A 54,947-nucleotide genomic window follows, 5' to 3' on the forward strand; every position below is an offset into this window, starting at 1 on the left:
GCGGGGTGGAGCAGCCCGGTAGCTCGTCAGGCTCATAACCTGAAGGCCGCAGGTTCAAATCCTGCCCCCGCAACCAACGATAACGACAAACCCGTAGCACACGCTGCGGGTTTTTTTGTTTTTGCAGACTTTCCAATGGTTCGCCGCTCCGTCCAGTTGAGGATCGTGCCCAGTTCGCCGTGCAATGTCGCGTAAATCTCGCCGCGCACAGGCCCCGGTGTGAGCGAAATCTTCTCGATCACCTACGGGCTTCTCGGTCGGTTGGACGCGATCACCAATCCCGACGGCCGGGTCACGACCTTCACTTACGACGACGAGGCCGGAGCGCTCGCCAGCATTACCGAACCTTCGCCGGAGAGCGGAACGGTAAGCTTCGGCTACGATGAAAACGGCCGCCTGATCTCGACCACCAACCAGAATGGCAACACCACCGTTTACAGCTATGACGCGACGGGCAGGCTGGGCGGCTCGAACCTGCCAGACGGCTCCTCCACGGCTGTTGCTGAGGGAGTGTTTGGATTGACCGGCTACATTGTGGGAGCACTTGCCTTCGCGGAAACGGACATTGATGCTATACTTGAGGCAAACAGGGGCGGCCCGATCAACAAGCACCATTGCTATCCAAAGTACATGAGCGGCGATGCAAGGATCGGACACCTCAAGGATTTAGACAAAAAAGCGCACCAGTTCGTTCACAAGGCCATGCAGGAATACACAAGCGTCTTCAACCTGCGTTGGATTTCGAAAAGGGGCGGCAATATGATACAACGCGATTACTCCCAGGCCTATATGCAGCGCGTGGCCAGGAACTTCTATGACGATATGTATAGTTATTTTAAGCTTTCTATTGGATGTTGAAAGAGAGGGCAGAATGCCGGTAATTCTGGAATGCGAAGGGAACTACAATAACATGCGGGGCGGCGATCCGAAATTGCCTATGTGCCCAACCTGTAAGGTATTCTTCGATCCATATAGAAGCGGCTTCCCAGGGCGAGTAAAGTCAAAATATGATATTTCGATAACTTCCGAACACATGCATTTGGCATCTCCGCGCCTGAAGGAATTTCTGGACGAAACGTGCACGAGTCCGATCGAGTATTTTGAAACCGGCGGTGGTTATTTCGTTTTGCGTCCTAAGCGTGAAATAGTCTTGGACATGCGGGGATTTATGATTGATGGGACAGCATTGTGTAAGACTTGCGGGGAGCCAAACGGTGTTTACTCGGATATACAAGGGGAAGTCAAAATTCTTGCGGGGCGGCAACCAGTTGGCCCACTCGAAATGGTGCGCAGCCGGCAGCGCTTTGGAGAACGCCGCCAAAGAGACTTCCTCATCATCATTGGGGATCAGTTGGCGGAGAGTTTGTGCAGGGGGAAATTCACCGGCCTCAGCATTTAACCCGTGAATAGGGCGGTTATCGGCTCTGATGATGGGTTGGGTACCTGCGTGTCGCCAGGCGCCCGGCGGCGTCAGCTTTCGCTGCGCTGCTGGGCCACCTCAAGTGCCGCAAGAACGCGGTCGGTCGTGCGCTGGATATGGGCGCAGCTGACTTCGATCGCGCGCGGAACGTTGCGATCCATGGCCGAGTCGAACAGCGCCCGGTGTTCGTCATGCACGTCGCGCGACAAGGCAGGGCGGCTGCGGGACAGCTGGCGGTAGCGTTCGTGATGCTTGTACATCATGGCCCGGATCCGCAACAGCCAGACCGAATGCGCCGCCCCCACCAGCGCCTCGTGGAACTCGGTGTTCAGCCCCTCCCATTCGGTCAGGTCGCGCGGCTCGGCGCTGCGTTCCATCCGCTCCAGCCGATACCAGGCCGAGATCAGCCGCTCTTCCCAGGCCCGGTCGCCACGCGGCAGCGATTGGGCGATGGCCTCGGCCTCAAGCTGCTTGCGCAACTCGCCGATCTCGCGCGCGTCCTGCGCCGACAGCGGCGCAACCACGCAGCCGCGCTGGCCCAGCAGGGTGACCAGATGGTCGCCCGACAGCCGCGCCAGCGCCTCGCGCAGCGGGCCCGCGCCCAGGCCGTAGCGGTCGCGCAGCATGTCGATCTTCAGCTTCAGCCCCGGCGCCAGCCGGCCCGCCACGATATCCTCGCGCAAAAGCCGATAGGCCTTTTCGGCCAGGGTCTTGTCGCTGGCGTCGAAGGCATCGGGGGAAAGTAGGATGGTCTGCTGCATGCGGGCTGCCAGGGTTGAGGGGCGGGCTGCTTTGCCTTGGATCATAGGCATTCACCCAGTAAAATCAAATTTTAGTTTGACATCGCGATAATATCAATATTTTCTGCGCGGCGGGAGGAATATATGGAAAACGCTCTAGAGTCACCCGGAGCGGGCGCGGCCATGCCTCGACGCTCGATGCTGGCACGGGTCAGCACCGCCATCGCGCGCGCCGAGATTCTTCTGGCCGCCGTCCTGACATTCGTTCTTTTCGCGCTTCTGCTGGCGAATGTGACCTCGCGCTTCTTCGGGCGGCCGCTGATCTGGGTGGATGAGCTGGCGGTCTATCTGATGGTGATCGCGGCCTTCCTGGCGGCGGCCGCGGCGATCGACGCGCGCCAGCATATCTCGGTCACGCTTCTTCCCGACATGCTGTCGCCCCGCAACGCGGCCATCCTGCGGCTGCTGGCCGATCTGATCCTGCTGGGCTTCATGCTGCTGCTGAGCTGGATGGTCTGGGTCTGGTTCGATCCGCTGACCGCCAGCGCGGCGGAATCGCTTGATGCCTTTGCGGCGCAGACCTTCAACTTCATCTATCAGGAACCGACCGTGACGCTGGGCCTGCAAAAGGTGTGGTTCTGGCTGGTCATGCCGGTCTTCGCCATCGCCGCGACGGTGCATTGCCTGGCGCAGATCGAGGCGGACCTGAAACACCTGGGAAATCTTGCGAAATGATCGTCGGCAGCAGCTTCCTCGGACTTGTGGTCCTGTCGGTGCCGATCGCCTTCGTTCTGGCGATCTGTGCGCTGATCTACATCTTCGCCAGCGGCAATACCGTTCTGCTGATGTCCTTCCCGCAGCAATTGTTCGGCGGGCTGGAAAATTACGGCCTTCTGTCGCTGCCGCTGTTCATCCTGCTGGGCGAGTTCATGAATGTGGGCGGCATCGGCCGGCGGCTGATGGCTTTGGCCATGGCGGTTCTGGGGTCGGTCAAGGGCGGGCTGGCCTATGTGAACCTGGGCGCCAACATGATGATGGCGGCGATCCTGGGGTCGACCGTGGCGCAGATCACCATCATGTCGCGCCTGGCCGTGCCCGAGATGGAAAAGCAGGGCTATCCGCGCGATGTCTCGGTTGCGATCACAGCGGCGGGTGGGCTTCTGGCGCCGATCATTCCGCCGTCGATGCTGTTCATCATTTATGGCGTCATCGCGCAGCTTCCGATCGGCGATCTGTTCATCGCGGGCATCGTGCCGGGCATTCTGATCTTCGTGGCCTTCCTGGCCGTCATCGGCTGGCTGGGCAAGAAGCACGATTTCCCGCGCAGTGAAACGCTGCCGTTCCGGGCGCGCCTGCGGGCCATCGCCGATGCGCTGCCGGCGGCACTGATTCCGGCCACGATCATCGGCACGATCCTGGGCGGCGTGGCCCATCCCACCGAAAGCGCGGCCTTGGGCAGCATCGCGACGATCCTTGTCGGCGCCTTCATCTACCGCGAGCTGAAATTCCGCGACATTCTTCTGGCCTTCGCCAATGCCGCGCGGTCATCGGCCATCGTGATGTTCCTGATCGCGACCGCCACGGTGTTTTCCTGGGTCATCACCTTCGAGAACGTGCCGGCCCAGGTCGCGGCGGCGATGCAGGCGATGACCGCCTCGCCCCTGGTCTTCATGCTGATGCTGAACGTCCTGCTTCTGCTGATCGGCATGGTGACGGATCCCATTCCCGCGATCATCCTGATCGTCCCGGTTCTGCTGCCGGTCGCCACGGGCGTCTACGGGATCGACCCGGTCTTCTTCGGCGTCGTCGTCTGCGTGAACCTGACGCTGGGGCTGCTGACGCCTCCGGTGGGCACGGGCCTGTTCACCGCGGCGCTGATGGGTGGCGTCAAGGCGGAACGGCTGGCCGTGCTGCTGCTGCCCTTCTTCGTGGCAGTGCTGGCGGTGATCCTGCTGATGGTCTGCTTCCCGCAGATGGTCACCTTCCTGCCCGAGTTGCTGTGATGGCGGTCGTCTGGGTTCTGGGCGGCGGGCTGATCGGGGCGGGCTGGGCGGCGGCCTTCGGGCTGGCCGGTCATGCGGTGCAGGTGATCGACCCCGACCGGGCAGCGGCGCAGGCGCGGCTGGACGAGGTCTGGGCCCGCGCGACGGCGGCAAGGGGCGACACCGGGGCGCTTCGGCCGGTCATCCTGGCCGCAGCCGAAGGGCCCGCCCCGGCCCTGGTGCAGGAATGCCTGCCCGAGCGGCTGGATCTGAAACGCGCGGCGCTGGCCGCGATCCTGCCGCTTCTGGATGAGAAGACGCTGATCGCCTCGTCCTCGTCGGGCCTGTCGCCCGATGATCTGCAACAGGGGCTTGACGGGGCAGGGCGCCTGTTCATCGCGCATCCCTGCAATCCGCCCTGGTTGATGCCGGTGGTGGAACTGTCGGGCGGCGCCGCAACCCTGCCCGAGGTGCTGGACCGGGCCCGCGCCTTCTATGAAGGTCTGGGCAAGCGCGTCTTGACCCTGGCCAAGCCGATGCCCGGCCATCTGGTCAACCGGCTGCAAGCCGCGCTGTGGCGCGAGGCGGTGCATCTGGTGCGCGAAGGCGTGGCCTCGCTGGCCGATGTCGAAGATGCGGTGACGCTGGGCCTGGCGCCGCGCTGGTGCCTGATGGGGCCTTCGGCAGTGTTCCATGTCTCGGGCGGGCCGCGCGGGTTCGAGGGGTTCTTCGACGCGCTGGCCCCCGAATTCGAACGCTGGTGGGACACGCTGGGGGCGCCGCGCTTCGATGCCGAAACCCGCGCCGCACTGGTGCGGGGCATGGCACAGGCCGATCCGCGCAGCGTGGCCGAGATCGGCGCCGCGCGCGACCGGCGCCTGCCCGAGATCTTGACGTTTCTGGAGGAACAGGCCCGCGCTGACGGGCTCTGAGGGAGGAATACGAGGATGTTGTTGAAAAAGATCGGATTGGCGGCGGGGCTGGCGCTTCTGCTGTCGGGCGGCATGGCCGCGGCGGAACAGTACCGGCTGGGCCTGATCACCCCGCCCTCGCATCAATGGAGCGTCCATGCCCAGCTGGCGGCGGATGCGATCAAGGAAAAGACCGAGGGCCGGGTCGAGATCAGCCTTTTCCCCTCGGGCCAGCTGGGATCTGAGGCGCAGATGCTGCAGCAGCTGCAGACCGGCGCGCTGGATTTCGCCTTCCTGACCGTGGGCGAGTTCGCCAATCGCGATCCGAATTACGGCGTCTTCCTGGCCCCCTATCTGGTCAGCGACATCGAGGGCGCGAAGAAGGCCCTGGGCGGCGCGACCGCGGGCAAGCTGCTGGAGGGCATGAACAAGTTCGGCGTCGTGGGCCTGGGCTGGAGCTCGGCCGGCATGCGCACCGTCGTGATGCGCGGCACCATTGCCACGGTGGGCGATCTGGCGGGCAAGAAGATCCGCACCGTGCCGAACGCGCCCGAACTGGATTTCTGGACCCTGCTGGGCGCCACCCCCACGCCGATGCCGCTGCCGGCGCTGTATGACGCCTTGGCCAATGGCCAGGTCGATGGCGCGCAGCTGGACCATGAAGGCACCTGGAACACCAAGTATTACGACCACGCCGGCACGATCATCGACTCGCGCCACATGATGTTCCCGATGGTCGCCGTGGCCTCGGGCCGCAAGTGGCAGGCGATTTCCGAAGCAGACCGCGCCGCGATCCAGGAGATCATGACCGCGAATTTCGCCGCGATCGTGGATGCCTATGGCGCGCTGGACAACAAATACATGGAAGACCTGAAGACCACGCCCGTGACGGTCATGACGGTGGACCGGGCCTGGTTCGGCCCGGCGGTCGACAAATGGTATGAAGACTGGCGGGTGAAGGCGCCGGTTCTGGTCGAGCTGGAAGCCGAGATGGCGGCCAACTGACCTGACGAAAACGCGGGCCGGGCGCCCTGTGTGCCCGGACCCCGGCAAGATTTGCGGAGACGAAGATGACCTATCGTGACCTGCGCTATCTGCGCGTCGATGTCGAAGACCTTGATGCGGCGCATGCCTTCGCCGCCGGCGTCTTCGCGCTGATGCCGATGGACCGTGACGAGACCCGCGCCCTGTTCCGCTCGGACGCGCGCAATTATGCGCTGTGCTGTGCGCGGGGCGAGGGCCAGGCTGTGGCGCTGACCGTGGCGCGGCCCGAAGATCTGGACGCGCTGGCCGACCGGCTGGCGGCGTATGGTCATCCGGCCACCCGGCTTTCGCCCGAGGCCTGCGCGGCCCGGCAGGTCAAGCAGGCGCTGGCGGTGGCCGCGCCGAATGGCGTGACGGTGGAACTGGTCTGGCGGCCCCTGACCTCGGGCTGGCCCTATCACGGCGGGCGCGATGCCGGGATCAGCGATTTTGCCGCCGTCTCGCTGTGCTGCCGCGACATCGCCGCGAACGAGGCTTTCTGGGTCAAGGGCCTGGGTCTGCGCATCAGCGATTATGCGGGCGACGCGGTCTTCCTGGCGCTGGACGAGGCGCATCACCGCATCGCTCTATACCCTTCGGACCGCGATGGCATTCTGGGCGCCAGCTGGGAAGTCGCCACCCGCGATCACATCATGCGCAACTGGTATCACTTCCAGAAGCTGCAACTGCCCGTCGTGGCCGGCCCCGGCCGCCAACCCACATCGGGCGCCAGTTTCGTGACCACGCGCGGCCCCGGCGGGATTCTGTTCTCGTACATCCACGGCATGGAGAAGGGACCGCAGATCGAAGCCCGCGGCCCGCGCCAATTCGCCGACACCGCCCGGTCGCATTGCGCCTGGGGCTCGTCCAGCACGCAGCCGGAATTTCAGGGAAGGATCGAAGGATGATCGAACTTCGCGATGTCGTCTATTGCCGCCTGGGCACCACCGATCTGGCCGGGGCCGAATGGTATGCGGTCAATATCCTGGGCCTTGAAGTGGCCGAGCGGCGCAAGGGCGCGGTCTATTTCAAATCCGATGCCCGCGCCCATACTTTGTGCTATTTCGAGGGCGATCCGACCGATCAGATGACCGCCTTCGAAATCGGCACGGCGCAGGATCTGCACACCGCCGGTGCCACGCTCGAATCCCTGGGGCATGATGTCTATTACGGCACCCGCGCGGAATGCGAAGCGCGGATGGTGCGCGAATTCATCCGCTTCCGCGATCCGACCGGCAATGTGATCGAATTCGTGCTGCGGCCGGAAACCACCGGGCTTGATTACCACGGCAGCCGCAATGCCGGGATCACCGGCTTCTCGCATGTGGGCCTGTGTTCGTCAGACCTGGCCCGCGACGAGCATTTCTGGACCTCGGTCTGCAATGCCCGGGTGTCGGACCGGATCGGCGATGCGCCCCTGATGCGGCTGGGCACGATCCACCATTCCATCGCGCTGTTTCCCTATCACCGCGCGGGCATCCAGCACATCAACCACCAGGTCGGCTCGACCGATGACATCCAGCGCTCGTTCCATTTCGTGCGCGAGAACCAGGTGAACATCACCTTCGGCCCCGGCGCGCATCCGACCTCTTCGGCGGAATTCCTGTATTTCACCGGGCCCGAGGGCATGACCTTCGAATATTCCACCGGCGTGCGCGAGATCCATGACGAACCGGCCTGGCGCGACCGCCAGTTCCATTTCGAGCCGAAGGGCTTCTGCCACTGGGGCGCCGCCCCGCAAATCGCGGCGTTCAAGAAGTGACGGCGGTGCCGACAGAAACGCTGGCCCGCACCGTGCGGATCGCGGCGCGGGCCCTGGGGCGGGCCGGGCTGGTCCATGCCTATGGCCATTGTTCGGCCCGGATCGACGCCGACCATTTCCTGGTCGCGCCGTCGAAACCCCTGGGCCATGTCCGCCCGGGAGAGGCCTGCACCCTGGTGCCCGTCCATGGCCCCCTGCCCGAGGGCGTGCTGGGCGAGGTGCGGCTGCACCAGCGGATTTATGCGCTGCGGCCCGATGCGGCCGGCGTGATCCGCTTCATGTCGCCCCAGGCGATGGCGCTGGCGGCGCTGGGCCGCGTGCCCGCGATGCGGCATGGCTTTGGCACCTATTTCGCCCCGCGCGTCGGGCTGTGGGATGACCCGCAGCTGGTGCGCGACGATGCCAGGGCCCAGGGCGCGATTGCCGCAATGGGCGACAGCCGCGGCCTGCTGATGCGCGGCAATGGCGCGGTGGTGGCGGGCGACAGTCTGGAAGAAGCGCTGGGCTTGGCCTTCTACCTGGAAGATGCCTGCCGGATCGAACTGGCGGCGCTGGCCTCGGGCCTTGCCGATGCCCCGGTGATCGGCCCCGAAGCGGCGTCCGAACGGGCGACCAAGGCCGGACGGATTTTTGAACGGATGTGGGACTTCCTGACCGAAGGCGACCCCGAAGGTGCCCGGCAAGCAGGTCCGCAAGGAGAGCGTGATGACTGAGTTTCTGAATTTCATCGACGGGCGTTTCGTCCCCGGCCGGGCCGAAGCCTTCGCCAACCACTTCCCCTCGACGGGCGAAGTGCTGGGTGAAGTGCGCGCCGCCGACCGCGACCAGGTCGACGAGGCGGTGGGCGCGGCGCAACGGGCGCTGAAAGGCCCCTGGGGCCGGATGGCGCTGGCCGAACGGGTGGCCCTGCTGCGCAAGGTCGCCGACGGGATCAACGCCCGCTTCGACGAATTCCTGGCGGCCGAGATCCGCGACACCGGCAAGCCGCGCTCGATCGCCAGCCATATCGACATCCCGCGCGGGGCGGCGAATTTCAACGTCTTCGCCGATCAGGTGATGACGCTGTCGAACGAAAGCTTCGAGATGGCCACGCCCGATGGCACCGGCGCGCTGAACTATGCCGTGCGGGGCCCTCGCGGCGTGATCGCGGTGGTCTGCCCCTGGAACCTGCCGCTTCTGCTGATGACCTGGAAAGTCGCGCCCGCGCTGGCCTGCGGCAATACGGTCGTCGTGAAACCGTCCGAGGAAACCCCGGCCACCGCCACGCTTCTGGGCGAGGTGATGAATGCCGCCGGCATTCCGGCCGGCGTCTATAACGTGGTGCATGGCCACGGCCCCGGCTCGGCCGGTGAATTCCTGACCCGGCATCCCGGCGTGAACGGCATCACCTTCACCGGCGAAACCACCACCGGCGAGGCGATCATGGCGGCCTCGTCCAAGGGGGTGCGGCCGGTGTCGCTGGAACTGGGCGGCAAGAATGCGGGGATCATCTTTGACGATGCCGATTTCGACAAGACGATGGAAGGCATCGGGCGGGCCTGTTTCGCCAATACCGGGCAGGTCTGCCTGGGCACCGAACGCATCTATGTGCAGCGCGGCATCTTCGACCGCGTGGCCGAAGGCCTGGCCGCCAAGGCGCGCGCCTATCGCTTCGGCGACCCCTTCGATCCGGCCACCACCATGGGCCCGGTGATCTCGGCCGAACACCGCGTCAAGGTGCTGTCCTATTACGACCGCGCCGCCAAGGGCGGGGCTCAGGTTCTGGCGGGCGGCGGCGTGCCGGCGATTCAGGGCTATGAGGGCGGCTATTGGGTGGAACCCACGGTCTGGACCGGCCTGTCGGAAGACAGCCCGGTGATCCGCGAGGAAATCTTCGGTCCCTGCACCCATCTGCAACCCTTCGACACCGAGGACGAGGCCATCGCCCTGGCCAACAACTCGCCCTACGGGCTTGCCACCACGATCTGGACCGAAAGTCTGGGCCGCGCTCATCGCGTCGCCCGCCAGGTCGAGGTCGGGATTTCCTGGGTGAATTGCTGGTTCCTGCGCGACCTGCGCACGCCCTTCGGCGGCGCCAAGGCCTCGGGCATCGGGCGCGAGGGCGGGGTCCATTCGATGGAGTTCTATACCGAACTTCGCAACATCTGCATCAAGCTTTAAGGAAAGCCCCATGTTGACCGAAGACCAGCGGGCGGAATGCGTCGCCTCGCTTCTGGAAAGCCACCGCACCAAGGTGCAGGGCCTGCGCCCCTCGGAACGCTTTCCGCAGATTGAACTGGAAGACAGCTATGCGATCTCCTCGGCCGTGGCCGAAGCCAAGGTAAAGGCCGGCGCGCGGATCATCGGCCACAAGATCGGCCTGACCTCGAAGGCGATGCAGGCGGCGTCCAAGATCGACGAGCCGGATTTCGGCTATATGTTCGACGACCTGATCCTGAACGATGGCGCCAAGGTGCCCTTCGACAGTTTCTGCGTGCCGCGGGTCGAGCCCGAGCTGACCTTCATCCTGAAAGAGCCGCTGAAAGGCCCGGGCATCGGGCTGATCGACGTGATGCGGGCCACCGAATGGGTCGTGCCCTCGATCGAGATCATCGACGCCCGCGTGACCGAACCGCGGCGGATCTTCGACACCGTGGCCGATAATGGCGCGGCGGCGGGCATCATCCTGGGCGGCCGCCCGGTGCGGCCCACCGATGTGGACCTGCGCTGGGTCGGCGCGATCTTCTATCGCAATTCGGAAATCGAAGAGACCGGGCTTGCGGCGGGCGTTCTGGGCCATCCGGCGATGGCGATTGCCTGGCTGGCGAACAAGGTCGGGCAATATGGCACGGTGCTGGAACCCGGCCACATGATGCTGTCGGGCAGCTTCACCCGCCCCGTCCATGCGAAAAAGGGCGATACGCTGCATGCCGATTTCGGCCCGCTCGGCTCGGTCTCGGTGCAGTTCACATGACCGGCCTGCCGCATCACCCGCTGACCACCGGCCCGGTTTCGGCCCCCCGCAACGCCTTCAAGGCGCGGCTTGCGGCGGGCGAGGCTTTGCATGGGCTTTGGCTGTCGATCCCCAATGCGGTGACCGCCGAGGCGCTAAGCCTTCTGGGCTTCGACTGGCTGTTGTTCGACACCGAACATGCCGCGGTCGATCTGGCCGATCTGCAACCCCTGCTGCAGGCGGCCTCGGCCGGGCCCTCGGCGCATGTGCTGCGCCCGGCCTGGAATGACAAGGTGCTGATCAAGCGCGCGCTGGACATGGGGGCGCAGACCCTGCTGGTGCCCTTTGTCCAGACCGCGGACGAGGCCGCGGCGGCGGTCGCGGCCTGTCTTTACCCACCGCATGGGGTGCGCGGCGTGGCGGGCGGCACGCGGGCCAGCCGCTACGGCCAGACCGCGGATTACTTCCGCGTCGCCAATGACGAGATCTGCCTGCTGGTGCAGATCGAAACGGGCGAGGCGCTGGGGCGTCTGGAAGAGATCGCCTCGGTTCCGGGCGTGGATGGCGTGTTCATCGGCCCCTCGGACCTTGCGGCCTCGATGGGGCATCTGGGCAATCCGGCCCATCCGGACGTGCAGGCGGCGCTGCAAGACGCCATCGCGCGGCTGCAGAAACTGGGCAAGCCGGGCGGCATTCTGGCCACCAACCCGGCCGATGCGCGGCGCTACCTGTCCTGGGGCTATGCTTTCGTCGCCGGAAGCGTCGATCTGGGCCTGCTGGTCGCCGCCGCGAAGGCTGTGCGCGACGCGCTGCGCGAGGCGTAAGGACGCGGTTCAGGTCGGCCGGCCCCATCCCGGGCCCGGATCCCAACTTGCCCGTCGACGGGGCCGCCCTGTCCCGCTAGGCAGGGGCAGGGCGGCTTCGGCAAGGGGCGGGACACATGGCGGCAGCAGCGGGGCGCAAGCGGCGCACGCAGGGCGAACGGCGCGAGGCGACGCAGGCCGCGGTTCTGGACACCGCGCTGCAGATCCTTGCCACCGAGGGCTATGTCGCCTTCGCCTCAAGCGGGGTGGCGGCGCGGGCCGGAATTTCCCGCGGCGCGCTGGAGCATTACTACCCCAAGAAGATCGACCTCATCGCCGCTGCCTGCCATCACGCCATCGAACGCTCGGTCGCCGAGGCGCGCGAGGCCGCCGCCAGCCCCGACATGGCGGGCGATCCGGTCGGCACCTTCCTTGCCGCCTCGGAACGCTTCTTCTTCGCCCCCGCCTATGCGGCACAGATCGAACTTCTTATCGCGGCGCGCGCCGACAAGGCGCTGGCCGAGGTGATCCACCCGATCATCACCGATGCGCGCCGGCGGCTGGACGATGTCTGGACCGAGGTTCTGGCCCGTCTGGGCCAGGGCGACGCCGCCGCCCGGCGCTATGTCGACCTGTCGCATGTGCTGATGCGCGGTCTCTACCTGTCCGAAACCTGGCTGCCGCAGGGGGCCGAGCGGGAAAAGATCATCGCCCAATGGCGCGACGCCTCGCGCGAGCTGCTGTTCGCAGGCCCGTAAGGCACTGAAAATCAGAACAATTGATCGGACATTTCCCCCGATCTTCTGCGGGCATCAAAAAACAAGGAGTGATCCTTGTAAGTTGCATTTCAAACCGGATCGCCCTAGGCTCGACTCGCGATATCCCGGGTGCCCGCCGCTTGGAGGAGGGGCGGCGCCAAGGCCGGAACGCGCCGCGCCGCAGGGCGGGGCGCGGCCCGAGACGCATCCCGAAACCTGTCCCACACCCATGCGCGGAGCCGAAGATGAAGACGCTTCAGGACCTGATCGACCAGACCCCCGATCTGGTCGACCATCTCTACAACGACACGATCTCGCAGTATCACAAATCGCGGACCAGCCTGTTCGCCACGCTGATCGCCCCCGAATACACGACCTGGCGCGAAGAGCAGCGCGCCTGGCGCGAAACGGCGGTGCTGTTCAACCAGTCGCATCACATGCCGGTCCTGTTCGTCAAAGGCCCCGACGCGCGCAGGCTGCTGGAATATCTCAGCCCCTGCAGCTTCTCGAACCTGTCGACCGACCGCGCGAAGCAGTATTTCTGCGTCACGCCCCGCGGCCATCATGTCGGCGACTGCGTGCTGAACTATTATGGCGAGACGGACGGCTTCGAACTGATCTCGGGCATGCCGGTGCTGAACTGGGTCCGCTTCCATGGCGAGACCGGCGGCTATGACGTGCAGATGCGCTTCGACCCGACCACGCCCTATGCCAAGGACGGCAAGCGCGAGAAATACCGCTTCCAGCTGGAAGGCCCCAGGGCCCGCGCCATCCTGGACGAGATCTGCGAAGGCGGCTGGCCCGAGATCAGGTTCTTCCACACCGCCTATGTGACCATTGCCGGCTGCCGGGTGCATGTGCTGCGCCATGGCATGGCCGGTCATGCGGGGGCGGAAATCTCGGGGCCCTTCGCTGAACTCGACCGGGTGCGCGACGCGATTCTGGCGGCGGGCGAAAAGCATGGGCTGCGTCAGGCGGGCACCCGGACCTACTATTCCACCCCGCTGGAAGACGGCTGGATCCCCTATCCGCTGCCCGGCATCTATACCGGCGAAGAGTTGCGGCCCTATCGCGCGTGGCTGCCTGCCGACAGCTGGGAGGCGAACATGCAGCTGGGCGGCAGTCTCTACAGCAAGAACATCGAGGATTACTACTGGACGCCCTCGGCGCTGGGCTACGAGAAATTCGTCAAGTTCGACCATGATTTCATCGGCAGCGCCGCGCTAAAGGCGCAGATGCAGGCCCCGCGCCGCGTCAAGCGCGTGCTGCGCTGGCACCATGACGATGTGGCCAGGATCTTCGCGTCTCAGACCGGCGATGGGCCGATCTACAAGGCGATCGACATGCCCACATCCTATTACGGCTGGCCGCAGGCCGATGAGGTCCGCAGCACCGACGGCGCCCTGATCGGCATGTCGCAATATTGCGGCTACAACATCAACGAGCGCGAATTCCTGTCGCTGGCCTGTCTTGACGAAGCGGCAGCCGAACCCGGAACCGAAGTCGTGCTGACCTGGGGCGAGGTGGGCGGCGGGTCGCGCAAGCCGCATGTGGAACGCCACGACCAGACCACGATCCGCGCGACCGTGCATCTGGCCCCGTTCTCGAAGGCGGCCCAGGAAAAGCTGCGCGCGGTGATCTGACGGGGCCTTGCGGGTCCATATATCGCCGTCGCCACGCCTGTCACGGGTGAAGCTGCTTCACCAAAGTGGCGCGCCTGAAGGCGAAAATCTCCACCCTTGCCGCGCAGGCAAGGGCGGGCAACCCCGCGTGATCCGGTCCGTCAGCCAAAGCTTCGATCACCGCGGGGCGCGCGCGCAAGGCCCGCCCCTAACGCCCGTTGCGCATCAGGAACCTGCCGAAATAGCGGTGGATCGCGGGCAGCAGTCCCCAGACCATCAGGAGGACCATGGCCGGCGTCAGGACAAGGGTCGTCAGCCAGATCGGCCAGCCGGCGCTGATCGGGCGGATCAGGTACAGAAGGGCGGTGATGATCGGCCAGACGCCGATCCCGATCAGCAGCGCAAGGCGGGGCCTGGAAGGGCGAGGGGGCATGTGCATGGGCAGTCCTTTCTTCAGGTAAGGCAGATCGCCGGGGCTTCCGGCACGATCAGCCGGGCGGGATCATGGCTGATCTCGACCAGCGCAAAACCATCTTGGGCGCGCTGCTGGCAGATCAGGTCGCGGGCACGGGTCCAGGCCGGGCGATCAAGCCCGCCCAGCGCTTCGTCCAGCAGCAGGATCTCGGGGCGGATCAGCAGGGCGCGGATCAGCGCCACGCGCTGGGCCTGGCCCTTCGACAGGCTGGCGGCACGGGCGCCCTGCAGGGCCTGCATCTCCAGCGCGGCCAGCATCGCGTCGGCCTGGTGGCGGGCCTTCGGGGCGATGAACAGAAGGTTCTCCAGCACCGAAAGATGCGGCAGCAGCCGCGGCTCGGCAAAGGCCATGCCGACCCGGCGCGGCAGGATCAGGCCGCGGCCCGCGCTGGGGCGCTGCAGCCCGGCGATCACGCGCATCAGGCTGGTCTTGCCCGCCCCGCTGGGCCCGGTCAGGCGCAGGCTTTCGCCGCGGCGCAGGGTCAGCGACAGGTCGCGGAACAGCGGGCCGGGGCGGCCCGGGTAGCGCAGGCTGATGCTGTCGGCCGAAAACAGGATCATCGCCGCCGCCTGTCTCGGGTCAGGGCGGAAAGTCCGGCCTCGGCCAGTCCGATCAGCGCCAGAATCACAAGGACCAGCGCGAACAGCCGGTCGGTCTGCAGCCAGCCCTGCGCGCGCTGCACCGCGGCCCCCAGACCCTCGGCCCCCGACAGAAGTTCGGTCAGCAGCGTGACCCGGATCGCATTGGCAACGGCGATGCGCAAGGCGGGCCCCAGCGCCGTCCACAGGGCCGGGCCGATGATCCGGTGCAGCCGGCGCCGCAGCGGCAGGCGGAACAGCCGTGCCATCTCGTCCAGCTGCGGGTCGACCGCGCCCATGCCCTGGCCGATCGCGATCTGGAAGACCGGCACCAGCAGCGCCGCGACGGTCAGGATCGCCGTCGTGCTGCCGCCGTCGAACCACAGGATGCACAGGATCGCCAGGACAGGCGCGGGCAGGCCCATCAGGATCAGCCGCGCCGGGGCCAGCAGCGCCGTCACGACCGGCCAGCGCCAGCCCGCAAGGCCAAGCGGCGCGCCGATGGCGAAGGCCAGCACCAGGCCGGCGGTGGCCCGGCCCAGGCTGGGCAGCAGGGTGACGGACCAGAAGGCCGGATCGGTGGCCAATTGGCCAAGCGCGATTGCAACCGCCCCCGGCCCGGGCAGCACCGCGGGCAGGTTCGCGCCCGCGGCAAGCGACCAAAGCAGCACAATCGCCGCAAGGCCGACCAGAAAGGCCAGTTTCGCGCTCATTTCCCGTAGAAGTCCGGGCCCGGCAGCGCGCCGCCGATGGCGGCGGGTTCGATCGCAAGGATCTCGGCATAGAACCCTTCCAGAACAGCGGCGTGTTCGGGCAGCGGAAGGTCGATGGCATGAAGGCGGCTGAACCCTTCGCCGGCCTGCGCCAGATCGGGGAAATGGGCGGCCAGCAGCCGGGCGGCCTGGCCCGGATCGGCCGCAAGATCGGCGAAAGCCGCATGATAGGCGGCCAGGATCGCGGGCCGGTCGGCGAAGGCGGGATTGACGATCACCACCCCTGCGGGCGGGCAATCGGCCAGCGCCGTCGCACCTTGCCACAAGACGCAGATCTCGGCCCGGCGGCTCAGCCCCGGGTCTTGCGCCAGGGCCAGCGTGGCCAGGGGCTCGGCCAGCAGCGCCGTCTCGACCTGATCGGCCAGCAACAGCTGCAGCCCGGCAACCAGGCTGCCGGTATAGCGCGGCGTCCAGTTGTGATCGCCGGGCGCAGCGATGCGGCGCATCAGCAGATCCGGCAGATAGCCCTTGAACGGCAGCGCCACGGCCGTCCCCTGCAGATCGGCCAGATCCCCGATTGCAGCCCCGCGCCCGACCAGCGCCAGGCTGCCTTCGGTGATCGTGGCCGAGACCGCCCGCACCCCCATTCCGGTCGCATCGAAGATCGCCGCCGTGGGCGCGGGCGCGACCGCCATCAGCGGCGCCTCTGCCGTGATCCGCTTGCGCAGATCCTCGGGGCTGGTCCAGGGGGCGAAGGTGAAGGTCACGCCCTCGACCGGCTGGCGATCGGCCAGCGCGATCAGCGGCGCGCTTTCCCAGATCGGCGGGCCGGAAAGCAGGATGTCTTCCGCCAGGGCGGGCAGCGGCATCAGGGCTAGGAAGAAGGGCAGGGCGCGCATGTCAGGCCTCTTTGCGGGCGGCATCCAGACGGAGACTTCCAAAGGGGGTGGAAAGCAGTTGCGATGTCGCCTGCACCAGCCCGGCACCGGCCATGGCTTCGGCGATCTCGCCCTCGGCGAAGGACACATCGCCCTGCCGCAGCGCCGGCATCAGCCGGCCCAGCACATGTTCGGGCGGGGCGCAGCGCTGATCGGTCAGGTCTTCGTGGAAACTGACCAGAACCCCGCCCGGCGCCAGCCGATCCGCCAGCCGCGCGACCAGATCGGGCAGGCCGCGGTCGTGGAAATACAGCGCCATCGAACACCAGATGATGTCAAAGGGGCCCTCGGGCAGGGCCTGGGTGTAATCGCCCGACAGAACGGTCACCGGCAGATCGGCGGCTTCGGCGCGGATCCGCCGGGCCACCGGCGGCAGGTCGAACAGCGTGATCTGCAGATCGGGGCGACAGTCCAGCAGCCGCGCCGCCAGGGCCGAAGACCCGGGGCCGATCTCCAGCAGGGTTCGGGCGCGGGGCCATTCCGGCAGGCCGGTCAGGCAGGGCGCCGTCGCCTCGGCGGCGACCGCCCGGTGGAAGGCGGCCAGCGAGCGGTGATGGGCATCCCAATGCGCCGCATCGAACAGCCGCGCGCCCGGGGCGACACCGGCGCCCGCGATCAGCGCGCCCAACTGGTCAAGGCCCGCGTGCCGGGTGCGTGCCATCATGCGCAAGGTCTCAACCATATTGCGCGGGCTGGCGGCCGCGACGAAGGGCAGGATGCCGGGCGCGGTGCGAAAGCCCGCATCGCACCGCTCCATGAAGCCCGCCGCGACCAGCGCGCGCAGCGCAAGCGTCAGCGGGCCGACCGGCAGATCCATCCGCTGGCCCAGAAGATCGGGCGGCTGGGGCGTTTCGCACAGGTCGAACACCCCGCTTTCCAGCGCCCAGTCCAGCAGCGCATGGCGGATCGGGCCTTCCAGCGTCTGCAAAAGCAAACCCGCGCCCGACAGGGGGGCCGGGGCTACCACGTCATCTTCCAGTTCAGGCCGATCGTGCGCGGGCTGCCATCTTCCACCACCACACCGCGGATCGTGGCGGCGGCGGCGCTGTAATAGTCTTCGTCTAGCAGGTTCTTCGCCCAAAGCGTCACCTCGCCCGCCCCGACTGTGCGCGAGAGCTCGGCATCCAGCGTCATGAAGCCCTTTTGCCGCACGGTATTGCCGGGATCGAACCAGAACCCGCCCGACCCCTGCAAGCCGACCCGGCCGCGCCAGACCGGACCGTCATGCGACAGGGCAAGGCCCCAGCTGGTGTCCGGCGCCATCGGCAGCGCATTGCCCGACCAGTCGACCGCAACCAGGGACCCGCTGGTCAGATCCATCGCCGAAGTGCGGAACGAGGTTGCCCTTGCGCGCTGCCATCCGGCATTGGCCGCGATCTGCCAGCCGCCGCCCAGGGGGGCGGTCAGTTCCGCCTCGATCCCATAGCTTTTCGCGCGGCCCGCGTTCGAGATGTATTGCGCGGCGCCAGGGATGGTTTCGGTGATCTGCTTGTCCTTCACCGTGGTATGGAATGCGGCAAGGTTCAGCGTGGCGCCCCCGGCGAAGGCGTGCTTCACCCCGATCTCGGCATTCCAGCTGGTTTCGGCGGCATAGGTCAGGCTGTCGGCGCTGTTGGCGAAGCCGTAATTGTAGCCCGCCGGCATATAGCCGCGCGCATAGCTGCCATGAAGCGTGGTGGCGTCGGACAGGTCATAGGCCAGCGTCAGTTTCGGCAGCACCGTGGTCGATCTGTCGCTGCCCTCGTAGCGCAGGCTTGCCAGGGGCGAGGCGAAGCTTTGCCAGGCCTCAGATGCGATATGGTCGACCCGCAGCCCGGCGCCCAGCCGGAACCGGTCGCTTGGCGCATATTCGGCAAAGCCATAGATCGCCGCGCCGGTCTGGTCGATCTCGGTATGGCGGTCGGTCGACAGGGCGCCCAGGTTGAAATCGGCATCGGTGCTTTGCCGGAAGACATTGACGCCCAGCACCCATTTCAGCGGCCCTTCCGTGGTCGAGGTCAGGCGGATCTCTTGCGACAGGCTGCGGTCGCGCAGATCCAGCCCGGTGACGCCAAGGGGCAGGGGCGAGCCGTCGAAATCCAGCACGAAATCGCGGGCGAACGTGGCAAGGCCGGTGATCGCGGTCAGGTCGAAGCCGTCGAAGCTGGTGCCGTATTCCAGCGCGGTGACCGTGCTGCGCCGCCGTTCCCAGGACGGGTCGGAATAGACGCTTTCATAGCGCCCGGTGGCCAGCGGACCCGAGATGTAGCGGAACTGTTCCTTGTTGAACTTCTGGTCCTCGGCCAGCGTGGTCAGGCGCAGGGAACCGCCCTCCTGCAGATCCCATTCCGCCGCCGCAAAGCCGGTCATGCGGCGGGATTTGCCGCCATCTTCTGCGCCGGTCACCGGGTTTGCGATCACGCCCGGATCGCGGGCGAATTCCAGCCCGAAGGCAAGGGCGGGGCCGCGATCCGCCTGACCCGACCACAGGATCGACCCGTTTCCGCCCAGCGGCGCCGCCCCGGCATCCGATCCCGACAGGCCCAGGTTGATCTCGCCCCCCGTTCGGCTGCCGGGCCGGATCGTGTCGAAGGCCAGAAGCCCGGCTTCCGAATTGCGCCCGAAGGTGGTGCCCTGCGGCCCCTTCAGCAGCGTCACGGTTTCGGCTCCGAAGAAATGCGGCAATTGGATCGTGCCCATCGGCAGCGCGACGCCGTTCACCAGATAGCCGACCGGATCGGACAGCGCATTGTCGAAGGCCGACATGCCGCGCACCACCAGCCGCTCTTGCGAATTCGCGCGCTGGAAGACGGTATTGGCCGAACGCCCGGCCAGAATGCCCAGATCGGCCGCGACGGGCCGCGCCAGATCGCCTGCCTCCAGCACCGTCGCGGTGGCTGCGGATTTCCGGGCCAGTTCTTCCCATAAATTGCTGAACAGCGTGATCTGGCCCAGATGCAGCGGCGCCTCGTCTTGGGCGAGGGCCAGGCCAGGGGGCAGGCCGGTGGCCAGGGCGGTGGACAGGCTGCACAGCGCGATGCGGCGCAGGACCCGTTGGGGGGAAGAGGTTCGGAACATGGCAGGCCTCCTTTTCAGGGGCTGGTGCCATGGCGGGCGGCGGGATTCTTGTAACTGACGAAAATACTCTTGAATTTGCCGAAGCCGGGTCAGGTTTTTTCCCTTGCCTGCCGCCGCCAGTCGGTTGCCGTCATGCCGTGGCGCCGGCGGAAGGCGTTCGACAGGTGGCTTGCATCGGAAAAGCCGCAATCCGCGGCAATTTCGGTGAAGCTGCGCTCGGTGTGGCGGATCAGCCCTTCGGCCGCTGTCAGCCGCAGCTGGCGCAGATGTTCGAACACCGTCATGCCGGTCGCCGCGCGATAGATCTGGTTCAGCGTGACATGGCTCATCCCGGCTTCCTGCGCGATCTCGGACATGGTGACCGGCTGGGCCAGCCGCTCGGACAGAAAGGCCTGCAGGCGGGCGATCAGCAGATCATGATCGCCGCCCGGCTGGCCGTTGGCCGGCGCGGCGGCGATCTCTTCCAGCGCATGGCCGATCAGCGCCAGGCACTGGCCTTCCTTGCGCAACAGCGCCGCCGGATCGCTGCGCCCGTCCAGCAAGGTTTGCAGCGTCGCCGTTCCGGGCACGGGCAGGCGCAGACGGCGGAAGGGGGCCGAGGGCGGCAGCAAAGGCGCCAGCATCGCCGCCAGGGCCGGGGAAAGCCCCGAAACCGACAGTGCGATGACAAGGTTCGAGCAGCCCTCGCCCTTCTCGACGATCCGCTGCAGCCGCCTGCCGCCCGACCGGATGATCCAGCCCTCGCCGCCGGTCATCGCATGCGCCTTTCCCTGCGGGTCGATCAGCAGCATGCGGCCCGACAGGTTGAAGGCCAGGATCAGCTGATCCTCGGGGCGGCGGATGTCGTCATCATGGCGGATCGCGGCCGAGAAATGGCTGTGGGCCAGCACCAGCCCCGGATTGATCCGCATCACATCGACATGCGTGCTGCGGTTCAGCCCCGGCAGGGTGACCGAGGTCGGGCTGCCCGTCTCGTGCGGGGTGAAGCGATGCGGTTCGATCAGGTTCATTTCTGCCCCGCGGCGGGTTTGGACGGGGGCGGCCCGCGCTGCCGGATGGGACAGAATAATAACTGATTGGAATAGTCAAGAATACGCCGCCCGGCCCGGGTCCGGTGTTCCGGGTTCCGGGTTCCGGGTCGCGCGGCGCGAGCGGCAGCGCGCCCGGTGCTGACCGGGCGCGCCCAAATCTGCTCAGCTGCCGAAGCGCACGCAGATGTTCTTGATCTGCTGATAGGTGGCAATCGCCTCCAGCCCCTTCTCGCGGCCAAAGCCCGACAGCTTGTAGCCGCCGAAGGGGAACTCGACATCCAGCCCGATCCCGAAGGCATTCACCCAGACCTGACCCACGCGCAGATCCTGCGCCAGTCGCATGGCATGGTCGATCGAGCCGGTATGAATCCCCGCCACCAGGCCGAAATCGGAATCATTGGCCATCGCGATCGCCTCGTCCGGCGTGTCGAAGGGAATGACGCTGAGGATCGGGCCAAAGATCTCCTCACGCGCGATCCGGGCCTGATTGGTCACGCCCACCACCAGCGCCGGGCGCACATAGGCGCCGTTCTGCAAGGCCGGATCCTGAGGCAGCTCGGCGCCCATCAGCAGCTCGCCCTCGCTTTGCGCCAGGTCGTAGAACCGTTCGACATCGGCCTTGTGACCGGCATTGATCACCGGCCCCATGTCGGGATCCTGGGTCGCCTGGCCCAGGCGCAGGCCCTTGATATGGTCATGCAGCCGCGCGACCACCGCGTCATGGGCGCGGCGTTCGACCAAAAGCCGCGTGCCCGCATTGCAGACCTGCCCGGCATGGGTCAGGAACCCGCCGGCAATGATCGGCAGCGCCTTGTCCATATCCGCATCGGCAAACAGGATCTGCGGCGACTTGCCGCCCAGTTCCATGCTGCAGGGAATGGCATGCGTCGCCGCCGCCTGCAGCACCCGCGTGCCGGTCGGGACCGAGCCGGTGAAGGTGATCTGGTCGACGCCCCGGTGCCGGGCCAGCGCATCGCCGATCACCGAGCCGCGGCCGTTTACCAGGTTCACCTGGCCGTCGGGCAGGCCGGCCTCGCGGCAGATCTTCACGAATTCATAGGCGCTCATCGGCGTGTCGCTGGCGGGCTTGATCACCACCGCGCAGCCCGCGGTCAGGGCGGGCGCCACGCCGCGCGCGATCAGCTGGAACGGATAGTTCCACGGAATGATCTGCAGCGAGACGCCGATCGCATCGCGCACCGTCCAGTCCATGATGCCGCGGCCCAGCGGGATCGAGCTGCCATGCTGCTTGTCGGCCACGCCGGCGTAATACTCGAAGAACCGCGCCGAACAGTCGACTTCCCAATAGGCATCGCGCAGGGGCTTGCCGCTGTCGCGGCTTTCCAGCCGGGCGATGTCATCGCGCCGTTCCAGCATCAATTCCCCGATCCGGCGCAGGATGCGGGCCCGTTCGAAGGGGCGCATGCGCAGCCAGGGGCCCGCGTCAAAGGCCTGGCGCGCCGCCGAGACGGCCAGATCGACCTCGGTCAGCCCGGCCCGCGCATAGCTGCCGATCGCGCTTCCGGTCGAGGGATCAAAGGATTCGGCGGCGCCGTCCGAGGCCTCTGCGATCTCTTTGCCGCCGATGACCAGTGGAATGTGTTGCATCTGGGTATCTCCTGTCGAACAGTGTCAATGTGTATACAGTTACGCCGTACTTGTCGACAAGAATTGACTTTGTGTGTGAGATGTGGGTTAAGCTGCGGCAAGCTTAGGGAGACCAAATGAAAACCGGACTGAATGGGAAGGCGGCCCTTGTCACCGCCGGCGCACGCGGGCTTGGCCGGGCTTCGGCCTTCGCGCTGGCGGAAGAGGGCGCAAGAATTGCCGTGGCCGGCCGCGATCTGCAGCGGATGGCCGGGCTGGAAGCCGAATTGCGGGCCGCCGGCGCGGCCGATGTGCGCCTGGTGCGGATCGACCTGGCCGAGCGCGCCTCGATCGCGGCGGGGGTGGAAGAGGTGGTCCAGGCCTTTGGCGGGCTGGATGTCCTGGTCGCCAATACCGGCGGTCCCTCGTCGGGTCCGTTCATGGATTTCGACCGGGACGCCTGGCAATCGGCGCTGGATGAAACCTTCCTGCCGCTGGTCGATCTGTGCCGGGCCGCGCTGCCCGCGCTTGCCCGCTCGGGCCGGGGCCGGATCATCTTTGTCACCACGGTGGGCGTCAAAGTCGTGCAGCCGAACATGGTGCTGTCGGATTCGATCCGGCTTGCCACCGTCGGCATGGCGAAATCGCTGTCGATCGAATTCGCGGCCGAAGGCGTGACCGTCAACTGCCTGTGCCCCGGTCCCTTCGGCACCGACCGGATGGAATACCTCGTCACCTCCTCGATGCAGCGCGACGGGCTGGACCGCAAGGCGGCCGAGGCGCTGTGGCTGGGCGAGGTGCCCGTGGGCAAATTCGGCGATCCCCAGGATTTCGGCGCCATGGTCGCCTTCCTTGCCTCGGATCGCGGCTCTTTCATCACCGGCACGGCCATCGCGCTCGATGGCGGCAAGTCCCGCGCCTATTAAGAACTGGATCGTCCCATGCTTGACAATTTTCCCGCCGCCGATGGTGGCACCGCCCTGGTCGCCTGGCTGAAATCCGCCGGGACGGAACATGTGTTTTCCGTCTCGGGCGGGCCGATCAACCCGGTCTATCGCGCCTGCGCCGAGTTGGGCGTTCAGCTTGTGCATTGCCGCCACGAGGCCGCCGCCTGCTATATGGCCGAGGCCCGCGCCCGGGTGAATGGCAAGCTGGGCGTGGCGATGGTGACCCTGGGGCCGGGCGTCACCAATGCGGCGACCCCGGCGATCGTGTCCAGTCTTGGCGGCACGCCGCTTCTGATCATCGGCGCGCAATCCAGCACGGCGGTCACCGATCGCGGCGCGGGCATGACCTTCGACGTGCTGCCCGCGATGCGCGCGGTCACGAAATGGGCCGGCCGTTGCACCGATCCGCGCCGCCTGCAGGAATATCTGGACATGGCCTGGCGCCATATCTGGGCCGGGCGCCCGGGGCCGGTCTTCCTGGAAGTGCCGACCGACATCCTGCATGCGCCGATCGAGGACCATTACCGCAGCCAGCTGCCGCCGCCGCCGGCGAAACCCGGTCTGCCCGGCATCTGCGCCGGCGACCGGCAGGCGTTCGAGACGCTGCTGGCCGATGCCAGGCGCCCGATCCTGCTTCTGGGCGACGATGTATTCTTCAATCCCAGCGACCGGCTGGCCGAAGCGGTGGAGAAGCACCATCTGCCCTTCTTCACCCTGCGCCTTGCGCGCGGCGCGCTGGATGAACGCCACCCGCTTTGCGCGGGGCCCGGCTATGTGCCCTGCAATGCCGCGCTGAAGCGCGCGCTGGCGGAATCGGATCTGGTCATTCTGGTCGGCCACCATTTCGAATTCGATCTGGGTTTTGGCGCCGGGCTGGGCGAGGCGACCAAAGTGGTGCAGGTCGCCACCGATGCGGTTCTGCTGCATCGCAACCGCCGGGCCGACATCGCCTTCAACACCAGCGCCTTCCACTTCCTCTGGCTTCTGGCCGAGGCCGCGGCGGCGCCCTCTGACCGGGCCTGGGGCCAGGCGCTGGTTGCCGAATGGCAGGCCGAGCGGGCCGCCCAGGCCGGCGAGAACGGGCCCGAGGGGCTGCATCCGATCAATGCCATCGATGCCGTGACCGACGCCGCGCCCGAGGACACGATCTTTGTCACCTCGCATGGCAATGTGGATTTCTGGGCCGATGGGCGCATCCAGGTGAAGGCCCCGGGCCGCTATCTGCGCGCCGGCCAGTCGGGCACGCTGGGCGCCGAGGTGCCCTATGGGCCGGGCGCGCGCTTTGCCGATGGCAAGGCGCCGGTCGTCGTGTTCGTGGGCGATGGCGGCGTGGGCTTCCATGTGACCGAACTGGACACGGCCGAGCGCTACGACGCGCCGGTGATCATCGTCGTCCTGGATGACGAGATGTGGGCCGCGATCTCTTTGCCGCAGGAAATGACCTATGGCACGACCTGGGAAATGAACCTGCCCCGCCGCGACTGGGCAGGGGTGGCGCGGGCGCTGGGCGGCAAGGGCTGGCTGGCGCGCAGCGAGACCGAAATCGCCGAGGCGCTGCGCGCGGCCATTGCCTCGGGCAAACCCGCGATCATCCAGGTGCCGGTCCGCAGCGTGATCAGCCCCTATATGAAATCCATTTCCTGAGCAGGGAGAAGACAATGCAGATCTGGAAAGACGGCGCAGCCGAAGGCGTGGTGCCTCCGAACCATTTCGGGAATTTGCGGACCCTGGACGTGGTGCCGTTCAAGGGCCGGAATTTCGCGGTTCAACTGTCGCGCGCGCCCAAGGGCGGCGGGGGCGAGTTGCACAGCCATCCCGACTGGTCACAGGTGTTTTTCGTCATGAAAGGCGCGCTGACATTCGATACCGGCGCCGAGCGTTTCACCCTGACCGCCGGAGAAGCGGTGCTTTTCGAGCCCAATGATCCACACTATACCATCAATGAGGCCGACGAAGAGTCCGTCAGCCTTGTGATCACGGTGCAACAATAGTCGCCAGGCCCGAAGGCCTGCCCCGACAAGATCAGAAACGCGTCAGTTCAGTGAGGCAACTTGACTTTGCACGAGAAAGCCGGAGCCAAGGCGTCATCCGAGGAAATCGTCCAGATCCTTGAAGACGATATTCTGAACGGGCGTTTGCCGCCTGGGACGAAGCTTGACGAGCAGGCGCTCGCCAATCGGTTCAACGTCTCGCGCACCCCCGTGCGCGAGGCGATCCGGGAATTGTCGGCCAACAACCTGGTCGAGGTGCGCCGCAATCTTGGCGCAACGGTCAAGACCCTGACCGCGGCCGAGGTGATCGACATGTTTCTGGTGCTGGCCGAGCTGGAAGGCCTGGCCGCCCGGCTGTGCGCGCGGCGGATGTCGATCGAAGAGATCGAAGAGGCCCGCGCCTGCAACCGGGCCTGTGCCGAGGCCGCGGCCAACAATGACTATGCCGGGTTCCTGGCCGCGAATGCCGAATTGCATGCGCTGATCCAGCGCGGCGCGCGCAGCCAGTTTCTGGCGACCGAAGCCGCGAAACTTGGCAAAAGGCTGGCCGGCTATCGCCGGGCGATCACCCATCCGCGCCAGATGGCCAGCTCGCTTGACGTGCATGAACGCATCCTCAGCGCGATCTCGGCCGGGGATGAGGCGGCGGCGCAATCGGCGATGCGGGCGCATGTCGATGTGATCGCCGGATCGGCGGCCGATATCGTCATGGCGCTGGGCAATGCGCCCACGGCCAAGCGCGACATCGGCTAGGCGGACCTTCCGCAAGCGACAGGACAAGAAGCCGGCGGGGCTGCCCTCGCCGGGTGGTGAGATGCATTCCTATGGACAGAGCCATGACCGGATCCCGACTGATTTCCAACACCATGCCCGAACACGGCCAGCCCCTGACCGAAACCGAAAGCCAGATCGCCGGCAAGGCCGGTCCGGCGCGGGTGCGGGTGATGCTGGGCGCCTTTCCCGATTACGCCCCCACGCCGCTGGTCGACCTGCCCGACAGCGCCTCGCGCTTCCGGGTTGGCGCGGTGATGCTGAAGGATGAAAGCGGCCGCTACGGTCTGGGCAGCTTCAAGGCGCTGGGCGGGGCCTATGCCGTCGCGCGGCTACTGCAGGCGCAGCTGTCGGACCAGCTGGGCCGCATGGTGGCGCCGGAAGAGCTGTTGACGCCCGAGATCCGCGCGCTTGCCGCCAGGATCACCGTCTGCTGCGCCACCGATGGCAATCACGGCCGCTCGGTCGCGCGGGGGGCCAGCCTGTTCGGCTGCCGCTGCGTTATCTATCTGCATGCCGGCGTCAGCACGGGCCGCGAGGCGGCCATCGCGCAATTCGGCGCCGAAATGCGCCGGGTTCCGGGCAATTACGACGATTCCGTCGCCGAGGCGCGCCGGGTGGCCGAGGCCGAAGGCTGGCTGCTGGTGTCGGATTTCTCGTCGGAAGGCTATGAAGAGATCCCGGGCCTGGTGATGCAGGGCTACACGATCATGATGGACGAGATCCTGGCCGAAGCCCCCGCGCCCTTCACCCATGTCTTCGTCCAGGCGGGCGTCGGCGGGCTGGCGGGCGTGGTCTGCGGCTATTTCCACGATGTGCTGGGCGCCAGCCGCCCGCGCACCATCGTGGTCGAGCCGGATCTTGCGCCCTGTCTGCAGGCCAGTGCGGCGGCGGGCCGTCTGGTTTCGGTGCCGGCGGGCGCACCCACCGTCATGGCGATGCTGGAATGTTACGAGCCTTCGCTGGCCGCCTGGCGGATCGTCGCGAAAAGCGCCGATGATTTCCTGCTGATCAGCGATGCCGAGGCGGTGGCCGGGCTGCGCCGGCTGGCGGGCGAAAAGGCCGGCGACCGCGGGCTGGTGATCGGCGAGTCGGGCGCTTCGGGCTATGCCGCGCTGCAGGTGGCGGCCGATGACCCGGATCTGCGGGCGCGACTGGGGCTGGACCGCACGTCCAGGGTCTTGCTGATCGGCACCGAAGGCGCCACCGACCCCGAAGTCTATCAGGCGCTGCTGGGCCAGGCCTGATCCGGCAGCGGGCGGCCCGCGCGCCCGGGCCCCATGGGCTAGATCCCGGCCGGCGGCGCCGTGCTGCCGGTCGGCTGAAAGAACCCGGTCACGAAGCTGTGGAAGGCCTGGGCCGGCGGCCGCAGGCTTTGACCGCGCAGATGCAGGGCGCAGATGCTGACCGGCGCCAGCGTTTCGCGGATCGGTCGGGCAATGACCTGGCGCCCGTCATAGGTTGCCGAAGTGTCGGGCAGCGCGTTGTGGATGGTATAGCCGCGACCCTGCCCGACCAGGCCCCGGATCAGTTCGAACGAGGTTGATCTGTAGGCGATGGCCGGGGTGATGCCCGCGGCCTTGAACAGCGACAGGAAGTAGTCGCGGGTGATCGGCAGGTCGAGCAGCAGATAGGGCGCCTCGGCCAAGTCGGCCAGGCTGACCGAAGGCGCCGCCGCCAGCGGATGCGAGGCCGGCAGCAGGACGCAGGGCGGCAGCGCCTTGAGGCGGGTGGCGGCGATCTCGGGCGGAAGCCCGTAATCGTAGCCGATCGCAATCTCGTGCCGGCCTTGCAGCAGCCCGTCCAGAATCCCCGCCTGGCTGGCCTCGTCCAGCCGGACCGTCAGCGCCGGCAGGCGTTCCGAAACCTCGGCCAGCAGGCGCGGCAGATAGCGCAGCGCCAATGTGCCAAGACAGCCCACGCGCACCTCGCCCCGGGTCTCGGGCCCGATCTGCCCGACCCGGTCCTGGAACTGGCGGACATGCCCCATCAGGACCTCGCATTCCGCAATGAAGCGGCGGCCGGCGGCGCTGAGCGTCACGCCCCTGGCGTGATGGCGGATGAACAGCTTCGCCCCGACCGCGTGTTCCAGATCGGTAATCGCGGCGGAAAGCGAGGGCTGGGATATTCCCAGATCGCGCGCCGCCTGGGTGATGTTTCCGAATTCGGAAACCGCAATCGCATAGCGCAGCGCCCGGAATGAAAGATGCATTGGCCTTCCCGATCTTTGGCATAGGCAAGAAGTATTTTAGCTGGGGCCCGGTTTGGGCCAACATGGCGTGGCAGTTCGAAAACCTGCGCGGCCGCGGCGATGTGTCAGGGCCCGGGCCTGAAGCGCGATTGCGCGGCGCCGGGCCGGGCGCAACCGCGGCAGACCCCGGCGCCCTGGCCCGGCCCCGCCCCTCTGTGCCCGGCGCCTTCGCCCCGCCGCGGGCGGCGATCCTTCCTTGACTGAATGAGAGACCGCATGACTGATCCTTCCCCATCCCCGACTGATGCCGCCCCCGGCGCGCTGGTCTTCTATTCTGAATTCGACGACCCCGAAGAGTGGCGCGCGGCGCTGCTGGCGCAGATGCCCGATCTGGATTTCCGGGTCTGGCCCGATATCGGCAACCCCGACGAGGTGCGCACGGTTTTCGCCTGGCTGCCGCCGAAAGGCTTTTTCAGCCAGTTCCGCAACCTGACCCAGGTCATCAATCTGGGCGCGGGTGTCGATGCGCTGGTCGGGCGCGATGACCTGCCGGATCTGCCGATCTCGCGCCTGTCCGATCCGGGCATGGTGCGGCTGATGTGTTCCTATGTCGCCTTCGGCGTTCTGCGCTTTGCCCGCGACATGGACGATTTCGAAGCGGCCAAGAAGCGGCGCGCCTGGCATTACATCCATCCGCGGCCCCTGCACCGGATCAAGGTTGGCGTGATCGGGCTGGGGGCGCTGGGCGCCTCGGTCGCGCGGGCGATTGCCGATCTGGGCTTTGCGGTCACCGGCTGGGATATCGCGCCGAAAGCGCTGCCGAATGTCACCTGCCTTAGCGGAGAGGCGGGCCGGCTGCAGGTTCTGGGCGGATCCGAGATCGTGGTGAACATGCTGCCCCTGACCCCGCAGACGCGCGGGGCGCTGGATGCTGCGGCCTTCGGCGCCATGGCGCAGGGGACGAAATTCATCAATGCCTCGCGCGGGGCGGTGGTGGTCGAGCGCGATCTGATCGCGGCGCTGCAATCTGGCCATCTGGGCGGCGCCCTGCTGGACGTGTTCGAGACCGAGCCCCTGCCGCAGGACCACCCGTTCTGGGACATGGACAATGTCTTCATCACCCCGCATCTGGCCAGCATCACCGTGCCCGAAACCGCGGCGCGCGACGTGGCCGAAAGCATCCGCCGGGTGGCCCGCGGCGAGGCGCCGCTGAACCAGATCAATCCGCGCAACGGGTTCTGAGGGCTGCAGAAAAAGCGAAGGGGGCGCGTGGCCTGCGCGCCCCCTTTCTGCCGTTCGGCCGCGGCGCATTCAGCCGCCTTCCCGCGCCGTCTTCGCCAGATGCCACAGGACGCTGGCCGTCAGCGGCGTGCCCGTCACCCCGATATCCAGCGCATGGGTCACGGCATTGGCAATCGCCGCCGGCGGCCCGATCGCCCCGCCTTCGCCCAGGCCCTTGGCGCCCAGCGGGGTCAGGCTGGTCGGGGTTTCGAAATGATGCACCTCGATCATCGGGATCTCGGGCGCCTGCGGCATCAGGTAATCGGCGAAGCTGGTGGTCAGGGGCTGGCCTTCCGCGTCATAGACGAAATGCTCCCACAGGGCCGAGCCGATGCCCTGCACCACGCCGCCCCGCACCTGGCCGTCGACGACCAGCGGGTTCAGGATGGTGCCGCAATCCTCGACCACCACATAGCGCAGCAGTTTCAGCTTGCCGGTGCGCAGGTCGATATCCACCACCGCGGCATGGACGGCATTGGAATAGCTGCCATCCTTCGGCCCGTCGACGCTGGCCTCGGCCGCAAGCCCCGGCGCCATGCCTTCGGGCAGCCGGTCGACATTGCGCAGGGCCGAGCGGGCGACATAGGCAAGATCGACGAAACGGTCGGGCTGGTCCGAGACGAAGGCCTTGTTGTCGCCCAGCTGCACGCTGCCCACCGGGGCCTGCAGCAGATGCGCCGCGATGGCGCGCATCTTGCCGGCGATTTCGGTCGCGGCAAGATGCACCGCGCCGCCGCCCAAGGGGCCGCCGCGGCTGCCCCAGGTGCCCACGGAATAGGGCGCGCTGGTATCGCCGTGCCGGACATAGATCCGGTCGGGGGTGATGCCCAGCGCATCCGAGGCGACCTGCGCCATGGTGGTTTCCAGCCCCTGGCCGTGATTTTGCAGCCCCAGGTCGATCAGCACATGGCCATCGGTCATCACCTCCAGCCGCGCCGCGATATAGCCGGTTTCGATCGGCACCCGCCTGCGGGTGAAATCGGGCGTGCCATGCGCCGTCTGCTCGATGAAACAGGCGATGCCGACGCCGATCCGCCGGTTGGGATCGCCCGCGGTCGCGCTGGCACGGGCAAAGTCGGGCGCCAGCAGTTCGCGGGTCTTTTCCAGCGATTCCACGTAAGAGCCGGGGTCGTAGCTGAAGCCCAGCACATTGCGATAGGGGAAGGTCCGGATGATGTTCTTCAGCCGGAAGGCGATGGGGTCCATGCCGATTTCCCGCGCGATATCGTCCATCAGCCGTTCCTGCGAGAACACGGCCGAGGGACGGGCGACGCCGCGATAGGTGCCATTGGGGCATTTGTTGGTGGCAAGGCTGCGGAAGGTCGCCTCATAGGCCTGGAAGTCATAGGGCCCCGGCATCACCTTCGCCGCCATGCCGGATTCGCCGGCCGCCGAGAAGGGATAGGTGGAATAGGCGCCGATATCGACGGTGATATCGGCCTTCAGCCCCAGAAGCCGGCCCTCGGCCGAGACATAGGCCTCAAGCGTGTGGCGATGGTCGCGGGCATGGATCGAGGCCATCAGGTTTTCCCGCCGATCCTCGATCCATTTCACCGGCCGGCCGGTCTGGATCGCGCACCAGGCGACCAGCACCTCTTCGCCGAAGACCTGGCCCTTCACCCCGAAACCGCCGCCGACATCGGGCGCGATCACACGGATGCGGCTTTCGGGCAGGCCCAGTTCCTCGGCGATATAGGTCCGCACCAGATGCGGCATCTGGGTCGAGGACCAGACGGTCAGGAAGCGCTGGCCCGGATCGTATTCGGCCACCACCCCGCGGCCTTCCATCGGCACGCCGGTATGGCGCTGATTGGTATAGGTGCGGCGGATGACATGGGCGGCGGCGGCGCGGGCGGCCTGCAGATCGCCGCCCTTCATCTGCCGTTCCACCCAGGTGTTGTTCTTCCAATGGTCGAACAGCGGCTGGACGGCCGGGTCCAGCGCCTGTTCCATCGTGGTGACCGGATCGAGGAAGTCGAAATCGGCAAACACCATCTCGGCCGCATCCTCGGCCAGATAGGCATCTTCGGCCAGCACCGCCGCGATCGGCTCGCCCACGAAGCGCACCCGGCCCTGGGCCAGAAGCGGCTGTTCGGCATATTGCATCTCGGGGTAGTCCTGATGCGACTTCATCGACAGTTTGCCGATATCCTTGCCGGTGAAGACGGTCACCGCCGGCTCAAGATCGGCCAGCATCGAGGTGTCGACGTCCAGCAGCCGCGCATGCGCGACCTGGGCGCGGACGAATTTCAGATGCAGGCAATTGGCCGGCCGGATGTCGTCGATATAGCGGGCGCGACCCGACAGCAGGCGCGGATCTTCCAGCCGCAGGACACGGGCGCCGATCTGGCGTGGCGTTTCGGCTTTCACTGCGCGGCCTCCGTTTTGGCGGCCAGGGCGTCGCCGATGGTTTCGCGCACCGCCTCGACGATGCCCTGATAGCCGGTGCACCGGCAGATGTTCCCGCTCATCGCCTCGCGGATCTCGTCGTCATCGGGCATCTGGCCGGCGCTGACCTGGGCCTCGACAAAGGGCAGAAGCGCCATCAGGAAGCCCGGCGTGCAATAGCCGCATTGCAGCGCGTGATTGCGGCGGAAGGCCTGCTGCAGCGGATGGGTCGCCTCGGTGCCGCCCAGATCCTCGACGGTGCGGATCGCCCGGCCGTCCATCTGCACGGCGAAGGTCAGGCAGGACAGGCGCGGGCTGCCGTCGACATGCACGGTGCAGCAGCCGCAGGCGCCATGGGCGCAGCCGATATGCACGCCGGTCAGGCCGCAGTCCTCGCGCAGGACATCGGCCAGAAGCCGGCGCGGTTCGGCCTCTACCACATGTTTCCTGCCGTTCACGGTCAATGTGATCCTGGTCATCTTTTCCTCACGGCTGTGCGTTCAGCGCAATGTCACGGGCGCGCTGCAGGGCGCGGCCGGCCAGTTCTCCGATCAGGGCGCGGCGATACTCGGCGCTGACCTGAAAATCCCCGGCGGGCGCGATCAGCCCGGTCACCCTGTCGCCCAGGGCGGCGGCATCCAGCCCGGCCAGGGTCTGGCCCTGCAGGGCGGCTTCGATCTCGGGCAGGCGGATCGGCGTCATCTTCGCCCCGCCGCAGACGGTGGCGGCCCGGCGGATCACGCCGCCTTCATGTTCCAGCACCACCCCGAACGACCCCATCGCGAAATCGCCCAGCCGCTCGCCCAGCTCTTCGAAGGCGCCGCTATGGGCGCCTTGCGGGCAGGGAAAGATCACCGAGACCAGCATTTCGCCGGGCTGCACATCGGTCATATAGGCGCCCTTGAAGAAGTCGCAGGCCGCCACTTCCCGCCGCCCCGCGGTCGAGGCCAGAACGATCCGCGCCCCGTGCAGCACCGCCATGGCCGGCAGTTCCGCGGTGGGATCGGCATGGCACAGGCTGCCGCCAAGGGTGCCGTTGCGCCGGATCGTCGGGTGGCCGATCCAGTGAACCGCCTCAAGCAAGGCCGGAAGGTGCCGGCGGATCAGCGGGTCGGTCAGATAGCGCTCGTGGCGCACCATCGCGCCGACATGCAGCGCGCCCGCCTCTTCCCGGATCTCGTCCAGGCCAAGGTCATTCACATCGACAAGGTGATCGGGCCGGGCCAGGCGCAGGTTCATCATCGGCACCAGGCTTTGCCCGCCCGAGATCGGACGCGCCTCTTCGCCATGTTCGGCCAGCAGCGCCAGGGCATGATCCAGGTCTCGGGCCCGGTGATAGACGAACTCTTTCGGCCGCATTGCCGCTCCTCTCTGCTGCTGCGGGGTCATCGCCCGCTGGCTGTCGGATCAGGTTAGGTCGAGGTCAAATTGTATGCAACATAAAAAACTTTGTAGACACATGCGGGGAATGGGTATTACGCTACCGGCAAGGCGGCACGAGGCCGCCCGCTGAATAACAGGGAGCGCAACATGCGTATACGAACAACGCTGACGGGCGGAATCCTCGCCCTGGTCCTGACCGCCGTGGCTGCGCAGGCGGAAGTCCAGTTGCGGATGGTGGGCGCCTGGGCGCCCGGATTCTCGCCCACGGCCGAGATCGGCAAAAGCTTTATGGAGAACGTCAACCGGCTGGGCGAGGGCAAGGTTTCGATCCAGTTCATCGGCGCCGATGACGTGATGCCGCCGCTGGATCAGCCCGAGGCGCTGGTGAATGGCGTCTTCGACGTCTGGTATGGCGCGCCGAATTACTGGGCCGGCGTGGTGCCGGGCGGCGACATCACCGAATTGTCGCCGGCCAAGATCCCCGATGGCGGCCCCGGCACGCCACTGTACGATTTCCTGGTCGAGGCCTTTGCCGCCAAGGGCGTGCGCTATCTGGGCCATGCCGCGGGCGTGCCGGGCGTTGGCGCGCATTACATGACGACGCGCTTCCCGCTGACCTCGATCGACGATCTGAAGGGCCACCCGGTCCGCGTCACCCCGCTGTCGCGGCATTTCGTGCAGAAGGCCGGCGCCGAGTCGATCACCCTGCCGCCGTCGGAAATCTTCCTGGCGCTGGATCGCGGCACAGTCGATGCGATGACCTGGCCGATCGCCGATGCCTATACCCGCTATGGCTGGCAGGATGTGACCAAATATCTGGTCGATCAGCCGATGTATCGCAGCGGCGGCGGGCTGGCGATGAACCTGGACAAATGGAACGCGCTGGAGCCGGAAATCCAGCAGATCCTGCTGGACAGCGTGAAAGAGACCCAGCTGTTCGCCCAGACCTGGTTTGCCGACAATCAGGATGAGCAGGTCGGGCTGATGAAGGCCGCCGGCATGGAGGTGATCACCCTTGATCCCGCCGAAGCCGAACGCTGGAACCAGGTCGTGGTCGATGCGCTTTGGGCCTATTACGACACGATCTATTCGCCCGAGCAGATCGCCACGATCAAGGATCTGTTCGCAGCGGCCGCCCAAGCCGACTGACGCAGCCGCGGCAGCGGCCCCGCGCTGCTGCCCATCCCCTTCATACAGTCGGACATCGAAATGCGAACTCCGCTGCGGGTATTTGACCTGCTTATCACACTCATGGCCTGGATGGCGGCCCTGCTGCTTCTGACATTGATGCTGGCGACCGTCGCGAAGGTCGGGCTGCGGGCCACCACGGGCTACGGGCTTCTGGGCATTGATCAGCTGAGCGGGCTGATCATGGTCTGGATGACCTTCCTGGGCGCGCCCTGGGTTCTGCGCGAAGGCGGCCATGTCGTGGTCGACCTGCTGATCCTGAACCTGCGCGGACGCAGCGCCCAGGTCTTTGCGGTCGTCGCGGCCCTGCTGGGCGCGATCGTCTGCCTGACCATCGCCTGGTTCGGCCTGCAGGCCGTTCTCACCTCGTTGCGGCGCGGCATCCTGGTTGCGGCCGAGCTGGAAATTCCCCGTGCCGTCAATATCGCGCCCATTCCGCTGGGGATGCTGTTCCTCGGGCTGGAATTCCTGCGGCGGGCGGCAACAGCGCTGTCCGGCGGCACGGTCGTGACGCAAGGCGAAGGACATTAAGATGGAATGGTGGGTCTTTCTTTCGACGTTCTTCCTGGGCCTGACCGGGCTGATGCTGATCGGTCTGCCCGTCGCCTTCGCCTTTCTCGCGGTCAACATGATCGGGGTCTATCTGCTGTGGGGCGGCTTCAACGGCTTCAACCAGCTGGTCCTGTCGATCGACAGCTCGATCTCGACCTTCATCCTGGTGCCGATCCCGATGTTCATCCTGATGGGCTCGGTGATGTTCCATGCCGGCATCGCCGAGCGGATGATCCGGGTGATCGACCAGTGGCTGGGCTTCATCTCGGGCCGGCTGGCCGTGCTGACGGTGGGCGCCGGCGCGGTTCTGTCGACGCTGACCGGCGTTGCCATGGGCTCGGTCGCGATGCTGGGCGGCACGCTGACCCCCGAGATGGAGCGGCGGGGCTATGCGCGTACGCTGGCGATCGGGCCGGTCTTGGGCAGCGGGGCGCTGGCGATCCTGATCCCGCCCAGCACGCTGGCGATCGTGCTGGCCAGCGTGGGCGGCTTCTCGGTGGCCAAGATGCTGATCGCGATCATCCTGCCGGGGATCCTGCTGGCGATCATGTATGTGATCTACATCCTGATCCGGGTGAAGCTGCGCCCGCAGGATGCGCCGGCCTATGAGGTGCCTTCGGTGCCCCTGTCGGTAAAGCTGCGCGACACGGCGCTGTATCTGGTGCCGCCGGTCATGGTCGTGGTGATGATTGTCGTCTGCATCTTCACCGGCCTGGCCACGCCGACCGAATCCGCCGCCATCGGCACGTTCATCACCTTCTTCCTGGCGGCGGCCTATGGCGATCTGAGCCTGGCCAAGCTGAAACACGCGCTGCTGTCTTCGACCAAGCTGTCGGTGATGATCCTGATCATCATGACCGGCTCGGCCAGCTTCAGCCAGTTGCTCAGCTTCTCGGGCGCGACCGGCGCGATCACCACCTGGGCCACGGCGCTGGATGTCTCAAGCATCACGCTGATGCTGATGATGATGGCGCTGGTGCTGATCGTGGGCATGTTCATCGAACAGACCTCGATCGTGCTGATCACCATGCCGATCTTCCTGCCGATCATCGGCGCCATGGGCTGGGATCCGATCTGGTTCGCCGTGGTGATGATGGTCAATCTGGAACTGGCCACCATCACCCCACCCGCCGGCCTGTCGCTGTTCGTGATGAAAGGCGTCGCGGTGCCCGGAACCACCATGGGGCAGATCTACCGCGCGGCGCTTCCCTTCATCCTGATCAACATCTTGCTGATGTTGATCCTGATCCTCTGGCCCGCGCTGGCGCTTTGGCTGCCCTCGCTGATGTAGGCCCGGCCTGACTTTCAAGGAGAGTTCAAATGACTGACACAACGAGAGAAAAGCTGCTCTCGACCATCGAGGCCAAGCGCGATCATGCCATCGGCTTCCTGCAGGATCTGGTGCGCATCCCTTCGGTCACCGGCGACGAGGCGGCGGTGCAGAAATTCGTGTCCGATTACATGGCCGGCCTCGGGCTTGATGTCGACATGTGGGAAACCGACTGGGAGGCGCTGAAGCGCCATCCCGGCTATCGCCCGGTCGCGCGCGGCTATGAGGGCCGGCCGAACATCGTGGCCACGCGCAAGGGCACGGGCGGCGGGCGGTCGCTGTTGTTGAACGGCCATACCGACGTGATCCCGGTCGGCAATGGCGAAGGCTGGACCGATGATCCCTGGTCGGCGCTGATCAAGGATGGCCGGATCTATGGCCGCGGCGCCTGCGACATGAAAAGCGGTGTCGCAAGCCATATCCTGGCGCTGGAATACATCGCCGCGGCCGGGATCCGGCTGAAGGGCGATGTGCTGGTGAATGTGGTGATCGACGAGGAAGTGTCGGGCCATGGCACCCTGGATACGGTGATCCGCGGCTACAAGGCCGATGCGGGCATTTCGGGCGAGACCAGCGATCTGGCGGTGCAGCCGGCCTGCATCGGGCGGATCTGGTTCGAGATCGCCGTGCAAGGCAAGCCCGCGGGCATTCAGCAGCGCTATCTGGGCATCTCGGCGATCGAGCTTGGCAACAAGGTCGTCCAGGCGGTGAAAGAGCTGGAAGACCATCGCGTCGCCACCGTCACCCATCCGCTGTATCCCAATGCGCTGGATTCGCTGCCCTGCATGATCGGCAGCTTCCAGGCCGGCAATTACCCCAGCGCCTTCCCCGACACGGCGCTGCTGAAGGGCAGCATCGGCACGGTTCCGGGCGAAGATCATGAAGGCGTCAAGCAAAGCCTGCGCGACAAGATCGCAGCGCTTGCCGCCTCGGACCCCTGGATGCGCGATCACCCGCCGGTGGTGAAATTCGTCGGCTATGACGCCGAAGCCTCGGAGATCCCGGTGGCGCATCCGATCGTGCAACTGCTGTCGCAGGTTCATACCGAGATCACCGGCAAGGCGCCGGTGATCAGCGGGCGGCAGGGGGCGGCCGATACACGGTTCCTGAATTCCTACGGGGCGACGCCGACGGTGATCTACGGGCCCGGATCGACGGCCGTGATGCATTCGAATGACGAATATGTCTCGATCGAGGATTACCTCACCGCGATCAAGGTCATGGCGGTCTGCATCTGCGACTGGTGCGGCATCGACGCCTAAGCCAAAGCCGGGCCCCCCGGACCCCTGGGGTGCCCGATCATGAACCTGCCGGGGCGGAAGTGAATATGCCTGTAATCAAACAAAAATTCGACGTGAACCATCCAAGGCCGGTGGTCTGGGACATGCTTCAGGACATCCCGCGGGTCGTGGGCTGCGTGCCGGGGGCCGCGCTGGATGGCCCGCTGGACGGCGACAAGGCCAAGGGCCGGGTCACGGTGAAGCTGGGCCCGGTCAAGGCCAATTTCGGCGGCGAGGCGACGATCAGCGCCGACCGCGCCGACTGGAGCGCGAAGATCGCCGGTGTCGGCGTTGACAAAAGCCATGCCTCGCGGGCGAAGGGCGATGTGTCCTATCGGCTGCTCAGCCCGCAGCCCGGGGTGACCACGGTCGAGGTCGAGGTGGATTACGCGCTGTCGGGCTCGCTGGCGCAGGTGGCGCGCGGCGGCATCGTCGAGGCGGTGGCCGAACAGATCTGCGCCGATTTCGCCGCCAATCTGGAAGCCGAGATCGCCGCCGAAGCCACCCCCGCCGCCCCGCAGACCCCGGCCGATCCCGCCGCGCCGCCCCTGGCCGAGGCGCCGCGTCCGGTGGCGCGGGCAAGCGAGCTGAACATGGTGCAGATCATGCTGCGGGTGGTCCGGCGCAAGATCGCGCGGCTGTTCGGGCGCGGCTGATCGCGCCGGCCCTTGCTGATCCCGGATCCGGCCCGCAGCCTTGCCGCTGCGGGCCTTTTCCGTGCAGCCCGGCCGTCAGGTGCTGGCCGTCAGGTGCTGGCCGGCGCCGCGCGCTGGCTGGCGCCGTGGTCTTTCAGCGCGGCGATGTTGACCGCGCCCGCCTGGGCCATCACGCCGCGCAATTCGTTGCGGAAGATCGCCATCAGGTGATCCGGCCCCCGCGCGCCCATCGCCGCGACCGAGGCCAGGAAGGGGCGCCCGGCAAAGACGAAATCGGCGCCCAGCACCAGGGCCTTCAGAATGTCCAGCCCCGACAGGATCGCGCCATCGACCATCAGCTTGATCCGCTCGCCCACCAGCGGCCGGATCTGCGGCAGCAGGCTGACCGCGGCCGGGGCGGCATCGAACTGGCGGCCGCCATGGTTGGACAGGATCACCCCATCCACCCCCAGCGCCACGGCCTGCAGCACATCCTGCGGATGCTGGATCCCCTTCAGCACCAGTTGCCCCGGCCACAGATCGCGCAGCCGCGCGATCAGCGCCCAGGTGAAGGCGCCCGACATCTCTTTGTCGACATAGGCCGCGACCTGGGCCGCCGACGCGCGCGCCCCGGCATAGGCCTTGAAATTCGAGAACTCGGGCTGGCCATGGCGCAGCATCGCCCAGGCCCAGGCCGGGGCGGCAGCAACCTGGCGCACCGTCGTCAGGCTGGGGCGGAAAGGCACGGTCAGCCCGTTGCGCAGGTCGCGCAGCCGCTTCTGGCGCATCGGCGTGTCCAGCGTCAGCACCAGCGTGCGCACCCCGCAGCGCTGCGCCCGCGCGGCCAGATCGAAGGTCGCGTGGACATCGTCCTTGGGCACGCAATACAGCTGCATCCAGCTGTGAGGCGCCAGCGCCATCGCGGTTTCGATGTCGATATTCGCCACCATCGACAGCACGAACCCCACCCGCTCCCGCGCCGCGGCCAGGGCCAGGTGACGGTCGGCCTGCGGCCAGACCAGACCCGAAAGCCCCATCGGCGCAACGCCCAGCGGCAGGGCATAGCTTTGCCCGAAAAGCTGGGTCTCGGTCGAGGTGTCGCGGATTTCAACCCCGTAGCGCGGCAGGATCTCGATCCGGTCCAGCGCCTGGCGGTTGCGCGCCAGGCCCAGTTCCTGGCCGACCCCGCCTTCCAGATAGTCCCAGGCAAAGCCCGGAACCCGCCGCCGCGCCCGCGCCAGCAGCGCCAGGCTGTCGGGCAGGCGGCGCAGCGCCTTCGCCTCGGCCGAGGTGGCCGCCCCCGCCCCCCAGCCGGATCCGGCGGGGCGCTTCTGTGCATCTGTCATCGCGGGCTCCGGTTCTTAGGCAGAGGGGAAGGCGCGCAGGTTCTTCGGGTCGCAATGCAGCCCGATCTGGCGCCCGGGTTCGGCCTGTGCCGCCTGTTCGCGGTCGGTCAGCCGCAACAGGATATGGCCGCCGACCGCCCCCGGATGATCGACCAGAATGTCGAAATGCCCGCCCTGATAGATCCGCATCGCGACCGTGCCGCGCAGCATGGCCGGCTGGCCGTCGGGCACCAGGGTCAGATGCTCGGGGCGGATGAAGACCTCGCAATCCTGACCCAGAACCAGATCGGCCTGGGCTTCGGGCAAGCGCAGCGGCCCGGCCTCGGTCAGGATCACCGCCGCGCCGCCCCGGATTTCGGTCAGCCGCCCGAAGATGCGTGTGACATCGCCCAGGAACGAGGCGACGAAGCCGTCGCTTGGCCGTTCATAAACCTCGTCCGGGGTGCCGACCTGCCGCACCCGGCCTTCCGACATCACCGCGATGCGATCCGACATGCTCAGCGCCTCGGCCTGATCATGGGTGACGAAGACCGTGGTGATGCCCAGGCGCTGCTGAATCTCCTTGATCTCGACCTGCATCGAGCCGCGCAGGTTCTTGTCCAGCGCAGAAAGCGGCTCGTCCAGCAGCAGAACCTGCGGATTGGTGATCACCGCCCGCCCGATCGCGACCCGCTGCTGCTGGCCGCCCGACAGCTGGCGCGGATGGCGGTCGGCGAATTTCGTCAGCTTGATCACCTCAAGCGTGCGCGCGACCTGCGCGCGGATCTCGGCTTTCGGCAGCTTCTGCATCTTCAGCCCATAGGCCAGATTGTCGGCCACCGTCATATGCGGGAACAGCGCATAGTTCTGGAACACCATGCCGATCTTGCGCCGGTAGGGCGGCAGGCGGGTGACATCGGCCCCCGCCATCCTGATCGCGCCGGAGCTGGGCGTGACAAAGCCCGCGATCATGTTCAGAAGCGTGCTTTTCCCGCAGCCCGACGGACCCAGCAGGGTCATGAACTCGCCCTGCCGGATTTCCATGTCGATGGGCGCCAGCGCGATGTGGCTGCCGAATGTCTTGCCGGCCTGGACGATGTCGACCGAAGCGCTTTGCATGATGTGGCCCTCAGTGATCTTGGGATTTGATGGCCAGGATCCGCCCCAGATCCATCAGCCAGTTGGTCAGTGCCAGAACGACGGTGATCATCACGAAGAACATCACCGACAGCGCCGCCATCGACGGATCGGCATATTCCCGGACGTAATTGTACATGGCGACGGGCAGGGTCTGGGTCGCCTGGGCCGAGACGAACAGCGTCGCGGTGAATTCGTTGAACGACAGGATCGCGGCAAACAGCAGGCCCGAGAACAGCCCCGGCACCATCAGCGGAAGGGTGATGGTGCGCAGCACCGCCCAGGGCCCGGCGCCGAGGCTGGCCGCCGCCCGTTCCAGGCTGGGGTCGATGCTGCGCAGCGAGACGAAGACCGCGCGCATCACGAAGGGCAGAACCAGGATGACATGGGTCACGATCACCACGGCGAAGCTGCGGTTCATCGCGACCTGATTGGCCAGGATCAGAAAGCCGATGCCGATGGTGAAGGACGGGATCAGCAGCGACGAGGTCAGCAGCCCTTCCAGCAGCCGCTTGCCGGGAAAGTCGCAGCGGTCGATCACCCAGGCGAAGGCGCCGCCGATGCTGACCGCGAAGACCGAGGTCCACAGCATGACGATCACGCTGTTCCACAGGCCGCGCTGGAAATCGCGATAGGTCAGCGCGCGTTCGAACCAGCGCAGCGACCAGTCCTTGGGTGGGAAGGTGATGACCGCGCCGGCGTTGAAGGCAACGATCGCGGTCACCACGGCGGGCAGCAGCACGAAGCCGATCAGCAGTGAAACCAGAAGCCAGAAGGCGATGCTGTGAAAGTTCAGACGCATGCGCTTACCCGACCCGGATATGGTCCAGCGGGCGCAGCGCGAAACGCATCAGGCCGACCAGGACGATGGTGAAAAGGACGCCCGCCAGGCTCAGCACCGCGGCCAGCGGGAAGTTGAAGCTGGAAATGCCGATCTGGTAGACGACATTGCCGATCATGTTCACCTTGCCGCCGCCGATCAGCTGCGGGGTGGCGAAGGCGCTGAAGGTCCAGGCAAAGCAGGTGATGATCCCGGCGATCAGCCCCGGCGCCGACAGCGGCAGGGTCACATGCCAGAAGCTGCGCAGCGGCCCCGCCCCCAGGCTTTCCGAGGCCTTGGTATAGGCCGGGTCGATCTGGCTGATCGCGGTCGCCAGGATGATGACCATGATCGGCAGGGTGAAATGGACCAGGACCAGCACCACCGCGGGCAGGGTGAACATCATCTGCACCGGCTCGGCGATCAGGCCCAGCTGCAGCAGGGCGGCATTGATGAAGCCGGAATTGCCCAGGACCAGCAGCCAGGAATAGGTGCGGGTGATCTCGCCTGTGAACATCGGCGTGATGGCGATGATCAGGATCGTCGCCCGCAGGAAGGAACTGCGCACCCGCACCAGCGCATAGGCGATGGGATAGCCGACCAGCAGGGTGGCCAGCGCGGTCAGCAGGCAGATCAGCGCCGTGTCCGAGAAGACGGCGATCAGCAGCGGGCGCAGCAGGAACGAGAAATTCTCGACCGTCCAGCCGCCGACGACCAGGCTGCCCGGCACATGTTCGCGCAGGCTGAAGACCAGGATGCAGGACAGGGCGGCCGCGTAAAGCAGGGCCAGAAGGATGGCCGGCGTGACAAACCAGTAGAAGATCGAGCTTCGGGTCATGGATCGCCTTTCAGGGTCCGTTGGGCGAGGCGCAGGCAACAGCGATGCGGGCGGTCCGGATCGGACGGACCGCTTGTCATGGGTCTGACCCTGCGCCCGGACCGGCCGGGCGCAGGGGCCTGTGGAAACTCAGTTGGCGATCATCTCTTCCGAGAACCAGGTCCGCCATTCCGTCAGCTTTTCGGCGCGCAGTTGCGGGTCGACATAGATCGCCTCGCTTTGCCATTGCTCGGGCGTCAGGAACACGCCGGGCAGGGCGGCGACTTCGGGCGGCACCTCGACGCCCTCGACCGTGGCGCCGCCTTTCTTGATCGCCACGATCTTGGCCTGGACCTCGGGGTCCAGTGCGGCGTCGATGAAGGCATAGGCCAGGTCCAGCTTGTCGGTGCCCTTCATGATGCCGATGGCATCCATGTTCAGCACCGCGCCCTCTTTCGGAATCACGATCTCAAGGTCGATGCCCTGATCGCGCAGCTGATGCGCCATCATCGACAGCATGACCTGCACCGGGGTTTCCCCGGTCGAGATCAGCTGCTCGCTGGCCGCATCCGAGGGGAAATAGGCGCGCACATTCGGCTTCAGCGCCTTCAGCTTGTCGGTGGCCTGGCGCCAGTCCTCGATGCCCAGCCCTTCCATCTTCGCAGTGGCGGCGATGATCGACGAGGGATCGAAGTCGGACAGCCCGATCTTGCCGGCCAGCGCGGGCGACCACAGATCGGCCCAGCTGTCAAAGCGGACATCGGGCACCAGGTCGGGCACATAGACGATGGTATAGACATAGGACCAGACGCCGACATGGCCCGGGCTGATCTTGGCCTGGTCGAACAGCTTGTCGGCATTCGACAGGCGCGACATGTCCAGGGGCTCGAACAGGCCGGAATTCTGGTACAGCCAGCCGACATGCGCCGTGGTGAAGGTCACGTCGCTTTCCGGCGCGCCGGCGGCAAGCTGCGCCTGGTTCAGCCGGTCGATGGTGCCGCCGGTGATGAACTCGACCTCGGCGCCGGTGTTTTCGGTGAATTTCGCAGCGATGGTTTCGGCGATCAGATCGCGCCAACCTCCTCCCCAGGAGCTGATGCGAAGCACCTCTTGCGCAAGCGAGACACCCGAAGATGCCAGCAGGATCAATGCGGTGGTGCCGGATAGTGCAAGCCTAGACATGCGTTTCCTCCCTAGAATGCATGCAATGGTAGCAGCGGTGTTTTAAGTATGAATCTTTATGTATGCAATAATAAACAACGTGCATGCGATATGCCTGCCGCCGCACCGGCTGCCAAAGGCAGAGGCGGCCCGCCAAAGCCCAGGGCGGGAAGCGGGGGGAAGGGTAGGGGGCGAAGGGGGGAACAGCCCGCCGCCCCGCCCGAAGCGGGCGGGGGCAGGTCAGACGGCGGCGCGGGGCCGACGGACGCGGAAGGCCGCGGGTTCAGGCGCCGAAATGATAGGTGGATGTCGCCGGATCGAAGCCGACGATCGACAGGCCGGCCTCGAACCGCGCCAGCATCGCGGCCCGGCTTTCGGCCCGCGCGGCCTGGGCCTTTGCGCCGGCCTGGCGCACCAGCATGTGGAAATCCGGCACCACAGCCACCTGGTCGCGGATCTGCATCTGGGGCCGGCCATCGACATGCAGCTCGGCCACGACGCGGTCGCTTTCGACGCCGCCCTGATAACTGCCTTCGGCGCCGTAGTAATTCACCAGATAGCGCGTGCCGATCGCGCCCAGATTGTTGATGTTCAGATTGGCATTGCGGGTCATCAGCGGATCATAGGTCCAGCGGATCCGCCTTATGCCGCGGGCCCGGCACCAGTCGCGCTGATAGGATTTCAGCGCCGCCCCCAACCCGCGGCCGCGATAGGCCGGCAGCACCGCCAGCCGGTGGCTGTGCTGCACTTCGGGGTCGGCGGTGGGAAAGCCGAAGACATAGCCCGCCAGCATCGCGCCATCAAAGGCGCCGGCGACGATGCCGCCCTCGGCCTGGATCACCATCAGCAGATCCGGCGGATCGGCCTGGTCATCGTCCCCCCAGACGGCATGCTGCATCGCATAGGCGGCGCGGAACTCGGCAAGGCCCTTCAGGTCGCGGCAGACGATCATGGCCGGATCGTCTCGACCGAGGTGGAGATCGTCTCCAGGAAATCCCAGTCCATGGTCACGCCGATGCCGGCGCCATTGGCGGGGATGGGCATCAGCCCGTCGCTGGTTTCCAGCTTCTCGACCACGATGTCGCGGGCGAAGTAGCGCGACGAGGACGAGGTGTCGCCAGGGCGCGAGAATTGCTCCAGCGTGCAGAGATGGATGTTATGCGCCCGGCCGATCCCGGCCTCCAGCATGCCGCCGCACCAGACCGGCACGTCATGCGCCAGGCAAAGGTCGTGGACCTGCTTGGCCACGACATGGCCACCCAGCCGCCCGACCTTGATGTTGATCACCCGCCCCGCATCGCTGGCCAGCGCCTTGCGGCAATCGGGCAGGCTGCGGATGCATTCGTCCAGGCACAGCGGCGTGGCCAGCAGGGATTGCAGCCGCACATGGTCATGCAGGTCGTTCCAGGCCAGCGGCTGCTCGATGTAATCCAGCCCGTAGCCGTCCATCGCGCGCAGCACCGGCAGATCGGCCAGCGTGTAGCAGCAATTCGCATCCACTGTCAGATGGGTATCGGGAAACTCGGCCCGCACCGCATCCAGCAGCTTCAGATCATGCCCCGGCATCACCTTCAGCTTGATGCGCCGATAGCCCTGCGCCACATGCAGCCGCACATCGTCCAGCGTGTCGGGGATCGGCTTGATCCCCAGCGAGACGCCCACTTCCACCTGATCGCGCGTGCCGCCCAGCACCTGCCACAGCGGCAGGCCCTGCACCTTGGCCCAAAGGTCCCAGAACGCCATCTCGACCGCGGCCTTGGCCATCTGGTGATCGCGCCAGGGCCGGAACAGCCGCTCGATCTCATGCGGATTGGCGAAGGCGCGGCCCACCATCTGCGGCAGAAACACCTCGCGCATCATCATCATCGACGAGACGATGGTCTCGGGCAGGTAGTCGGGCAGCACATCGGCCACGCCCTCGGCATAGCCTTCCTGCCCGCCGCCCCGCAGCACCACGATCGGCATCACCTTGCGGTACATCGTGCCCGTCGCGATGCGAAACGGGTGCAGCAGCGGCAGTTCGATCAGCCGCAATTCGGCGGATTCGATCACCAGCGGGTCGCGCAGCGGCGCAAGGGCCATGGGGTTTCCTTTGCAAAACATTCGGATGACCCGATCTGCGGATGAAAGATCGGGCAGCCTGCGGGTCCGGGGCAGGGAAGGGCTTTTTTAGTTTACAGTCAAGATTGACTTGATGTTAGGTTACTGTCAGCGTTCGGGACAGGCCGCAGACGCTGCCATCCGGGCTCTTTGGGAGAGGGGGCCGGTGCAGATCGGGGAAGGGGAAGCGATGCAATCAGCCGGGGATGACACAGGCCTTCACGCCCGCCTTCGGGCGATTCTGGTCGAAGGCACCCCGGTCGAGCGCGCGATTTCGGCCTATCTTCTGGACCATATCGTCGACCTGCCCTTCGAGACGGCGGCCTCGCTGGCCGCGCGGATCCAGGTGTCCGAAGTGTCGGTCGGGCGGCTGGCGCGGACGCTGGGCTATCGCAACCTGAAGGAAATGAAAGAGGCGCTGAAGGCCGAGGCCGATCTGCAGGCGATCGCGGCAGTGGGCGACAGCCCCTGGCTGAACGGCGCGGCCCTGGCCGAACGTTTCGCGCATCGCCAGGGCGGAGGCGCCGGCGGCGTTCCGGCGGGGGGGCGCGCCGAGGCGCCCAATCTGGCGCTGGAGCTGGAAATCCGCGCGGTGATGCGCAATCACGAACTGGCCGCCAGCCCCGAATTCCTGCGCTGCGCCCGGCGCCTGGCCACGGCGCGGCAAGTGCATGTCGCGGGTTTCCAGACCGAACGCGGCCTGGCGCAATACATGGCGCATAACCTGGCCTATCTGCGGCCCGGCGTGCAATCCGTGGCGCTGGACAGCGGGCATTTCGCCGAAATCCTGCTGGACGATCCGGCCGGCGCCGCGCTGGTCATCATCGAGATCCGCCGCTATTCGCGCCTGGCGCATGCCCTGGCCAGCAAGGCCCGCGCGGCGGGCATTCCGGTGACGGTGATCACCGATCCCTATTGCGGCTGGGCCCCCGCCATCGCCGACGAGGTGCTGCGCGTCGATACCGACTTCAACCATTTCTGGGACGCCTCGGGCCAGATGGCCGGGCTGATCAACCTGCTGGTCAACCGCGTCTTCGAAGAGATCGGCCCCGGGATCGAGACCCGGCTGAACGCCATTTCCGCAAGCTACGGCCAGTTCGTCGGCCATCACCGCTGACGCCCCGCCCCGACCATTCCTGCAGAAGACCACAACAACAGCCCCGAACAGGGCATCCAACCGGAAGGAACATCATGAAGACGATCCGCTCGCTTCTCCTTGGCACGGCTCTGGCCGGGGGCGCGCTTCTGCCGGCCCAGGCGCAGGACGTGACCGTGGTCATGTCGCAAAACGAGGTGGGCGCCACCTCGTACAATCCGATCACCGCGCAGCTGCTGTCGGTCGGCGCCTGGCTGATCTACGACCGGCTGGTCGCCAAGGACGAGAAGCTGCAATACGTGCCGCAGCTGGCCGAAAGCTGGGAAGAGGCGCCCGATGGGATGAGCTGGACCTTCAAGCTGAAGCCCGGCGTCACCTTCCACAACGGCACCCCCTTCACCGCCCAGACCGTGGTCGACTGGCTGCCGCTGTATAAGGGCACCGAGAACGAATATCTGTTCGACGCGATCGACCATGCCGAAGCCGTGTCGGACACCGAAGTGCGCTTCGTGATGAAGCGGCCCGAGCCGAACCTGCTGTACAACCTGTCCACCGTTTACGGCTCGATCCCCGATCCGGCCGTGTTCGCCGAACTGGGCGAGGATTTCGGCGTGGTCGAGGCCGTGGGAACCGGCCCCTTCAAGCTGGAAAGCTTCGAGATCGGCAACCAGACCGTGCTGGTGCGCAATGACGATTACGCCTGGGGGCCGGGCGCGGCGACCGGGCGTCCGGCCAAGATCGAGACGCTGACCCTGCGCGAGATCGCCGAAGCCTCGACCGCGTTTCTGGAATTGAAGACCGGCGGCGTCGACATGCTGATGAACGTGCCGACCGATTTCGTCGGCGAAGTGACGGGCACCGACAATCTGAAGCTGCTGGAACTGCCCGGCACCGATCTGATCTATATGCCGATCAACGTCACCAAGCCGCCCTTCGACGATGTGAAGGTGCGCGAAGGCGTGGCTTTCGCGATCAACCAGCAGGAAATCGTCGATGCGGTGTTTGACGGGCGCGGCAAGGCGGCGGACGGGTTCCTGATCTCGGCCCTGCCGGAATCGCAGACCGCGCCGGAATTCCGCATCAGCTATGACCCCGACCGCGCCAATGCCGCGCTTGAGGCCGCGGGCTGGGTCAAGGGCGCCGATGGCATTCGCGAAAAAGACGGCCAGCGGCTGTCGGTGACGCTGTGGACCCAGTCCGACAGCATCTTCCGCCGCCTGTCGGAAGTGGTGCAGGCCCAGCTGAAGGCCGTGGGCGTCGAGGCCGAGATCCTGACCTTCGACAGCGCCGCGATCCGCGACCAGTACAAGACCGGCGAGCAGCAGCTGGCAGTGCGCACCTATCTTTGGGACAATGCCGATATCCTGGAATGGTTCTTCGGCGGCGACCGTCTGTATTACCCCAACATCTCGATGCTGAACGATCCCAAGGCCGAAGAGCTGAAGGCGGCGGCGATGACCGGGGCGAAGACGGCGGCCGAGCGCGAGGCGAATTTCATCGCCTATCACCAGTATATCAACTCGCTGTATCCCTATGCGCCGATCTACGAGCCGGTGCAGCTGATCGGCTACAATGCCGAGCGCCTCTCGCTGCCCGAGCCGCTGCAGGCCGCGCGGTTCAACACGCTGGGCTTCCTTGAACTTGACGTGAAAGAGTAAGCCATTGCTGGGCTTCGCCATTCGCCGCATCCTGATGCTGGTGCCGGTCTTTCTGGCCGTGTCGGTGATCATCTTCCTGATGATCCACCTTCTGCCGGGCGATCCGATCGACAATCTGCTCAAGATCGGGGCGGGGCCCGAACAGCGGGCGGCGCTGACCGCGAAATACGGTCTGGACCGCCCGCTTTACGAACAATACGCGCTGTGGCTGGGCAATGTGCTGCAGGGCGATTTCGGCACGGCCATCGTGCAGCGCCGCCCGGTGGCCAGCCTGATCGGCCAGGCGCTGCCCTATTCGCTGGCGCTGGGCGGGCTGGCGCTGGTTATGTCGACCGTGCTGGGCGTGACGGTCGGCGTCATCGCGGCCAGCGCCAAGGGCAGCTGGCTGGATCAGGGGCTGATGGGCGGGGTCCTGTTCGGCTCGATGTTGCCGAATTTCTGGATCGGCCTGCTGCTGATCCTGATCTTCTCGGTCAGCCTGGGCTGGACGCCGGTCTCGGGCGCGCGGGGCTGGGAAAGCCTGATCCTGCCGGTGGTGACCATCGGCCTTGGCGGCACGGCCCTGGTCGCCCGGGTGACGCGGGTGGCGATGATCGACGCGCAAAGCCGCGATTTCGTGATGCTGCTGCATGCCAAGGGCGTGCATCCGGTGGTGATCCAGCTGCGCCATGTGCTGCGCCATGCGCTGATCCCGGTGGTCACCATCCTGGCGCTGCGGATCGGCTGGATCCTGGGCGGCGCGGTGACGGTCGAGGTGGTTTTCGCGCGGCCGGGCCTGGGGTCTTTGCTGATCAAATCGCTGAACCAGCACGATTACCCGGTGGTGCAGGCCTCGCTGCTGATCCTGGCGATGGCGGTCCTCCTGGGCACGCTCTTGGGCGATCTGCTGCAGGCGGCGATGGATCCGCGCATTCGGGATGGGCTGAAATGACCGCCGCCGCCCCCCGTCCGGGCCTGCTGCCCGCTGTGCTGCGATCGGCCCCCGTTCTGGCCTTCACCAGCTGGAAGGGCGCCATCGCCGGCAGCTTCCTGCTGCTTCTGATCCTGGGCGCGCTGCTGGCGCCCTGGCTGACGCCCTATGAGTATGACGTGCAGAACCTGCCGGGCGCCTTCCAGCCGCCAAGCCTGGCCCATCCGATGGGCACAGACGAATTCGGCCGCGATCTGCTGACCCGCATCCTTTACGGCGCGCGCACCTCGCTGTCGGTTTCGGGCGTGGCGATCGCGATCTCGCTGTTCTGCGGCATGGTGCTGGGGGCCAGCGCCGGCTATCTGGGCGGGCGCTTCGACCGCGCGGTGATGGTTGTCGTCGACCTGACCTGGGCCTTCCCCGAGATCCTGGTGGCGCTGATGCTGGTGGCGATCATCGGCCCCGGCACCACCGGCACGCTGGTCGCGATCTGCGTGGCCTATCTGGCGCAGTTCACCCGGCTGACCCGGGCGCAGGTGATGTCGCTGAAATCGGAAACCTTCGTCGAGGCCGCCCGCGGCATGGGCGCGTCTGGGACCGCGATCCTGTTCCGCCATCTGCTGCCCAATTGCTTGGGCCCGGTCCTGGTGGCGGGCATGCTGGCCACGGGCGATGCGATCATTCTTGAGGCGACGCTGGGCTTCTTTGGCCTCGGCGCGCAGCCGCCGACCCCGTCCTGGGGCGGCATGATGTCCTCGGGCTCGGGCCTGTTGTTCAAGGGGCCCTGGATCATCCTGTTTCCCGGCCTGTGCATCGCGCTGACGGTGGTGGCAATCAACCTGTTCGGCGATGCGCTGCTGCACAAGCTGGACATCCGCGAAAGGGTGAGGTCGGCCTGATGCTGCTTGAGGTGAAGGACCTGTCGCTGAGCATCGGCATCCTGCGGCTGCTGGACCGCGTCAGCTTTGCCGTTGATCGCGGCCAGGTGCTGGGGCTGGTCGGCGAAAGCGGCTCGGGCAAGTCCCTGACCGCGCTGGCGCTGACCGGGCTGGTGCGGCGGATCGGCGGGGTGGTGACCGGCGGGGTGATCCTGTTCGACGGCCAGGATCTGGCCGGCCTGCCCGAGCCGGCGCTGCGCCGCCTGCGCGGCAAGCGCATCGCCTTCATCACCCAGAACCCGATGTCGGCGCTGGATGCGCTGAAGACCATCGGCGATCAGGTCGATCAGGTCGCGCGGCTGCATCTGGGCCTGTCGCGCCGCGCCGCCCGCGCCCGCACGGTCGAGATCCTGACCCGGCTGCGCATTCCCGATGCCGCCCAGGTGGCGCGCGCCTATCCGCATCAGCTGTCGGGCGGAATGAAGCAACGGGTGGTGATCGCCATGGCGCTGGCCGCCGATGCCGAGCTGATCATCGCCGACGAGCCGACAACGGCGCTGGATGTGACGGTGCAGGCGCAGATCGTGATGATCCTGGCCGATCTGGTGCGGCAACGGCAGATCGGGCTGATCCTGATCACCCATGACATGGGCGTCGTGGCGCAGATCTGCGATCTGGTCTGCGTGCTTTATGCCGGGCGCGTGGCCGAAAGCGGGCCGGTCGAGACCTTGTTCGCCGCGCCGCGCCATCCCTATTCGGCCGCGCTGATCGGCTGCATCCCGCGCGAGGGCATGGCGCCCGGCGCGCTGAAGGGCATTCCCGGCGGCGTGCCCTCGGCCGCGGCCTATGGCGATGCCTGCTGCCGTTTTGCCGAACGCTGCCCGCGCGCCGATGCGCTGTGCCGCAGAACCCGCCCGCCCGAGCGGATCGAGGGCGGCATGACGGTCGCCTGCCACCATCCGCTGCCGCTGCTTTCTGCCGCGCCCGAGGTTGCCCGATGACAAAAGCCGCAGAGCCCTCCGCCGGGGCCGATCCCATCCTCGCGCTCAGCGGTCTGACGCGGCGCTTCCAGTCGGGCGGCGGCTTCCTGCGCCCGGCCCGCAGCATGACGGCGGTGCGCGACCTGGATCTGACGGTGGCGCGCGGTGACTGTGTCGGCGTGGTCGGCGAAAGCGGCTGCGGCAAGTCCACCCTGGCGCGGCTGGCGATGCGGCTGATCGAACCCAGCGCCGGCCGGATCCTGTTCGAAGGCGCCGACGTGACCCATATTCGCGGCCGGCGGTTGCGGGCGCTGCGCAAGAAGCTGCAGATGGTGTTCCAGGATCCCTACGCCTCGCTGGACCCGCGCTATACGGTGCGCGACTGCCTTGAGGAACCCTTCCGCGCGCTGGGCGAGAAGGTGCCCGCCGGCCGGGTCGAGCAATTGCTGGATCAGGTCGGCCTGCCGCGCGCCTTTGCCGGCAATTACCCGCATCAGATGTCGGGCGGCCAGCGACAGCGGGTGGGCATCGCGCGCGCGCTGGCCTATCGCCCCGATCTGATCGTGCTGGACGAGCCGACCGCCTCGCTGGACGTGTCGATCCAGGCCCAGATCATCGCGCTTCTGCAGGATCTGCAGCGCCAGCACGGGCTGACCTACCTGTTCATCAGCCACGACCTGGGTCTGGTGCGCTATTTCTGCAGCCGGATCGTCGTCATGTATCTGGGCTCGGTGGTCGAGGTGCTGGAAGACCCGCAGGCGGCGCCCGCCCATCCCTATACCGCGGCGCTGATGGCATCGTCCTTCACCCCCGACCCGACGGCGCGCGCCACCATCGCGCCGATGGAGGGCGAGATCCCCTCGCCCTTCGCGCTGCCTCCGGGCTGTCCCTTCGCGCCGCGCTGCCCGCGCGCGCTGGACCGCTGCCGCAGCGCCTATCCGCCGACCGTCCCCACCGCGCGGGGCCGTGTCGCCTGTTTCAATCCGATAGAGGCCTGATCCATGTCCTTCCACGTCCTGACCGCCGAACTGATCCAGGAATGCAGCACCTTCAACAAGGGCCGCACCGGGCTGGACGAATACCGGGTCGAGATCCTGGAAACCGGTGCCGCCGCCATCGCGCAGCGGCGCGAGGCGCGGGCCGAGCTGAAGGGCTTTCTCGACGTGGCTGAGGCCGAGGGCTGGCGGGTAACTCATGCGCTTTCGGCCACCGCAACGCCCGGCCCGATCGTCACGGCCGAGGCGTTTGAACATCTTCTGGGCATCATCACCGATGCGGCGGCGGCGCAGAAAGACAGTCTCGACGGGGTTCTTCTGGCGCTGCATGGCGCCATGGCGGCCGAGGGCTGCGATGACCCCGAAGGCGAATTGCTGACCCGGCTGCGCGCGATTCTGGGCCCTGATCTGCCGATCGGCATCACCTTGGATCTGCACACCAACACCACGCCGGAAATGGCGGCGGGGGCGAATGTGGCGGTGTCGTTCAAGACCTACCCGCATGTCGACCATGTCGAAACCGCCAGCCATGCCGCGCGGGTGATGCAGCGGCTGATGGAAGGCCGGGCCCGCGGGCGCACGCTGCGGCTGAAGCTGCCGATGCTGGACGAGGCGAATGGCGGCCGCTCGGATGTGATGCCGACCATGGCCTATTACGACCGCGCCCGCGCCCATGAGACCGAGCCGGGCATTCTGGCCGTGTCGGTCAATTCGGGCTTTGCCGATGCCGATGTGCTGGAAAGCGGCCCCTCGATCCTGGTCAGCTACGATCTGCTGACCGAAGGCGCCGCCGCCCGGGCCGAGCAGATCGCCCGCGACCTGGCCGGGTCGATCTGGGCAGATCGGGATGCCTGCGCGAACCGCTTTCTGTCGGTGGCTGAAACCTGCGCCTATGTGCAGGGCTTTCAGCCGAAACGTCCGGGCCCGCTGGTGATTTCCGACTTTTCCGACAATCCGGGCGCCGGCGCCTATGGCGATGCCACCAACCTTCTGGCCGGGCTTTTGGAGTTGAACCTGCAGAATGCGGGCTTCGGCCCGCTGATCGACCCGGAAGCCGCCGCCACCCTGCACGGCCATGCGCTGGGCGAAACCGTGACCCTGCCCGTCGGCGGCAAATGCGATCCGCGCTATGGCGGGGCGCCGCTGATGCTGACCGGCGAGATCCGGCATCTGTCGGCCGAGGGGCTGCTGGTCGGCGACGGCCCCGTGATCGGCGGCATCACCTTCCGCTTCGGCAAGACCGCGGTGCTGCGGGTGAACGGGATCGACATTCTGATCGTCACCGAACGCGGCCAGGCCTATGACCTGCAGCAGTTCAAGGCTTTCGGCATCCAACCCGAAACGCTGTCGGTGCTGGGGCTGAAATCGCAGCAGCATTTCCGCGCCGCCTTTGAACCGATCGCGGCCGAGGTGATCGTCTGCGATTGCGGCGCCTTGGCCTCGCCCAATTACCGGATCCGCGACTATTTCAAACTGCGCCGGCCGATCTGGCCGCTGGACGAGATCGCGGGCGCGCCGGACTTCCTGATCAGCTGACCGGCGGCGCCGGGTCAGGGCGTGGACAGCGGAATGTCGTATGACAGGGTGAACAGTTCCGACGGGGTCTGCGTCACCGTGACCTCGACCGGATATTTCCGGTCGCGCGTCATATAGACCATTTCCGTCGTCATCAGCGCACTGCCCGGGGCGATCGACAGTGCCCGCGCGGTCTTCTTGCCGGCAATCTCGGCCCGGACCGAGATCAGCACCCGCTCGATCGTCAGGCTGAGGCAGCGTTCGACATTGCGGAAGATCAGCACATCCGAGAAATCGGCGATCCGCAGCTTGTCGCCGATCTCGGGCGGGAAATAGGTGGTGACGATCGTGCGCACCTGATCGCCGGCCACCAATTGGCCGCGCAGGCACCAGCCATCCTGATCCTTGGCCAGACCGAAGTATTTCTCGATCGCCGGGCCGCGGATCCGGTCATAGGACTCGACGACCAGCTGTCCGCCCCGGGTGAAATCGGTCAGATCCTCATAGGCCATGAACCGCGTGCCGCCCCGCTGGGTGGGCGTGCTGGCAGTGACGCGGGCGGGCTTGGCCGAGCGTTTCTGGATCAGGCCCAGATCCTCAAGCTCGCGCAGGCCGCGGCGCACGGTGATAAGGCTGACGCCCAGATGCTCTTCCAGCTCGGCCTCTTTCGGCAGGTCCGTGCCCACTTCCAGCCGGCCCGTCGCGATCATGTCGCGGATCAGATCGGCAAGCTGCTTGTAAAGCGGGCCATCGGCGCGCGACAGGGTGCGGCGCGGAAACAGGTCGATCGGAGCGCTGGTTTCCACCATCGTCGGGGCCCGTCAGGTTGCTTGGACAAGATGCTAATATCACAGTTCCGCCGGTTGAAAAGCCGAAGGGGGCAAATCGACCGATTGCGGGTACCACGACCTTCCGCCCCCGATGCGCCGGGGGCGGGCGGCGCCGGTCAGGCCAGCAGCGCCAGCGGCATTTCCAGCGTTTCGGCAAAGCCTTCCAGAAAGGCCGCCGCCTGATCGTCGGGCACGAGATCGGGGTCGGAACACAGAAGCGCCGACAGAAGGTCGCCGCCCTCGGCCGCGCTGAGCCGCAGCCGCAGGGCCCGGCCCGGCAGAAGCGGCATCAGCACCGGCGCGACCCGCCCGCTGGCGAAGAACTGCACCGACAGCGCCGCCGCGGCGCCGGCATCGTCGCGGCCACTGTCGAGTGCGGCGTCCCGGGCGCGGCGCTGGCTGCCGACCGACAGCCCGGCCCCGCCGCCCAGCAGGATCTGCCTTCCGTCCTGCTCC

At 66.7% G+C, this 54,947-nt stretch carries 54 protein-coding genes; 32 read left to right on the plus strand and 22 right to left on the minus strand.

Annotated elements, in window-relative coordinates:
* The first annotated feature begins 219 nt into the window (after positions 1-219).
* Both K1Y73_RS07000 and K1Y73_RS07005 read left to right on the plus strand, forming a co-directional pair.
* Positions 220-858, plus strand: coding sequence for an RHS repeat domain-containing protein (locus tag K1Y73_RS07000; protein WP_225027483.1), 639 nt, complete (start codon positions 220-222; stop codon positions 856-858).
* 13 nt (positions 859-871) lie between these two features.
* Positions 872-1,399, plus strand: a complete 528-nt coding sequence (locus K1Y73_RS07005; protein ID WP_225027484.1) for a hypothetical protein — start codon at positions 872-874, stop codon at positions 1,397-1,399.
* Between the two features lie 71 nt (positions 1,400-1,470).
* Here the strand turns inward: K1Y73_RS07005 and K1Y73_RS07010 are convergent, their stop codons facing one another.
* Entirely contained in the window at positions 1,471-2,181 is a 711-nt protein-coding gene (locus K1Y73_RS07010) for a GntR family transcriptional regulator (RefSeq protein ID WP_225027485.1), read from the minus strand.
* Between the two features lie 162 nt (positions 2,182-2,343).
* Between K1Y73_RS07010 and K1Y73_RS07015 the strand changes: the two genes are divergently transcribed.
* The 12 genes from K1Y73_RS07015 to K1Y73_RS07070 all read left to right on the plus strand — a co-directional run bounded on the left by K1Y73_RS07015 (position 2,344) and on the right by K1Y73_RS07070 (position 13,974).
* Entirely contained in the window at positions 2,344-2,895 is a 552-nt protein-coding gene (locus K1Y73_RS07015) for a TRAP transporter small permease (RefSeq protein WP_225027486.1), read from the plus strand.
* The gene (locus tag K1Y73_RS07020; protein WP_225027488.1) at positions 2,892-4,163 is read left to right on the plus strand and encodes a TRAP transporter large permease; all 1,272 of its coding nucleotides are present in this window, start codon (positions 2,892-2,894) and stop codon (positions 4,161-4,163) included. The genes K1Y73_RS07015 and K1Y73_RS07020 overlap by 4 nt, the downstream gene beginning before the upstream one ends.
* Positions 4,163-5,074, plus strand: coding sequence for a 3-hydroxyacyl-CoA dehydrogenase family protein (locus K1Y73_RS07025; protein WP_225027489.1), 912 nt, complete (start codon positions 4,163-4,165; stop codon positions 5,072-5,074). The genes K1Y73_RS07020 and K1Y73_RS07025 overlap by 1 nt, the downstream gene beginning before the upstream one ends.
* 15 nt (positions 5,075-5,089) lie before the next feature.
* Complete coding sequence (locus tag K1Y73_RS07030; RefSeq protein WP_225027490.1) at positions 5,090-6,058, plus strand: TRAP transporter substrate-binding protein; 969 nt, start codon at positions 5,090-5,092, stop codon at positions 6,056-6,058.
* 65 nt (positions 6,059-6,123) lie between these two features.
* Positions 6,124-6,984, plus strand: coding sequence for a VOC family protein (locus tag K1Y73_RS07035; protein ID WP_225027491.1), 861 nt, complete (start codon positions 6,124-6,126; stop codon positions 6,982-6,984).
* Positions 6,981-7,838, plus strand: a complete 858-nt coding sequence (locus tag K1Y73_RS07040; protein ID WP_225027492.1) for a VOC family protein — start codon at positions 6,981-6,983, stop codon at positions 7,836-7,838. The genes K1Y73_RS07035 and K1Y73_RS07040 overlap by 4 nt, the downstream gene beginning before the upstream one ends.
* 5 nt (positions 7,839-7,843) lie before the next feature.
* Complete coding sequence (locus K1Y73_RS07045) at positions 7,844-8,551, plus strand: class II aldolase/adducin family protein (protein WP_225027493.1); 708 nt, start codon at positions 7,844-7,846, stop codon at positions 8,549-8,551.
* A complete protein-coding gene (locus tag K1Y73_RS07050; protein ID WP_225027494.1) occupies positions 8,544-9,998 on the plus strand; it encodes a 2-hydroxymuconic semialdehyde dehydrogenase in 1,455 nt (484 codons plus the stop codon). The genes K1Y73_RS07045 and K1Y73_RS07050 overlap by 8 nt, the downstream gene beginning before the upstream one ends.
* A gap of 10 nt (positions 9,999-10,008) precedes the next feature.
* The gene (locus tag K1Y73_RS07055; protein WP_225027495.1) at positions 10,009-10,791 is read left to right on the plus strand and encodes an FAA hydrolase family protein; all 783 of its coding nucleotides are present in this window, start codon (positions 10,009-10,011) and stop codon (positions 10,789-10,791) included.
* Entirely contained in the window at positions 10,788-11,594 is an 807-nt protein-coding gene (locus K1Y73_RS07060; protein WP_225027497.1) for an HpcH/HpaI aldolase family protein, read from the plus strand. Before K1Y73_RS07055 ends, K1Y73_RS07060 begins: the two co-directional genes overlap by 4 nt.
* 116 nt (positions 11,595-11,710) lie before the next feature.
* Positions 11,711-12,331, plus strand: a complete 621-nt coding sequence (locus K1Y73_RS07065) for a TetR/AcrR family transcriptional regulator (protein ID WP_225027499.1) — start codon at positions 11,711-11,713, stop codon at positions 12,329-12,331.
* Between the two features lie 245 nt (positions 12,332-12,576).
* Entirely contained in the window at positions 12,577-13,974 is a 1,398-nt protein-coding gene (locus K1Y73_RS07070; RefSeq protein WP_225027501.1) for an aminomethyl transferase family protein, read from the plus strand.
* A 187-nt stretch (positions 13,975-14,161) separates the two neighbouring features.
* On the opposite strand, the gene K1Y73_RS07075 is transcribed toward K1Y73_RS07070, so the two are convergent.
* From K1Y73_RS07075 to K1Y73_RS07110, 8 genes are all read right to left on the minus strand, one after another.
* Positions 14,162-14,392 carry a hypothetical protein gene (locus K1Y73_RS07075; protein ID WP_225027503.1) on the minus strand — a complete coding sequence of 77 codons (231 nt, stop codon included), beginning with the start codon at positions 14,390-14,392 and terminating at the stop codon, positions 14,162-14,164.
* A 14-nt stretch (positions 14,393-14,406) separates the two neighbouring features.
* The gene (locus tag K1Y73_RS07080; protein WP_225027504.1) at positions 14,407-14,988 is read right to left on the minus strand and encodes an ATP-binding cassette domain-containing protein; all 582 of its coding nucleotides are present in this window, start codon (positions 14,986-14,988) and stop codon (positions 14,407-14,409) included.
* Positions 14,985-15,719, minus strand: coding sequence for an ABC transporter permease (locus K1Y73_RS07085; protein ID WP_225027505.1), 735 nt, complete (start codon positions 15,717-15,719; stop codon positions 14,985-14,987). The genes K1Y73_RS07080 and K1Y73_RS07085 overlap by 4 nt, the downstream gene beginning before the upstream one ends.
* Positions 15,716-16,618 carry a substrate-binding domain-containing protein gene (locus tag K1Y73_RS07090; protein ID WP_225027506.1) on the minus strand — a complete coding sequence of 301 codons (903 nt, stop codon included), beginning with the start codon at positions 16,616-16,618 and terminating at the stop codon, positions 15,716-15,718. Before K1Y73_RS07090 ends, K1Y73_RS07085 begins: the two co-directional genes overlap by 4 nt.
* A 1-nt stretch (position 16,619) precedes the next feature.
* Positions 16,620-17,624, minus strand: a complete 1,005-nt coding sequence (locus tag K1Y73_RS07095) for a class I SAM-dependent methyltransferase (RefSeq protein WP_225027507.1) — start codon at positions 17,622-17,624, stop codon at positions 16,620-16,622.
* The gene (locus K1Y73_RS07100; RefSeq protein WP_225027508.1) at positions 17,618-19,714 is read right to left on the minus strand and encodes a TonB-dependent receptor; all 2,097 of its coding nucleotides are present in this window, start codon (positions 19,712-19,714) and stop codon (positions 17,618-17,620) included. Before K1Y73_RS07100 ends, K1Y73_RS07095 begins: the two co-directional genes overlap by 7 nt.
* An 89-nt stretch (positions 19,715-19,803) precedes the next feature.
* Positions 19,804-20,724: an AraC family transcriptional regulator gene (locus K1Y73_RS07105; RefSeq protein ID WP_225027509.1), complete on the minus strand. Its 921-nt coding sequence runs from the start codon at positions 20,722-20,724 to the stop codon at positions 19,804-19,806.
* A 183-nt stretch (positions 20,725-20,907) separates the two neighbouring features.
* Positions 20,908-22,353, minus strand: coding sequence for an aldehyde dehydrogenase family protein (locus K1Y73_RS07110; RefSeq protein WP_225027510.1), 1,446 nt, complete (start codon positions 22,351-22,353; stop codon positions 20,908-20,910).
* A 116-nt stretch (positions 22,354-22,469) separates the two neighbouring features.
* Here K1Y73_RS07110 and K1Y73_RS07115 point away from each other — a divergent pair, with 116 nt between their 5' ends.
* The 5 genes from K1Y73_RS07115 to K1Y73_RS07135 all read left to right on the plus strand — a co-directional run bounded on the left by K1Y73_RS07115 (position 22,470) and on the right by K1Y73_RS07135 (position 27,288).
* Positions 22,470-23,258, plus strand: coding sequence for an SDR family oxidoreductase (locus tag K1Y73_RS07115; protein WP_225027512.1), 789 nt, complete (start codon positions 22,470-22,472; stop codon positions 23,256-23,258).
* Positions 23,259-23,273: 15 nt separating this feature from the next.
* Positions 23,274-24,923 carry a thiamine pyrophosphate-binding protein gene (locus tag K1Y73_RS07120; RefSeq protein WP_225027514.1) on the plus strand — a complete coding sequence of 550 codons (1,650 nt, stop codon included), beginning with the start codon at positions 23,274-23,276 and terminating at the stop codon, positions 24,921-24,923.
* 14 nt (positions 24,924-24,937) lie between these two features.
* A complete protein-coding gene (locus K1Y73_RS07125) occupies positions 24,938-25,270 on the plus strand; it encodes a cupin domain-containing protein (protein WP_225027515.1) in 333 nt (110 codons plus the stop codon).
* Between the two features lie 60 nt (positions 25,271-25,330).
* Positions 25,331-26,023, plus strand: coding sequence for a GntR family transcriptional regulator (locus K1Y73_RS07130; RefSeq protein WP_225027516.1), 693 nt, complete (start codon positions 25,331-25,333; stop codon positions 26,021-26,023).
* A gap of 83 nt (positions 26,024-26,106) precedes the next feature.
* Positions 26,107-27,288: a diaminopropionate ammonia-lyase gene (locus K1Y73_RS07135; protein WP_225027517.1), complete on the plus strand. Its 1,182-nt coding sequence runs from the start codon at positions 26,107-26,109 to the stop codon at positions 27,286-27,288.
* Positions 27,289-27,326: 38 nt separating this feature from the next.
* Here K1Y73_RS07135 and K1Y73_RS07140 read toward each other — a convergent pair whose 3' ends face one another.
* Positions 27,327-28,253: a LysR family transcriptional regulator gene (locus tag K1Y73_RS07140; RefSeq protein ID WP_225027518.1), complete on the minus strand. Its 927-nt coding sequence runs from the start codon at positions 28,251-28,253 to the stop codon at positions 27,327-27,329.
* Between the two features lie 255 nt (positions 28,254-28,508).
* Between K1Y73_RS07140 and K1Y73_RS07145 the strand changes: the two genes are divergently transcribed.
* On the plus strand, positions 28,509-29,474 hold the full coding sequence (locus tag K1Y73_RS07145) for a 2-hydroxyacid dehydrogenase (RefSeq protein ID WP_225027519.1): 966 nt from the start codon (positions 28,509-28,511) through the stop codon (positions 29,472-29,474).
* A gap of 69 nt (positions 29,475-29,543) precedes the next feature.
* Here K1Y73_RS07145 and K1Y73_RS07150 read toward each other — a convergent pair whose 3' ends face one another.
* From K1Y73_RS07150 to K1Y73_RS07160, 3 genes are read right to left on the minus strand one after another with little or no spacing between them, the layout of a single operon-like run.
* Positions 29,544-31,883, minus strand: a complete 2,340-nt coding sequence (locus K1Y73_RS07150) for a xanthine dehydrogenase family protein molybdopterin-binding subunit (RefSeq protein WP_225027520.1) — start codon at positions 31,881-31,883, stop codon at positions 29,544-29,546.
* A complete protein-coding gene (locus K1Y73_RS07155; protein ID WP_225027521.1) occupies positions 31,880-32,380 on the minus strand; it encodes a (2Fe-2S)-binding protein in 501 nt (166 codons plus the stop codon). The genes K1Y73_RS07150 and K1Y73_RS07155 overlap by 4 nt, the downstream gene beginning before the upstream one ends.
* Positions 32,381-32,387: 7 nt before the next feature.
* Entirely contained in the window at positions 32,388-33,260 is an 873-nt protein-coding gene (locus K1Y73_RS07160) for an FAD binding domain-containing protein (protein WP_225027522.1), read from the minus strand.
* A gap of 171 nt (positions 33,261-33,431) precedes the next feature.
* Here K1Y73_RS07160 and K1Y73_RS07165 point away from each other — a divergent pair, with 171 nt between their 5' ends.
* The 5 genes from K1Y73_RS07165 to K1Y73_RS07185 all read left to right on the plus strand — a co-directional run bounded on the left by K1Y73_RS07165 (position 33,432) and on the right by K1Y73_RS07185 (position 38,290).
* Complete coding sequence (locus tag K1Y73_RS07165; RefSeq protein WP_225027523.1) at positions 33,432-34,433, plus strand: TRAP transporter substrate-binding protein; 1,002 nt, start codon at positions 33,432-33,434, stop codon at positions 34,431-34,433.
* 111 nt (positions 34,434-34,544) lie between these two features.
* Complete coding sequence (locus K1Y73_RS07170) at positions 34,545-35,003, plus strand: TRAP transporter small permease (RefSeq protein WP_225027524.1); 459 nt, start codon at positions 34,545-34,547, stop codon at positions 35,001-35,003.
* Position 35,004: 1 nt separating this feature from the next.
* The gene (locus K1Y73_RS07175; protein WP_225027525.1) at positions 35,005-36,315 is read left to right on the plus strand and encodes a TRAP transporter large permease; all 1,311 of its coding nucleotides are present in this window, start codon (positions 35,005-35,007) and stop codon (positions 36,313-36,315) included.
* Positions 36,316-36,344: 29 nt separating this feature from the next.
* Positions 36,345-37,616, plus strand: a complete 1,272-nt coding sequence (locus K1Y73_RS07180) for an ArgE/DapE family deacylase (protein WP_225027526.1) — start codon at positions 36,345-36,347, stop codon at positions 37,614-37,616.
* A gap of 65 nt (positions 37,617-37,681) precedes the next feature.
* Positions 37,682-38,290, plus strand: a complete 609-nt coding sequence (locus tag K1Y73_RS07185; protein ID WP_225027527.1) for an SRPBCC family protein — start codon at positions 37,682-37,684, stop codon at positions 38,288-38,290.
* An 89-nt stretch (positions 38,291-38,379) separates the two neighbouring features.
* On the opposite strand, the gene K1Y73_RS07190 is transcribed toward K1Y73_RS07185, so the two are convergent.
* The 7 genes from K1Y73_RS07190 to menC all read right to left on the minus strand — a co-directional run bounded on the left by K1Y73_RS07190 (position 38,380) and on the right by menC (position 45,611).
* Positions 38,380-39,615, minus strand: a complete 1,236-nt coding sequence (locus K1Y73_RS07190) for an alpha-hydroxy acid oxidase (RefSeq protein ID WP_225027528.1) — start codon at positions 39,613-39,615, stop codon at positions 38,380-38,382.
* 15 nt (positions 39,616-39,630) lie between these two features.
* Positions 39,631-40,713 (minus strand): ABC transporter ATP-binding protein, encoded by a 1,083-nt coding sequence (locus tag K1Y73_RS07195; protein WP_225027529.1) that lies wholly within the window; start codon positions 40,711-40,713, stop codon positions 39,631-39,633.
* Positions 40,714-40,723: 10 nt separating this feature from the next.
* Positions 40,724-41,533, minus strand: coding sequence for an ABC transporter permease (locus K1Y73_RS07200; protein WP_225027530.1), 810 nt, complete (start codon positions 41,531-41,533; stop codon positions 40,724-40,726).
* A gap of 4 nt (positions 41,534-41,537) precedes the next feature.
* The gene (locus K1Y73_RS07205) at positions 41,538-42,389 is read right to left on the minus strand and encodes an ABC transporter permease (protein WP_225027532.1); all 852 of its coding nucleotides are present in this window, start codon (positions 42,387-42,389) and stop codon (positions 41,538-41,540) included.
* Between the two features lie 129 nt (positions 42,390-42,518).
* Positions 42,519-43,550, minus strand: a complete 1,032-nt coding sequence (locus K1Y73_RS07210; protein WP_225027533.1) for an ABC transporter substrate-binding protein — start codon at positions 43,548-43,550, stop codon at positions 42,519-42,521.
* 262 nt (positions 43,551-43,812) lie between these two features.
* A complete protein-coding gene (locus tag K1Y73_RS07215) occupies positions 43,813-44,481 on the minus strand; it encodes a GNAT family N-acetyltransferase (protein ID WP_225027535.1) in 669 nt (222 codons plus the stop codon).
* A complete protein-coding gene (menC, locus tag K1Y73_RS07220; protein WP_225027536.1) occupies positions 44,478-45,611 on the minus strand; it encodes an o-succinylbenzoate synthase in 1,134 nt (377 codons plus the stop codon). The genes K1Y73_RS07215 and menC overlap by 4 nt, the downstream gene beginning before the upstream one ends.
* Before the next feature lie 208 nt (positions 45,612-45,819).
* Here menC and K1Y73_RS07225 point away from each other — a divergent pair, with 208 nt between their 5' ends.
* The 7 genes from K1Y73_RS07225 (at position 45,820) to K1Y73_RS07255 (ending at position 53,682) form a co-directional block, all read left to right on the plus strand.
* The gene (locus K1Y73_RS07225; protein ID WP_225027538.1) at positions 45,820-46,746 is read left to right on the plus strand and encodes a MurR/RpiR family transcriptional regulator; all 927 of its coding nucleotides are present in this window, start codon (positions 45,820-45,822) and stop codon (positions 46,744-46,746) included.
* A 74-nt stretch (positions 46,747-46,820) separates the two neighbouring features.
* Entirely contained in the window at positions 46,821-48,383 is a 1,563-nt protein-coding gene (locus tag K1Y73_RS07230) for an ABC transporter substrate-binding protein (protein WP_225027540.1), read from the plus strand.
* A gap of 4 nt (positions 48,384-48,387) precedes the next feature.
* On the plus strand, positions 48,388-49,314 hold the full coding sequence (locus K1Y73_RS07235) for an ABC transporter permease (protein WP_225027542.1): 927 nt from the start codon (positions 48,388-48,390) through the stop codon (positions 49,312-49,314).
* Positions 49,311-50,192: an ABC transporter permease gene (locus K1Y73_RS07240; RefSeq protein ID WP_225027543.1), complete on the plus strand. Its 882-nt coding sequence runs from the start codon at positions 49,311-49,313 to the stop codon at positions 50,190-50,192. The genes K1Y73_RS07235 and K1Y73_RS07240 overlap by 4 nt, the downstream gene beginning before the upstream one ends.
* Positions 50,192-51,172 (plus strand): ABC transporter ATP-binding protein, encoded by a 981-nt coding sequence (locus tag K1Y73_RS07245; protein WP_225027545.1) that lies wholly within the window; start codon positions 50,192-50,194, stop codon positions 51,170-51,172. The genes K1Y73_RS07240 and K1Y73_RS07245 overlap by 1 nt, the downstream gene beginning before the upstream one ends.
* On the plus strand, positions 51,169-52,149 hold the full coding sequence (locus K1Y73_RS07250; protein WP_225027547.1) for an ABC transporter ATP-binding protein: 981 nt from the start codon (positions 51,169-51,171) through the stop codon (positions 52,147-52,149). The genes K1Y73_RS07245 and K1Y73_RS07250 overlap by 4 nt, the downstream gene beginning before the upstream one ends.
* A gap of 3 nt (positions 52,150-52,152) precedes the next feature.
* Positions 52,153-53,682 (plus strand): M81 family metallopeptidase, encoded by a 1,530-nt coding sequence (locus tag K1Y73_RS07255; protein ID WP_225027548.1) that lies wholly within the window; start codon positions 52,153-52,155, stop codon positions 53,680-53,682.
* A gap of 14 nt (positions 53,683-53,696) precedes the next feature.
* Here K1Y73_RS07255 and K1Y73_RS07260 read toward each other — a convergent pair whose 3' ends face one another.
* Together K1Y73_RS07260 and K1Y73_RS07265 are read right to left on the minus strand one after the other, a co-directional pair.
* Positions 53,697-54,470, minus strand: a complete 774-nt coding sequence (locus K1Y73_RS07260) for a GntR family transcriptional regulator (RefSeq protein ID WP_225027550.1) — start codon at positions 54,468-54,470, stop codon at positions 53,697-53,699.
* A 137-nt stretch (positions 54,471-54,607) separates the two neighbouring features.
* The coding region (locus tag K1Y73_RS07265) for a hypothetical protein (RefSeq protein ID WP_225027551.1) at positions 54,608-54,947 on the minus strand (340 nt) is incomplete at its 5' end.

This window comes from Xinfangfangia pollutisoli, from assembly GCF_020179405.1.
GTDB classification, from domain to species: domain Bacteria; phylum Pseudomonadota; class Alphaproteobacteria; order Rhodobacterales; family Rhodobacteraceae; genus Pseudogemmobacter; species Pseudogemmobacter pollutisoli.

Excerpts from the sequence above, each read along its gene's own strand:
- K1Y73_RS07005 (WP_225027484.1), top strand. The coding sequence starts at position 872 with ATGCCGGTAATTCTGGAATGCGAAGGGAACTACAATAACATGCGGGGC.
- K1Y73_RS07010 (WP_225027485.1), bottom strand. The coding sequence starts at position 2,181 with ATGCAGCAGACCATCCTACTTTCCCCCGATGCCTTCGACGCCAGCGAC.
- K1Y73_RS07015 (WP_225027486.1), top strand. The coding sequence starts at position 2,344 with ATGCCTCGACGCTCGATGCTGGCACGGGTCAGCACCGCCATCGCGCGC.
- K1Y73_RS07020 (WP_225027488.1), top strand. The coding sequence starts at position 2,892 with ATGATCGTCGGCAGCAGCTTCCTCGGACTTGTGGTCCTGTCGGTGCCG.
- K1Y73_RS07025 (WP_225027489.1), top strand. The coding sequence starts at position 4,163 with ATGGCGGTCGTCTGGGTTCTGGGCGGCGGGCTGATCGGGGCGGGCTGG.
- K1Y73_RS07030 (WP_225027490.1), top strand. The coding sequence starts at position 5,090 with ATGTTGTTGAAAAAGATCGGATTGGCGGCGGGGCTGGCGCTTCTGCTG.
- K1Y73_RS07035 (WP_225027491.1), top strand. The coding sequence starts at position 6,124 with ATGACCTATCGTGACCTGCGCTATCTGCGCGTCGATGTCGAAGACCTT.
- K1Y73_RS07040 (WP_225027492.1), top strand. The coding sequence starts at position 6,981 with ATGATCGAACTTCGCGATGTCGTCTATTGCCGCCTGGGCACCACCGAT.
- K1Y73_RS07050 (WP_225027494.1), top strand. The coding sequence starts at position 8,544 with ATGACTGAGTTTCTGAATTTCATCGACGGGCGTTTCGTCCCCGGCCGG.
- K1Y73_RS07055 (WP_225027495.1), top strand. The coding sequence starts at position 10,009 with ATGTTGACCGAAGACCAGCGGGCGGAATGCGTCGCCTCGCTTCTGGAA.
- K1Y73_RS07060 (WP_225027497.1), top strand. The coding sequence starts at position 10,788 with ATGACCGGCCTGCCGCATCACCCGCTGACCACCGGCCCGGTTTCGGCC.
- K1Y73_RS07065 (WP_225027499.1), top strand. The coding sequence starts at position 11,711 with ATGGCGGCAGCAGCGGGGCGCAAGCGGCGCACGCAGGGCGAACGGCGC.
- K1Y73_RS07070 (WP_225027501.1), top strand. The coding sequence starts at position 12,577 with ATGAAGACGCTTCAGGACCTGATCGACCAGACCCCCGATCTGGTCGAC.
- K1Y73_RS07075 (WP_225027503.1), bottom strand. The coding sequence starts at position 14,392 with ATGCACATGCCCCCTCGCCCTTCCAGGCCCCGCCTTGCGCTGCTGATC.
- K1Y73_RS07080 (WP_225027504.1), bottom strand. The coding sequence starts at position 14,988 with ATGATCCTGTTTTCGGCCGACAGCATCAGCCTGCGCTACCCGGGCCGC.
- K1Y73_RS07085 (WP_225027505.1), bottom strand. The coding sequence starts at position 15,719 with ATGAGCGCGAAACTGGCCTTTCTGGTCGGCCTTGCGGCGATTGTGCTG.
- K1Y73_RS07090 (WP_225027506.1), bottom strand. The coding sequence starts at position 16,618 with ATGCGCGCCCTGCCCTTCTTCCTAGCCCTGATGCCGCTGCCCGCCCTG.
- K1Y73_RS07100 (WP_225027508.1), bottom strand. The coding sequence starts at position 19,714 with ATGTTCCGAACCTCTTCCCCCCAACGGGTCCTGCGCCGCATCGCGCTG.
- K1Y73_RS07105 (WP_225027509.1), bottom strand. The coding sequence starts at position 20,724 with ATGAACCTGATCGAACCGCATCGCTTCACCCCGCACGAGACGGGCAGC.
- K1Y73_RS07110 (WP_225027510.1), bottom strand. The coding sequence starts at position 22,353 with ATGCAACACATTCCACTGGTCATCGGCGGCAAAGAGATCGCAGAGGCC.
- K1Y73_RS07115 (WP_225027512.1), top strand. The coding sequence starts at position 22,470 with ATGAAAACCGGACTGAATGGGAAGGCGGCCCTTGTCACCGCCGGCGCA.
- K1Y73_RS07120 (WP_225027514.1), top strand. The coding sequence starts at position 23,274 with ATGCTTGACAATTTTCCCGCCGCCGATGGTGGCACCGCCCTGGTCGCC.
- K1Y73_RS07125 (WP_225027515.1), top strand. The coding sequence starts at position 24,938 with ATGCAGATCTGGAAAGACGGCGCAGCCGAAGGCGTGGTGCCTCCGAAC.
- K1Y73_RS07135 (WP_225027517.1), top strand. The coding sequence starts at position 26,107 with ATGACCGGATCCCGACTGATTTCCAACACCATGCCCGAACACGGCCAG.
- K1Y73_RS07140 (WP_225027518.1), bottom strand. The coding sequence starts at position 28,253 with ATGCATCTTTCATTCCGGGCGCTGCGCTATGCGATTGCGGTTTCCGAA.
- K1Y73_RS07145 (WP_225027519.1), top strand. The coding sequence starts at position 28,509 with ATGACTGATCCTTCCCCATCCCCGACTGATGCCGCCCCCGGCGCGCTG.
- K1Y73_RS07155 (WP_225027521.1), bottom strand. The coding sequence starts at position 32,380 with ATGACCAGGATCACATTGACCGTGAACGGCAGGAAACATGTGGTAGAG.
- K1Y73_RS07160 (WP_225027522.1), bottom strand. The coding sequence starts at position 33,260 with ATGCGGCCGAAAGAGTTCGTCTATCACCGGGCCCGAGACCTGGATCAT.
- K1Y73_RS07165 (WP_225027523.1), top strand. The coding sequence starts at position 33,432 with ATGCGTATACGAACAACGCTGACGGGCGGAATCCTCGCCCTGGTCCTG.
- K1Y73_RS07170 (WP_225027524.1), top strand. The coding sequence starts at position 34,545 with ATGGCGGCCCTGCTGCTTCTGACATTGATGCTGGCGACCGTCGCGAAG.
- K1Y73_RS07175 (WP_225027525.1), top strand. The coding sequence starts at position 35,005 with ATGGAATGGTGGGTCTTTCTTTCGACGTTCTTCCTGGGCCTGACCGGG.
- K1Y73_RS07180 (WP_225027526.1), top strand. The coding sequence starts at position 36,345 with ATGACTGACACAACGAGAGAAAAGCTGCTCTCGACCATCGAGGCCAAG.
- K1Y73_RS07185 (WP_225027527.1), top strand. The coding sequence starts at position 37,682 with ATGCCTGTAATCAAACAAAAATTCGACGTGAACCATCCAAGGCCGGTG.
- K1Y73_RS07190 (WP_225027528.1), bottom strand. The coding sequence starts at position 39,615 with ATGACAGATGCACAGAAGCGCCCCGCCGGATCCGGCTGGGGGGCGGGG.
- K1Y73_RS07195 (WP_225027529.1), bottom strand. The coding sequence starts at position 40,713 with ATGCAAAGCGCTTCGGTCGACATCGTCCAGGCCGGCAAGACATTCGGC.
- K1Y73_RS07200 (WP_225027530.1), bottom strand. The coding sequence starts at position 41,533 with ATGCGTCTGAACTTTCACAGCATCGCCTTCTGGCTTCTGGTTTCACTG.
- K1Y73_RS07205 (WP_225027532.1), bottom strand. The coding sequence starts at position 42,389 with ATGACCCGAAGCTCGATCTTCTACTGGTTTGTCACGCCGGCCATCCTT.
- K1Y73_RS07210 (WP_225027533.1), bottom strand. The coding sequence starts at position 43,550 with ATGTCTAGGCTTGCACTATCCGGCACCACCGCATTGATCCTGCTGGCA.
- K1Y73_RS07215 (WP_225027535.1), bottom strand. The coding sequence starts at position 44,481 with ATGATCGTCTGCCGCGACCTGAAGGGCCTTGCCGAGTTCCGCGCCGCC.
- menC (WP_225027536.1), bottom strand. The coding sequence starts at position 45,611 with ATGGCCCTTGCGCCGCTGCGCGACCCGCTGGTGATCGAATCCGCCGAA.
- K1Y73_RS07225 (WP_225027538.1), top strand. The coding sequence starts at position 45,820 with ATGCAATCAGCCGGGGATGACACAGGCCTTCACGCCCGCCTTCGGGCG.
- K1Y73_RS07230 (WP_225027540.1), top strand. The coding sequence starts at position 46,821 with ATGAAGACGATCCGCTCGCTTCTCCTTGGCACGGCTCTGGCCGGGGGC.
- K1Y73_RS07240 (WP_225027543.1), top strand. The coding sequence starts at position 49,311 with ATGACCGCCGCCGCCCCCCGTCCGGGCCTGCTGCCCGCTGTGCTGCGA.
- K1Y73_RS07245 (WP_225027545.1), top strand. The coding sequence starts at position 50,192 with ATGCTGCTTGAGGTGAAGGACCTGTCGCTGAGCATCGGCATCCTGCGG.
- K1Y73_RS07250 (WP_225027547.1), top strand. The coding sequence starts at position 51,169 with ATGACAAAAGCCGCAGAGCCCTCCGCCGGGGCCGATCCCATCCTCGCG.
- K1Y73_RS07255 (WP_225027548.1), top strand. The coding sequence starts at position 52,153 with ATGTCCTTCCACGTCCTGACCGCCGAACTGATCCAGGAATGCAGCACC.
- K1Y73_RS07260 (WP_225027550.1), bottom strand. The coding sequence starts at position 54,470 with ATGGTGGAAACCAGCGCTCCGATCGACCTGTTTCCGCGCCGCACCCTG.